Origin of the sequence: Vibrio cidicii, assembly GCF_009665415.1 — a bacterium.
GTDB classification, from domain to species: domain Bacteria; phylum Pseudomonadota; class Gammaproteobacteria; order Enterobacterales; family Vibrionaceae; genus Vibrio; species Vibrio cidicii.
Genome location: NZ_CP035921.1, coordinates 1,842,647 through 1,900,317 on the forward strand (window position 1 = coordinate 1,842,647; position 57,671 = coordinate 1,900,317).

General features: G+C 50.1%; 48 protein-coding genes and 4 tRNA genes (1 of these 52 cut by a window edge). 28 read left to right on the plus strand and 24 right to left on the minus strand.

Features of this window, described 5'->3' with window-relative positions:
- Window positions 1–130 precede the first annotated feature (130 nt).
- Both ompR and envZ read left to right on the plus strand, forming a co-directional pair.
- The gene (gene ompR, locus EWA64_RS09430) at window positions 131–850 is read left to right on the plus strand and encodes an osmolarity response regulator transcription factor OmpR (protein ID WP_039422689.1); all 720 of its coding nucleotides are present in this window, start codon (window positions 131–133) and stop codon (window positions 848–850) included.
- Window positions 851–931: 81 nt separating this feature from the next.
- A complete protein-coding gene (gene envZ / locus EWA64_RS09435; RefSeq protein WP_061893585.1) occupies window positions 932–2,224 on the plus strand; it encodes a two-component system sensor histidine kinase EnvZ in 1,293 nt (430 codons plus the stop codon).
- Window positions 2,225–2,290: 66 nt separating this feature from the next.
- On the opposite strand, the gene EWA64_RS09440 is transcribed toward envZ, so the two are convergent.
- The 13 genes from EWA64_RS09440 to EWA64_RS09500 form a co-directional block, all read right to left on the minus strand.
- Entirely contained in the window at window positions 2,291–3,691 is a 1,401-nt protein-coding gene (locus EWA64_RS09440; protein WP_061893586.1) for a uracil-xanthine permease family protein, read from the minus strand.
- A gap of 212 nt (window positions 3,692–3,903) precedes the next feature.
- Window positions 3,904–5,985: an ATP-dependent DNA helicase RecG gene (gene recG / locus EWA64_RS09445; protein ID WP_061893587.1), complete on the minus strand. Its 2,082-nt coding sequence runs from the start codon at window positions 5,983–5,985 to the stop codon at window positions 3,904–3,906.
- 437 nt (window positions 5,986–6,422) lie between these two features.
- The gene (gene trmH, locus EWA64_RS09450) at window positions 6,423–7,109 is read right to left on the minus strand and encodes a tRNA (guanosine(18)-2'-O)-methyltransferase TrmH (RefSeq protein WP_061893588.1); all 687 of its coding nucleotides are present in this window, start codon (window positions 7,107–7,109) and stop codon (window positions 6,423–6,425) included.
- Window positions 7,110–7,188: 79 nt separating this feature from the next.
- Window positions 7,189–9,309: a bifunctional GTP diphosphokinase/guanosine-3',5'-bis pyrophosphate 3'-pyrophosphohydrolase gene (gene spoT / locus EWA64_RS09455; protein WP_061893589.1), complete on the minus strand. Its 2,121-nt coding sequence runs from the start codon at window positions 9,307–9,309 to the stop codon at window positions 7,189–7,191.
- A gap of 39 nt (window positions 9,310–9,348) precedes the next feature.
- Complete coding sequence (rpoZ, locus tag EWA64_RS09460; protein ID WP_045572386.1) at window positions 9,349–9,621, minus strand: DNA-directed RNA polymerase subunit omega; 273 nt, start codon at window positions 9,619–9,621, stop codon at window positions 9,349–9,351.
- Window positions 9,622–9,735: 114 nt separating this feature from the next.
- Entirely contained in the window at window positions 9,736–10,359 is a 624-nt protein-coding gene (gene gmk / locus EWA64_RS09465; protein ID WP_061893590.1) for a guanylate kinase, read from the minus strand.
- A 294-nt stretch (window positions 10,360–10,653) separates the two neighbouring features.
- Complete coding sequence (locus tag EWA64_RS09470) at window positions 10,654–11,868, minus strand: tetratricopeptide repeat protein (protein ID WP_170320323.1); 1,215 nt, start codon at window positions 11,866–11,868, stop codon at window positions 10,654–10,656.
- A gap of 13 nt (window positions 11,869–11,881) precedes the next feature.
- Window positions 11,882–12,514 (minus strand): energy transducer TonB, encoded by a 633-nt coding sequence (locus EWA64_RS09475; protein ID WP_039422706.1) that lies wholly within the window; start codon window positions 12,512–12,514, stop codon window positions 11,882–11,884.
- Between the two features lie 4 nt (window positions 12,515–12,518).
- Complete coding sequence (locus EWA64_RS09480; protein ID WP_039422707.1) at window positions 12,519–12,926, minus strand: ExbD/TolR family protein; 408 nt, start codon at window positions 12,924–12,926, stop codon at window positions 12,519–12,521.
- A 72-nt stretch (window positions 12,927–12,998) separates the two neighbouring features.
- On the minus strand, window positions 12,999–13,526 hold the full coding sequence (locus EWA64_RS09485) for a MotA/TolQ/ExbB proton channel family protein (RefSeq protein WP_039422709.1): 528 nt from the start codon (window positions 13,524–13,526) through the stop codon (window positions 12,999–13,001).
- Window positions 13,527–13,535: 9 nt separating this feature from the next.
- Window positions 13,536–14,897, minus strand: a complete 1,362-nt coding sequence (locus EWA64_RS09490) for a MotA/TolQ/ExbB proton channel family protein (RefSeq protein ID WP_061893592.1) — start codon at window positions 14,895–14,897, stop codon at window positions 13,536–13,538.
- Window positions 14,897–15,664, minus strand: a complete 768-nt coding sequence (locus EWA64_RS09495; protein WP_061893593.1) for a DUF3450 domain-containing protein — start codon at window positions 15,662–15,664, stop codon at window positions 14,897–14,899. Before EWA64_RS09495 ends, EWA64_RS09490 begins: the two co-directional genes overlap by 1 nt.
- Window positions 15,665–15,735: 71 nt before the next feature.
- Window positions 15,736–18,339, minus strand: a complete 2,604-nt coding sequence (locus EWA64_RS09500) for a TonB-dependent receptor (protein ID WP_061893594.1) — start codon at window positions 18,337–18,339, stop codon at window positions 15,736–15,738.
- An 829-nt stretch (window positions 18,340–19,168) separates the two neighbouring features.
- Here EWA64_RS09500 and EWA64_RS09505 point away from each other — a divergent pair.
- Genes EWA64_RS09505 through EWA64_RS09525 form a run of 5 tightly spaced genes read left to right on the plus strand, consistent with a single transcriptional unit; the run spans window position 19,169 to window position 24,841 of the window.
- Window positions 19,169–20,194 carry an ABC transporter permease subunit gene (locus EWA64_RS09505; RefSeq protein WP_061893595.1) on the plus strand — a complete coding sequence of 342 codons (1,026 nt, stop codon included), beginning with the start codon at window positions 19,169–19,171 and terminating at the stop codon, window positions 20,192–20,194.
- A 3-nt stretch (window positions 20,195–20,197) separates the two neighbouring features.
- Window positions 20,198–21,241 carry an ABC transporter permease gene (locus EWA64_RS09510; protein ID WP_061893596.1) on the plus strand — a complete coding sequence of 348 codons (1,044 nt, stop codon included), beginning with the start codon at window positions 20,198–20,200 and terminating at the stop codon, window positions 21,239–21,241.
- 40 nt (window positions 21,242–21,281) lie between these two features.
- Entirely contained in the window at window positions 21,282–23,111 is a 1,830-nt protein-coding gene (locus tag EWA64_RS09515; RefSeq protein WP_061893597.1) for an extracellular solute-binding protein, read from the plus strand.
- A gap of 9 nt (window positions 23,112–23,120) precedes the next feature.
- The gene (locus EWA64_RS09520; RefSeq protein WP_061893598.1) at window positions 23,121–23,981 is read left to right on the plus strand and encodes an ABC transporter ATP-binding protein; all 861 of its coding nucleotides are present in this window, start codon (window positions 23,121–23,123) and stop codon (window positions 23,979–23,981) included.
- 11 nt (window positions 23,982–23,992) lie between these two features.
- A complete protein-coding gene (locus EWA64_RS09525) occupies window positions 23,993–24,841 on the plus strand; it encodes an ABC transporter ATP-binding protein (RefSeq protein WP_081946352.1) in 849 nt (282 codons plus the stop codon).
- A 38-nt stretch (window positions 24,842–24,879) separates the two neighbouring features.
- On the opposite strand, the gene EWA64_RS09530 is transcribed toward EWA64_RS09525, so the two are convergent.
- From EWA64_RS09530 to EWA64_RS09545, 4 genes are all read right to left on the minus strand, one after another.
- Window positions 24,880–26,694 (minus strand): LTA synthase family protein, encoded by a 1,815-nt coding sequence (locus tag EWA64_RS09530; RefSeq protein WP_244881418.1) that lies wholly within the window; start codon window positions 26,692–26,694, stop codon window positions 24,880–24,882.
- Between the two features lie 324 nt (window positions 26,695–27,018).
- Window positions 27,019–27,522, minus strand: coding sequence for an outer membrane beta-barrel protein (locus tag EWA64_RS09535; RefSeq protein ID WP_061893600.1), 504 nt, complete (start codon window positions 27,520–27,522; stop codon window positions 27,019–27,021).
- Between the two features lie 326 nt (window positions 27,523–27,848).
- Complete coding sequence (gene pssA / locus EWA64_RS09540) at window positions 27,849–29,189, minus strand: CDP-diacylglycerol--serine O-phosphatidyltransferase (RefSeq protein ID WP_061893601.1); 1,341 nt, start codon at window positions 29,187–29,189, stop codon at window positions 27,849–27,851.
- A gap of 96 nt (window positions 29,190–29,285) precedes the next feature.
- Complete coding sequence (locus tag EWA64_RS09545; RefSeq protein WP_061893602.1) at window positions 29,286–29,717, minus strand: GNAT family N-acetyltransferase; 432 nt, start codon at window positions 29,715–29,717, stop codon at window positions 29,286–29,288.
- A 64-nt stretch (window positions 29,718–29,781) separates the two neighbouring features.
- Here EWA64_RS09545 and murB point away from each other — a divergent pair, with 64 nt between their 5' ends.
- Both murB and birA read left to right on the plus strand, forming a co-directional pair.
- The gene (murB, locus tag EWA64_RS09550; RefSeq protein ID WP_061893603.1) at window positions 29,782–30,819 is read left to right on the plus strand and encodes a UDP-N-acetylmuramate dehydrogenase; all 1,038 of its coding nucleotides are present in this window, start codon (window positions 29,782–29,784) and stop codon (window positions 30,817–30,819) included.
- Complete coding sequence (gene birA / locus EWA64_RS09555; RefSeq protein ID WP_061893604.1) at window positions 30,816–31,784, plus strand: bifunctional biotin--[acetyl-CoA-carboxylase] ligase/biotin operon repressor BirA; 969 nt, start codon at window positions 30,816–30,818, stop codon at window positions 31,782–31,784. The genes murB and birA overlap by 4 nt, the downstream gene beginning before the upstream one ends.
- A gap of 11 nt (window positions 31,785–31,795) precedes the next feature.
- On the opposite strand, the gene coaA is transcribed toward birA, so the two are convergent.
- Window positions 31,796–32,719, minus strand: a complete 924-nt coding sequence (coaA, locus tag EWA64_RS09560; protein ID WP_061893605.1) for a type I pantothenate kinase — start codon at window positions 32,717–32,719, stop codon at window positions 31,796–31,798.
- Window positions 32,720–32,931: 212 nt separating this feature from the next.
- On the opposite strand from coaA, the gene EWA64_RS09565 reads away from it, so the two are divergent.
- The 13 genes from EWA64_RS09565 to rpoC all read left to right on the plus strand — a co-directional run bounded on the left by EWA64_RS09565 (window position 32,932) and on the right by rpoC (window position 46,824).
- Window positions 32,932–33,007: transfer RNA gene (locus EWA64_RS09565), tRNA-Thr, on the plus strand.
- 45 nt (window positions 33,008–33,052) lie between these two features.
- Window positions 33,053–33,137, plus strand: a tRNA-Tyr gene (locus EWA64_RS09570).
- Window positions 33,138–33,172: 35 nt separating this feature from the next.
- Window positions 33,173–33,247: transfer RNA gene (locus EWA64_RS09575), tRNA-Gly, on the plus strand.
- A gap of 13 nt (window positions 33,248–33,260) precedes the next feature.
- Window positions 33,261–33,336, plus strand: a tRNA-Thr gene (locus tag EWA64_RS09580).
- A gap of 93 nt (window positions 33,337–33,429) precedes the next feature.
- A complete protein-coding gene (gene tuf, locus EWA64_RS09585; protein WP_061900646.1) occupies window positions 33,430–34,614 on the plus strand; it encodes an elongation factor Tu in 1,185 nt (394 codons plus the stop codon).
- A 226-nt stretch (window positions 34,615–34,840) separates the two neighbouring features.
- Window positions 34,841–35,221: a preprotein translocase subunit SecE gene (gene secE, locus EWA64_RS09590; RefSeq protein ID WP_039431528.1), complete on the plus strand. Its 381-nt coding sequence runs from the start codon at window positions 34,841–34,843 to the stop codon at window positions 35,219–35,221.
- 13 nt (window positions 35,222–35,234) lie between these two features.
- The gene (nusG, locus tag EWA64_RS09595; protein ID WP_045569339.1) at window positions 35,235–35,783 is read left to right on the plus strand and encodes a transcription termination/antitermination protein NusG; all 549 of its coding nucleotides are present in this window, start codon (window positions 35,235–35,237) and stop codon (window positions 35,781–35,783) included.
- 145 nt (window positions 35,784–35,928) lie between these two features.
- Window positions 35,929–36,357, plus strand: coding sequence for a 50S ribosomal protein L11 (gene rplK, locus EWA64_RS09600; protein ID WP_011079197.1), 429 nt, complete (start codon window positions 35,929–35,931; stop codon window positions 36,355–36,357).
- Window positions 36,358–36,361: 4 nt separating this feature from the next.
- Window positions 36,362–37,063, plus strand: coding sequence for a 50S ribosomal protein L1 (gene rplA / locus EWA64_RS09605; protein ID WP_061894844.1), 702 nt, complete (start codon window positions 36,362–36,364; stop codon window positions 37,061–37,063).
- Window positions 37,064–37,354: 291 nt separating this feature from the next.
- The gene (rplJ, locus tag EWA64_RS09610; protein ID WP_039431520.1) at window positions 37,355–37,843 is read left to right on the plus strand and encodes a 50S ribosomal protein L10; all 489 of its coding nucleotides are present in this window, start codon (window positions 37,355–37,357) and stop codon (window positions 37,841–37,843) included.
- 60 nt (window positions 37,844–37,903) lie between these two features.
- Window positions 37,904–38,269 (plus strand): 50S ribosomal protein L7/L12, encoded by a 366-nt coding sequence (gene rplL / locus EWA64_RS09615; protein ID WP_061894843.1) that lies wholly within the window; start codon window positions 37,904–37,906, stop codon window positions 38,267–38,269.
- A gap of 250 nt (window positions 38,270–38,519) precedes the next feature.
- Complete coding sequence (gene rpoB, locus EWA64_RS09620) at window positions 38,520–42,548, plus strand: DNA-directed RNA polymerase subunit beta (protein ID WP_061894842.1); 4,029 nt, start codon at window positions 38,520–38,522, stop codon at window positions 42,546–42,548.
- 73 nt (window positions 42,549–42,621) lie between these two features.
- Entirely contained in the window at window positions 42,622–46,824 is a 4,203-nt protein-coding gene (gene rpoC / locus EWA64_RS09625; RefSeq protein ID WP_061894841.1) for a DNA-directed RNA polymerase subunit beta', read from the plus strand.
- Between the two features lie 85 nt (window positions 46,825–46,909).
- Here the strand turns inward: rpoC and EWA64_RS09630 are convergent, their stop codons facing one another.
- On the minus strand, window positions 46,910–47,404 hold the full coding sequence (locus tag EWA64_RS09630; RefSeq protein ID WP_061894840.1) for an Rsd/AlgQ family anti-sigma factor: 495 nt from the start codon (window positions 47,402–47,404) through the stop codon (window positions 46,910–46,912).
- A gap of 194 nt (window positions 47,405–47,598) precedes the next feature.
- Here EWA64_RS09630 and nudC point away from each other — a divergent pair, with 194 nt between their 5' ends.
- Together nudC and hemE are read left to right on the plus strand one after the other, a co-directional pair.
- Window positions 47,599–48,384, plus strand: a complete 786-nt coding sequence (gene nudC, locus EWA64_RS09635; RefSeq protein ID WP_061894839.1) for an NAD(+) diphosphatase — start codon at window positions 47,599–47,601, stop codon at window positions 48,382–48,384.
- Window positions 48,385–48,802: 418 nt separating this feature from the next.
- Window positions 48,803–49,870 (plus strand): uroporphyrinogen decarboxylase, encoded by a 1,068-nt coding sequence (gene hemE, locus EWA64_RS09640; RefSeq protein WP_061894838.1) that lies wholly within the window; start codon window positions 48,803–48,805, stop codon window positions 49,868–49,870.
- A gap of 120 nt (window positions 49,871–49,990) precedes the next feature.
- Here the strand turns inward: hemE and EWA64_RS09645 are convergent, their stop codons facing one another.
- Both EWA64_RS09645 and EWA64_RS09650 read right to left on the minus strand, forming a co-directional pair.
- The gene (locus EWA64_RS09645; protein ID WP_061894837.1) at window positions 49,991–50,563 is read right to left on the minus strand and encodes a uracil-DNA glycosylase family protein; all 573 of its coding nucleotides are present in this window, start codon (window positions 50,561–50,563) and stop codon (window positions 49,991–49,993) included.
- A gap of 3 nt (window positions 50,564–50,566) precedes the next feature.
- Window positions 50,567–51,493: a D-2-hydroxyacid dehydrogenase gene (locus tag EWA64_RS09650; protein ID WP_061894836.1), complete on the minus strand. Its 927-nt coding sequence runs from the start codon at window positions 51,491–51,493 to the stop codon at window positions 50,567–50,569.
- A gap of 65 nt (window positions 51,494–51,558) precedes the next feature.
- Between EWA64_RS09650 and EWA64_RS09655 the strand changes: the two genes are divergently transcribed.
- Together EWA64_RS09655 and EWA64_RS09660 are read left to right on the plus strand one after the other, a co-directional pair.
- Window positions 51,559–52,146, plus strand: coding sequence for a YjaG family protein (locus EWA64_RS09655; protein WP_061894835.1), 588 nt, complete (start codon window positions 51,559–51,561; stop codon window positions 52,144–52,146).
- A gap of 124 nt (window positions 52,147–52,270) precedes the next feature.
- A complete protein-coding gene (locus EWA64_RS09660) occupies window positions 52,271–53,602 on the plus strand; it encodes an IS4 family transposase (RefSeq protein WP_369435791.1) in 1,332 nt (443 codons plus the stop codon).
- A gap of 36 nt (window positions 53,603–53,638) precedes the next feature.
- Here EWA64_RS09660 and EWA64_RS09665 read toward each other — a convergent pair whose 3' ends face one another.
- Window positions 53,639–54,730, minus strand: coding sequence for a CNNM domain-containing protein (locus EWA64_RS09665; protein ID WP_061893609.1), 1,092 nt, complete (start codon window positions 54,728–54,730; stop codon window positions 53,639–53,641).
- Between the two features lie 264 nt (window positions 54,731–54,994).
- On the opposite strand from EWA64_RS09665, the gene EWA64_RS09670 reads away from it, so the two are divergent.
- Window positions 54,995–55,267 carry an HU family DNA-binding protein gene (locus EWA64_RS09670; protein WP_039431495.1) on the plus strand — a complete coding sequence of 91 codons (273 nt, stop codon included), beginning with the start codon at window positions 54,995–54,997 and terminating at the stop codon, window positions 55,265–55,267.
- 48 nt (window positions 55,268–55,315) lie between these two features.
- A complete protein-coding gene (locus tag EWA64_RS09675; RefSeq protein ID WP_039460858.1) occupies window positions 55,316–56,017 on the plus strand; it encodes a DUF1481 domain-containing protein in 702 nt (233 codons plus the stop codon).
- Window positions 56,018–56,057: 40 nt separating this feature from the next.
- Here EWA64_RS09675 and purD read toward each other — a convergent pair whose 3' ends face one another.
- Both purD and purH read right to left on the minus strand, forming a co-directional pair.
- Window positions 56,058–57,344, minus strand: a complete 1,287-nt coding sequence (gene purD, locus EWA64_RS09680; RefSeq protein ID WP_061893610.1) for a phosphoribosylamine--glycine ligase — start codon at window positions 57,342–57,344, stop codon at window positions 56,058–56,060.
- Window positions 57,345–57,401: 57 nt separating this feature from the next.
- A protein-coding gene (gene purH, locus EWA64_RS09685) for a bifunctional phosphoribosylaminoimidazolecarboxamide formyltransferase/IMP cyclohydrolase (protein WP_061893611.1) crosses the window boundary here: on the minus strand, window positions 57,402–57,671 show its final stretch. Its footprint extends 1,323 nt past the window's final position; 270 of the gene's 1,593 nt are visible here — the last part of the coding sequence; the start codon falls outside the window, past its right edge; the stop codon is at window positions 57,402–57,404.

Consider the following 57,671-nt stretch of genomic DNA (forward strand, 5'->3'; position numbering starts at 1 on the left):
TGGCAACTCGCCTAATCTTCCACTAAAAGGTAATAAACGCTAACAATTCTTTGTGCTTAAGTGTGCGAATTGATGTTACATTTTACTCGGCCGAATTGGGTGGCGATTTTGCAGATAGGTGGACAGACAGATGCAAGAAAATTATAAGATTTTGGTGGTCGATGACGATGCTCGCTTACGGGCGCTTTTAGAGCGTTACCTTTCTGAGCAAGGTTTCCAAGTGCGTAGTGTCGCCAACGGAGAGCAAATGGATCGCCTACTGACGCGCGAAAACTTCCACCTGATGGTGCTGGATCTCATGCTACCGGGCGAAGATGGCTTGTCGATTTGCCGTCGTCTGCGTAACGCCAATAACATGCTGCCTATTTTAATGCTGACCGCCAAAGGCGATGAAGTGGATCGCATTGTCGGCCTCGAAGTGGGCGCAGATGACTATCTACCGAAGCCGTTTAACCCGCGTGAGCTCTTGGCTCGCATAAAGGCGGTGCTGCGTCGTCAAATCATCGAACTGCCGGGCGCACCCAGCTCGGAAGAGAAAATCGTCGAATTTGGTGAGTTTCGCTTAAACCTTGGCACGCGAGAGATGTTTCGTGGCGATGAGCCGATGCCGCTCACTTCCGGTGAGTTTGCCGTGCTGAAATCGCTGGTGACCAATGCGCGTGAGCCAATGTCGCGCGATAAACTGATGAACATGGCGCGTGGCCGTGAGTATTCCGCGATGGAGCGTTCCATCGATGTGCAAATCTCCCGTTTACGCCGCATGTTAGAAGAAGACCCAAGCAAACCGCGTTACATTCAAACCGTGTGGGGCTTGGGTTATGTGTTTGTCCCTGATGGCAAACAGGCCTAAAGCGCGACATAATTCACTCCACAGTCCCTGGCTTTGCCCAGGGATTGTCGTTTATTGACGTTTCATCTGCCGAGGCTTGTCATGCGAATTCGCAGTTCCTTTACTCAATCGATCCTCATCTTTGTCACTTTGCTGCTGGCCAGCCAAGTTTTCTCCTATTACGCGGTGTTTAACTACGCTTTGTTGCCCAGTTTGCAGCAGTTCAACAAAATTCTCGCTCACGAGCTCAACTTAGTGCTGGATGACAGCGGCGATCTGCACGCCAACGAGCCGCTGCGCCGCCAAGTGCTTGAGCAGCTTGGCGTGACGGTGCACCGAGAAGATAGCGAACAGGCGAAAGAGTTCGACCATGCGATGTCGATTGAGCTGATGAGTGAAGAGATGAGCCAAGAGCTCGGTTCGGCAACCGAAGTGCGTCTCTTGCTGGGCAGTGAAAGTTATATTTTGTGGATGAAAATCGAAGCCATGCCCGGGTCGCTGATCCGCATCCCGCTCTCGGAGCTGCAAGAGGAAGATTTCGCGCCGCTGTTTCGCAACAGCTTGATTGTGGCGCTGCTGATTGTCGCGGGTGGCTGGTTGTTTATTCGTTTGCAAAACCGCCCTTTGATTGCGCTGGAAAAAGCCGCCAAAGAGGTGGGGCGCGGGGAAATTCCGCCGCCACTGCCGGAGAAAGGGGCGACGGAAATTCGCGCGGTGACGCGGGCTTTCAACCAGATGTCTCGTGGTATCCAAGAGTTGGAAGCGGACCGCGCGCTGCTGATGGCGGGCATCAGCCACGATTTGCGCACGCCGCTAACGCGTATTCGACTCGCGACGGAGATGATGTCGCCAGAAGAGAGTTATCTCGCCGAAGGGATCATCAGCGACACCGAAGAGTGCAATGAGATCATCAGCCAGTTTATGGACTACCTAAAACCGGTCAACGCGCAATCTTTCACCCAAGTCGACATCAACACCATCGCTGGTGATGTGGCCAGCGCCGAAGGAGGTTACGAGGTGGCGATTGAAACCGCTTTTCAGCCGACGGTGCGTGATGCGTTTGGCAATCCGATTGCGATTAAGCGTGCGCTCAGCAACTTGGTGGTCAACGCGCTGCGCTACGGCAACGGTTGGGTGAAAGTCAGCACCGGTATGACCGCCGACAACAAGCTGGTGTGGATCTGTGTGGAAGATAACGGCCCGGGGATCGACAAATCTCAAGTGGCGAAGTTGTTTCAACCCTTTACTCGCGGCGATACGGCGCGCGGCAGCGAGGGGACGGGGCTTGGGCTGGCGATTGTTAAGCGCATTGTCAGCCAGCACCACGGCTCGGTGGTGGTCAATAACCGCAGCGAAGGCGGGCTGAAAGTGCAAATCAGTTTCCCGACGCGCTAAGCGAATTAGCTAAGTAACAACAAAACAGGGTTGCCAATGGCAACCCTGTTTTTTACCGTGATTTGGTTACTGCGCTTGGGTCGCGTTTTGTGCTTGCTCGCTCTCTTCGTCGCGTAGTTTTTCTGGTAGCAGCAGATTGAGCACAATCGCAGTGATACCGCCCGCCGCGACGCCTGAGGAGAAAATACTCTTAATGAAGTCCGGCATAAATTGCAGGATTTCCGGTTTCTGCGCGATGCCCAAGCCCATCGAGAACGACAGCGCCATGATAAGGATTGCGCGGCGATCAAGGTCGACGCGAGAGATGATGCGCACCCCAGCCGCGGCAATGGTGCCGAACATCACAATGGTCGCGCCGCCGAGAACCGGTTCAGGGATCAACTGCACAAAGCTGGCTACGCCCGGAAACAACCCCAGCAGCACCAACATGCCGGCAATAAAATAACCCACATAACGGCTGGCTACGCCTGTCAGCAAGATCACGCCGTTGTTTTGGCTAAACGTCGAGTTGGGGAAGCTGTTAAACACCGCCGCCAGCGCCGAGTTAAGGCCATCGGCCAGTACGCCGCCTTTGATGCGCTTCATGTACACTGGGCCTTTGACTGGCTCACCAGAAACTTCCGAGGTGGCGGTGATGTCGCCGATCGCTTCCAGTGCCGTGATAAAGAAAATCAGCACCAGAGGAATGAACAGTGACCAGTCAAAACTCAGGCCAAACTGCATCGGAATGGGCAGGGCAATCAGGTCGGTTTCTGCCTGTTGATGGGTGTTGACCATGCCCATAACGTAGGCCATCAAGTAGCCGACAAACATCGCGATCACGATCGATGCAACGCGGATGTAAGGGTTTTTCGCGCGGTTAAGCAGCACAATCAAACCGAGCACGGTGCCGGCCAGCGCCAGTTTGTCGAGGCTACCAAAAGTGCCATCGCCCAGCGCCGCATAGCCGCCGCCCATCGACACCAAACCGACTTGGATCAGGGTTAAACCAATCAGAGTCACCACAATGCCCGAGACCAATGGCGTGATCACGCGGCGTGCGTATTCCAACACGCGTGATAGTAAAATTTCCGCAAAGGAGGAAACCAAAATGGTGCCAAAAATCGCCGCCATCATGGTTTCCACATTCGCCCCGCCCGCTTTCAAAGAGAGGCCCGCCGCGATGATTGGGCCAAGGAAGTTAAAGCTGGTGCCTTGTACCGAGAGTAAGCCCGAGCCAATCGGACCAAAAGTGCGGATTTGAATAAAAGAGGAGAGGCCAGAGGCAAACAGCGACATGCTGATGATGGTGTTGGTCTGCTCGGCAGAGACGCCAAGAGCCTGACAAATAATCAGCGACGGCGTGATCACCGCAACGAACATCGCCAGTAAATGTTGCAAGGCGGCGAATAGCGTTTGTGGCAGTGGTGGACGGTCATTGAGTTGATAAACTAAATCGTGCTTAGACGTGTTGTGTGGCGTTGTCATCTTGCTTCCTAATTTTATCAAAAGCTTAGCGCTCGCTGAATGGGAGGCTAAGTGGAACTGATCACATGTTCTGTGATTGCTGTTACTCAGAAATCAGTTCGGTTTGGAGGTGTGTGAGATCACAAATTTTGAGCGGCATTATAGGGCGATTATTCTAAAAAGCAATCGTTTGCCTTGGTGGTTGGCAAATACGCAGGCACGCCAAAGCACGATTAGGCTTTGGCGTAAACGTCGCGCTCACCGAGCCAGCGCTCGATGATCGCGGCGGCATTTTGCGGATATTGCTGATGAATAAAGCGGGCGGCGCGTTGCACCTCTGGGATAAGCCGTTGATCGCGCACCAGATCGGCAATTTTAAACTCGGCGAGGCCAGTTTGCTTGGTGCCAAGCAGCTCACCGGGGCCGCGAATTTCCAAGTCGCGCTGGGCAATGACAAAGCCATCGTTGCTTTCGCGCAGCACGGCAAGGCGTTTTTGCGCGGTTTTGGACAGCGGCGCGTGATACAGCAGCACGCAGTGGCTGGCGACCGAGCCTCGACCAACGCGTCCGCGCAGCTGATGCAACTGCGCCAAGCCAAGGCGCTCGGGGTTTTCAATGATCATCAGGCTGGCGTTGGGCACGTCGACGCCAACTTCAATGACCGTGGTGGCGACCAACAGGTGCAGCTCATTGTTTTTAAAAGCGTGCATTACCGCTTGCTTGTCGGCTGGTTTCATCCGGCCATGCACCAAGCCGATTTTCACTTCGGGCAATTTTCGTTGCAGCTCTTCGGCGGTATCGGCCGCTGCTTGCGCTTCGAGCACTTCCGATTCATCAATCAAAGTACAAACCCAATACGCCTGTTTGCCTTCCTGGAGGCAGGCATGGCGAATGCGTTCAACGATGTCGTCGCGCTTGGTGTCAGGAATTGCCACGGTTTGGATCGGTGTGCGTCCGGGCGGCAGCTCATCGATCACCGAGGTTTCCAAATCGGCGTAAGCCGTCATGGCGAGCGTGCGCGGAATCGGGGTCGCGGTCATGATCAACTGGTGCGGATATGCCCCTTGCTTTGCGCCTTTTTCGCGCAGCTCCAAACGCTGGTGGACACCAAAACGGTGCTGCTCGTCGATGATAACTAAGGCAAGATGATGAAACACCACTTGTTCTTGGAATAAAGCATGCGTGCCGACCACCATCTGCGCTTCACCGCTGGCAATGCGCGCCAACTCGCTTTCACGGGCTTTGCCTTTGAGCTTGCCCGCCAACCAGCCAACTTGGATGCCCATAGCGGCAAACCAGTTGGCAAAGTTGATGGCGTGCTGCTCGGCGAGCAGTTCGGTCGGCGCCATCAGCGCGACTTGGTAGCCGTGCTCAATAGCGCGCACGGCGGCGAGCGCGGCGACTAAGGTTTTGCCTGAGCCGACATCGCCTTGCACTAAGCGCATCATTGGGTGGTTTTTCTCTAAGTCCGCCTCAATTTCGCGCACTACCCGCGCTTGTGCCTTAGTCGGTGAAAAAGGCAGTTGCGCTAACAACTGGTTTTTGAGCCTATCGACCGGGGCGAGCGGCAGAGCGACATCTTGTTGCCCTTTACTACGCACCGCCAGCATCGAGAGATTTTGTGCCAGTAGCTCTTCCATAATGAGGCGAATTTGCGCCGGATGTTTCCCTTGATCAAACTGCTCTAAGTCGATCGATGGCGGCGGGCGATGGATGATGTGTAGTGCTTGGCCGAGCGTCAATTGCTGATCGTACAGACCGGGTGGTAGCAGTTCGCTGACTGCGCTTTTGTCGAGCAACGCTAGCGCTTGCTCGGTTAAATTACGTAAGGTGATTTGCCTTAAGCCATCGGTAGTGGGGTAAACGGGCGTGAGGCTCTGTTCTACATCGGGTTTTTGTGCGGGGGCGGAAAATTTGTAATCGGGATGAACAATTTCCAGCCCCATATTGCCGCGCTTTACCTCGCCATAAGCGTGCACTAACTTACCGTCACTAAAGTTGTTTTTCATCGCCGCGGTGAAGTTAAAAAAGCGCAGGGTGATGGTGCCATTTCCATCGCTGATTTTCACCGTGAGCATTTTGCGTTTGCCAAACAGGGTATCGACCTGCATTACTTTGCCTTGTACCGCCGCCCACAGCCCGGCGTGCAGTTTGACGATCGGGTAAATACGGGTGCGATCTTCATAGCGCAGCGGCAGGTGAAACAGCAGATCCTGCACCGTGCGCAAACCGACTTTCTCCAGTTTTTCCGCCACTTTCGCACCCACGCCGCTGAGTGAGGTTAGTGGGATGGCAGATAACAGTTGCGCAGACATAACGGCCTCAAGGCAATGATAAACATAGCGTTATGTTAACCATCTGGCTGTGTTTTTGTACAGGGAAAATATGCTTTAGAAACTAGGAATCTAGGAGTCTAGGAGCCTAGGAGCCTAGGAGTCTAGGAATCTAGGAAACTAGGAAGCTAGGAAACTAGGAAACTAGGAATCTAGGAAACTAGGAATCTAGGAATCTAGGAATCTAGGAATCTAGGAATCTAGGAATCTAGGAATCTAGGAAGCTAGGAATCTAGGAAGCTAGGGAACTAGTAAGCTAGGGAACTAGTAAGCTAGGAAACTAGGAATCTAGGAATCTAGGAATCTAGGAAACTAGGGAACTAGTAAGCTAGGAAACTAGGAATCTAGGAATCTAGGAAACTAGGAAACTAGGTAACTAGAAAACTAGGGAGCTAGGAATCTAGAAAACTAGAAAACGCCTACTTTCTTTGCATCTCGGCCCACCACTGCTCATCGGCGACGATTTGGCCTGTATCATCAAGTGCTGGATAAGCGAGCCCTTTGCGTTTGGCGACTTTCGCCAGCACCGGATGGCCGCGTTCAAACAGGATGCGGTTGATCGTCTGTGCATCGATGCTGCTGGTCTCGCGCTGATACATTCCAGCGGCTTCGCGTTGGCGCTGCACTTCATACAGGATGACTGCGCACGCCACCGACACGTTGAGCGATTGCACCATACCAACCATCGGGATGATGATGTCTTGATCGGCGAGTGCTTTGGCTTGCTCGGACACGCCGATTTTTTCGCTGCCAAGAATAATCGCGGTTGGTTTGGTGTAGTCGATTTGGCGAAAATCCACTGCTGTTTCGGAAAGATTAGTCACCAGCACCTGCATGCCTTGCGCTTTCAGTTCGCCAACGGCGTCGGCGATGGAGTCGTGGGTATCGACTTCGATCCAGTTGCGCGCGCCTGCCGAGGTATTTTTCAGCGTTTTCATCTGTTCGGTTGGCCACACCGCGTGCACTTTGTGCAGGCCAGTGGCATCGGCCGAGCGGATAATCGCCGAGACGTTATTGGGTTTGTGTACTTCTTCAAGGCAGAGGGTGAGGTCGGTTTGGCGCGCTTTGAGCACCTGCTGGATTTTTTGGTAGCGTTCTAAATTCATGCGATAGACGATGGTTGGATTAAATAAAAAGCCCTTGAAACCGGGATTTCAAGGGCTATGAGTTGAGCCGCTTTGTCGATCAGTTCTTTCTTCGACGCACTCGCGAACATGAAGGCATCACGCGGATTTTCTTCATAATTCCAGCTAAGTGGACGCGATCTTTGGTGGTCAGCAATACGGTCACGGTGTACAAACGGCCATCGCGCTCTTCGGTCGAGAGGCCATGAATGTTGGAACCGGTTTTCGAGATCACATTGGTCAGCTCGGCCAACGCGCCTTGGTGGTTTTGCATGTCCACTTTCAGCTCGGCGATGAACTCTTGATCGTAATCCTCGGACCAAGCGACCGCCATGTACTTATCCGGCTCGCGTTGATAGCCGCGTACGTTTGGACACGTCTCGCGGTGCACCACCAAACCACGCCCCGGTGAGACATGGGCGATGATCGAATCGTCCGGGATCGGGTGACAACAGTTGGCGAAGGTCAGCAATAACCCTTCCGACCCACGGATCGGTAGCTTTTTCTTCGGCTTGCCTTCCGGCGTCGCGACTTCGGTCAGCTCTTCGGCATCCCCCAGTAGGCGGCGGGCAATCACGATGCTCATGCGCTCGCCAAGGCCAATCGCGGCCAGCAAGTCGTCGAGAGAGGCGATTTTCAGATCGCTCAACACGTGCTCCATATTTTCCGGGCTGATGTCACTGAGTGAGTGCTCACCCAAAGCGTGATTGAGCAAGCGGCGACCTAAGGTGATCGACTCTTCACGGCGCATGGTTTTCAGCACTTGGCGAATCTTAGTGCGAGCACGGGAAGTCACCACATAGTTGAGCCAAGCGGCGTTGGGTCTTGCCCCTGGCGCACTGATGATCTCGATCGTCTGGCCGTTTTTCAGTGCTTTGCTCAGCGGGTACGGATTGCGATCGACGCGTGCGCCAACGCAGGTGTTGCCGACATCGGTGTGCACGGCATAGGCGAAGTCCACCGCGGTAGCGCCTACTGGCAGTTCGACGATGCGACCTTTCGGCGTAAAGACGTAAATCTCATCCGGGAAAAGATCCGATTTGACGTTTTCGATAAATTCGAAGGAGTTGCCCGCGCTTTGCTGCAGCTCAAGTAGGCTTTGCATCCAGCGCTGCGCTTTGACTTGTGCGGTGGTGCCAGTGCGATCGCCGTTGCCTTTGTAAGACCAATGCGCCGCGACCCCTTTATCCGCCATTTGATCCATGTCTTCGGTGCGGATTTGCACTTCGACGGGCACACCGTGCGGACCGACCATGGAGGTGTGTAGCGACTGATAGCCGTTGGCTTTGGGAACGGCGATGTAATCTTTCATCCGTCCCGGGCGGGGCTTGTACAGGCTATGCACTTGGCCGAGCACGCGGTAACAGGTGTCGGCGGTGTCGACCACCACGCGAAACGCGTAGATGTCCATGATGGTGTGAAAGCGCTGCTCTTTGGTTTTCATCTTGTTGTAGATGGAGAACAGATTCTTCTCACGACCAAGCACACGCGCATTGAGCCCGACATCTTGCAGGCGGCCTTCAATCTCGCTATGAATGCGTTGGATCATCTCTTTACGGTTGCCACGAGCCGATTTCACCACTTCTTTCAAGACGCGATAGCGGTTCGGGTACAAGGCTTCAAAACCCAGCTCTTCCAGCTCGGTTTTAATGTTGTGAATACCCAATCGGTGGGCCAGCGGGGCGTAGATTTCCAGTGTTTCCCGAGCAATACGACGTTTTTTGTCTGGGCGCAGAGCGCCAAGTGTGCGCATATTGTGGGTGCGGTCAGCCAGTTTGATCAGAATGACGCGGATATCCTGCACCATGGCCAGGACCATTTTGCGAAAGTTCTCGGCTTGAGCCTCTTTGCGATCACGAAATTTAAGCTTATCCAGCTTAGAAACCCCATCCACCAGCTCGGCCACGGCTTGGCCAAATTTGGCTTCAAGATCTTCTTTGCTGACATCGCAATCTTCGATCACATCGTGCAGCAGCGCCGCTTGCAATGTTTCGAGATCCAGACGCATTTCGGCCAAAATTCGCGCCACAGCGACGGGGTGGATGATATAAGGTTCACCGCTAGAGCGGGTTTGCCCTTCATGGGCATCTCTCGCTACCACATAAGATTGACGCAGAGCCTCGATTTGAGGCTCTGTAAGGTATTCTTGGGCAACGTCTTTGAGGCTATCGAATAGATACAAATTATGGGCCCGGAAGGTTGTGTGTTGCTAAACGCGGAATTAACGGTTGTGAGCGATGCTGCTAACTGCCGCCAATTCTGCTGCTTCTTGTTCTTGCTGTTCTTGACGCTCGCGGGCATCGAGAACTTCTTTTGTGATAAGACCTTCTTCGATTTCGCGCAGGGCGATAACGGTGGTTTTATCATTCTCTTCCGGCACCAGTGAATCTTTACCGCCAGTTTGTATTTGACGAGCGCGGCGAGCCGCAATCAGAACTAGGTCGAAACGGTTGCCAACTTTTTCAACAGCGTCTTGAACAGTTACGCGTGCCATGAGAACTCCAGATTAGTTAACTAAATTTTGAATGACGAGAAAGTATACAAGCTCTCCGTTCCTAGTGTCCAGTTTCTACCCGTGTGGGCGCTCCTGAACACTAAGGTCGGGGGCTTATTCCGCTAAAAGCGCTTCAAGCATACCGCTATATTTAGCAGCTTGTTTGTCTTGCTTCAATCTTTCTGCCCGGAGGATGGCTTTAAAATCCACCAAAGCAGTATCGAAATCATCGTTGACGATCAAATAGTCGTATTCGTTGTAGTGGGAAATTTCCGATTTCGCCTCAGCCATGCGTTTGGCGATCACCGCTTCGCTGTCTTGGCCGCGCGTATTTAAGCGTCTTTCCAGCTCACCGTTAGAGGGCGGCAGAATAAAGATGCTTTTCGCCGCTGGCATTTGGGTGCGAATTTGTCGTGCGCCTTGCCAGTCGATGTCGAGGAAAACGTCGATGCCTTTGTCGAGTGTGCGTTCGATCCAAACGCGAGAGGTACCATAGTAGTTACCAAACACTTCGGCGTATTCCAGAAATTCCCCTTGTTCGATCAGCGCTTCAAAGTGCTCTTTTTCCACAAAATGGTAGTGCACGCCATCCTGCTCGCCCGGGCGCATGCCACGCGTAGTGTGCGAGACCGAGACTTTCATCGCGTAGGTTGGGTTCTTTTCCAACATCGCGGAGATTAAGCTTGATTTACCTGCGCCGCTTGGGGCGGAAACGATATAAAGAGTACCTTTACCCATCTGTTTTGGTCCACATTTGGTTGGATTGAAAGCTGATCGGGAAAATCGGCTATTAATAAAGATAGCACCAGCCTAGCAATGTGACCGATTGGTTACTTTTAGGCCAGAAAAATGGAGGCGAAGAGTATCACGATCCGCTATCGGTTGCCAGTTGATATTGGTGCGCCTGATTGTGCACGAAAAGCGCTCCGCCGGGAGAAAAAAGGGGAAGACAAGCTTCCCCAGACGTGCGACTGACTCACACTAAACCTCAATACTCGGCCTTCGCCGCAAGGCTTGGGCCGGGCATTCAAGTTATCCTTGGCTGGCCAAATAAGTGATCCAAGGGCTAACCACTTGGCGCATCTTTTCTGACTCGGCGGCACTTTTCATTGAGCGCAGCGCATTAAGCGCGTCGTTCATTTCGAAGTAGGCCATGCCGCGCACATAATCGAGTTCCGCTTTCTGCTCCGCTTTGGCATCGGCGGCAGGTTGCTGAGTAAACTCGGTAATGCTGGCGTACTGTTTGTTTTGCAACATCAGGCGCGCAATGCGGATCTGGCTGCTGGCCGTTGGCGCGAGCGCATACGCCTCTTGATACGCGCTGATCGCTTTCTCCAGCTCTTTCGCTTGTTGCCAGAAGCTGGCTAGGCGATCGAGGTTTTCCTGATTGCGGGTGATGTTGCCTTTCTCAATCTCGCTTTGCAGCACTTTGGCGGCGCGATAAGGGATGTTTTGATAGGCGAGAAAGTTCACCAAGCGCAGGTACTCTTTCTCTTCTTCAAACAAGCCTTGTTTGTAGGCCATTTCCAACGCGGCCAACGCATTGCGATCTTGATTCAACTCTTGGTAGGTGCCGGAGAGTTGCATCCAGTAACGCTTTTTCTGCGGATAGAGGGTGGTTAAGGTTTTGAGCACCGCCGCGACCTCGTTCAGTTGCCCCAGCTCGTGATACGAGGCCATCAGCAGCATGTACCAAGTCTCGCTCGGGTTTTTGCTCATGCTGATCGCTTGTTTGAGCGGTGCGATGGCGTTTTTGTAGTCGTCCATCTGCACATAGGCACTGGCTAAGGTGATGTAAGCGTGTGCTTGCGGTTTTTCTTCGCTGGTTTTACCGATCTCAAACCATGTTTTCATTGTCTCGACCGATTGCGCGTACTTATCCTCGGCTAAATACAACTGGGCTAAGCTGTAGCGCACTTGCTGCGCCACGGGCACGGGCAAGGCATCAAGCTTAAGCGACTCAGCAAAATATTTCGCCGCGTTGCTGTAATCACTTTGCAGTGAGTACAAAAAGCCGGTTTGTTGCAATAGTACCGCGCGGTCGTACTGCTTGGTGGTGCCCTCTAGCGTGTCGGTGAGCTTTTCCAATGCCGCTGGGTATTTTTCAGTGGCGATCAGCTCCTGCACTTTATTGACAATGCGGAAGGTGCGGTCGGTCAGCTGCGGCGCTTCTTTTGCCTGAGCGGGTGCAAGCGCTGCACCCGCCACTAAGGTCACAGAAGCCAGCACACTGGTGAAGGATTTCATCATGGTGGACTCCTTAGTTGATTGAGAACTCGATCTCTTGCGCCATGCGCGAGCTAACGGCTTTGCCATCGACCATTTTCGGCGTGAAGGTCCATTTAGCGACGGTTTTACGTGCCTCTTTGCCTAAATCGAGACGGCGTGGATCTTCTTCGAGGATCTTGATGTCTTCCACTGCGCCATGTTCGTTGACGGTGAATTCCAGCAATACCTTGCCTTTTTCCAAGCCCGCTTTGGCGGCTTTACGCGGCATTTGCGGTTGGAAGGTCGCTCTAGGTACTGGGCCGCTGTTGCCCGCGATTTGCGAACCGCCTCCTTGTGAATAGTGGCCGAGAATCGAACCGCCAGTGACGTTCACTGGAAGGTCAAGTTTGGGCATATCCATCGGGATCTGTTCCATCACCGGCTTGACTGTCGACGTCACCTTCATTTCTGGCGGTGGCGGCGGGCGTTTTGGTGGTGGCGGTTTCGGCAGTTCGCGCTTTTTCTCCTGTACTTTTTCTTCGGGTTTGACGCGAATGAAATCGACCATGCGCAGATCGTCATTCGACGCCAGCTCGTGGCGCTCTTTATTTACCAGCTTGTCCATCCCCCAGAAGAGTCCGAGGGAGACAACGAGCGCCAGTGCAATGGAGGCCAGATAACGCATAGGCTTAATCCTTGTTGGTCGCAGCAATCGAGATGTTTGCCACACCGGCCATTCTTATCTGGTCCATCACTTTCACCACCACGCCAGCGTTGGCTTCTTCATCCGCTTGGATGACTACCGCGCCATCTGGGCTTTCGGCACGCAGACGTTCAACGTTGGCGCGCACCGCATCGACTTCAACGCGACGTTTGTCAATCCAGACATCGCCCGCCGCGCCGACCGCGACCATGATGTTGCCTTTTTTGACTGTTTGCGCTGAGTTGGCGCTGGGACGATTCACATCAATCCCCGCCTCTTTAACAAAGGATGTCGTAACAATAAAGAAGATCAACATGATGAAAACGATGTCGAGCATCGGCGTCATATCGATCGCCATTTCATCGCTGTTGTCGTTGCTATAGCGTCTTTTCATGACCTATACCTCTAATTCCGTTTATGAGCACAGGTGCCATCGCGCGTTGCTCGCGGCCATGGCGACCCTGCACTAGGCAATATGTTTGAGCTTATCTTCCAACTTTTGCGTGGTGACTTTGGCTAAGTGATCCAGACGCGTACTGAAAAACAGTCCGGATAACGACGCCACCATGCCCGCAAGGGTTGGAATGGTTGCCTTTGAGATCCCCGATGCCATAGCACGAGGGCTTCCTGTACCGACGATGGCCAAAATGTCGAAAACCTGAATCATGCCCACCACAGTGCCAAGCAGGCCAAGTAGTGGACAGAGGGCGATCAGCACTTTGATGATCGGCAGCCCTTTTTTGTTTTCGATGTCCTGTTTGGAGACAATCTCCTGACGGATCATTTTGGCGTTCCAGCTTTTGTGGTCTTCGCGTCCTGACCAGATAGCGACGGCTTTTTTCATCGCCCGTGGAGCCACGGCAACAAAATAAAACCAACGCTCAAGCAGCACGACCCACAGCATGAAACTGAGGACAAAGATAGCGACCAATACATCGCCACCCATGCCTAAAAATCGTCTGATGGAGTCTAACTCTTCAATTAACCACCACATGGCGCCTCCTTAGCGCTGTGCCGCGTGCAGTCTTTCCTGATAGCGTGCGATGAAGCCAGCGCTTTGCTCTTCCAGCATCTGTACCAGACGACGCCCTTTGCTGTGTACCAAGGTGTAGAGGAACAGCAGTGGAATGGCGACAACCAGACCAAGCATGGTGGTGACCAGCGCTTCGGAAATGCCGCCTGCCATCAGTTTTGGATCGCCAGTACCAAACAGTGTGATGGCTTGGAAAGTGCCGATCATGCCCATGACGGTACCCAGTAGGCCAAGCAGCGGCGCGACGGAAGCGAACAGCTTGATGGAGCCGATAAAGCGTTCGATTCGTGGTGCGTTGCGCAATATGATTTCGTCTAGCTTGGCTTCCAGATCCTCGAGGTTATCCCCTTGGTGTTCTTGGTATGCTTGGATCACTTCACCGAGCGGGTTGCCCGGGATCACCGCATCCGATTTCGCTTGGCGACGCATTTTGCCACCCAATACCAACAGGCGCAGGTAAGAGAAGAGGGCGATGAGAGCGCCAATCAAGCCCATGCCGAGAATCACGTAACCGACGATGCCGCCTTGATCAATGCGCTCTTGCACGGTTGGGCTTTGTACCAAAAGTGAAAGGATCACGCCGCGTGATGGGTCAATAAACAGTGGCTCGTAGCTGGTTGAGGCTTGCTCAAAACCAGCTACCAAACCGGTGATGTTGGCACCAGGCTGACGAGAGAGCTCTTCGAATTTGCCGGTTTGCGGCACGTAGGTAACGTATTTTCCATCGGCAATCGCGTTAAACTCGCCGACCAAAGTAACATCACGCACTGCTTCGTTACCTTCGCCATACACCACGGTTGCCGGGGTGGTTGAGGTTTCACCGGATATGATGATCTGTTGCAGCATAGTGTGCCAGAAGGCTTCGAGCTCCTCGGTGGAAGGTAACTCTTTACTTTCAGCCAGCTTGGTCAGCAAAGCGTCGCGCGCAGGAAACTGCACCGCGTTTTGCGAGGCATTAAACAGCCCCTTGAATTCACCCGCGTATTGGCGCACCACGCCAAACATTTCACCCAGTGTGCCTGAGCGCTGACGCAGCGTTTCGCTCAGTTCAGTGAGTTTTTTGTCGTTGTTGTCAAAAGTGACTTTGAGCTGTTCGCCCAGCGCCGTTTCGGCTTTGAGCTGCGCTTTAGCTTGCTTGAGCAACTCGGCTTGTTGGTTGCGATCGGCAAGAAAAGCTTGCTCGCGCGCTTTGTTCTCTTTCGATTCAACGATGCTTTCCGATTTCACCTCTTTGAGCAGATCGTTGAGTGATTTGGCGCTGTCAGCGTGCGCAGCTCCTGCCATGAGTAGGCTTGCCAGTAGGGCCGCGGCGACGGTTTTGAATCCTTTCATTATTTATTCTCCCCAGCGTAGACAGGCAGTTTGATCAGTGACGGTGGCGCCTGTTTCTTAGCAATACGGATCCCTTGCTGAACCGCAAGGCGGTAGCTTTCCGGCAGTTGTTCCCATTGGCGGGTCTGTTGGTTCCACATGCCAGTTTCAATGCCGTCTGGAGATTGGAACAAAAGCGCAGTGCGGCCGATGCGTAGGAAGTCGTAAGTCACCACTTCGCCGCCGCGATCAAGGCTGGCTTTGTAAGATTCAATTGAGCGCGAGAAGCCCTCTTCTATTTGGTAGGCTTCCATCACTTTACGGAATTTTTCCGAGGTGGTGACGTCGGCGCGGTCCATTAAATCGCGCAATTCATTGATGCGCTTGCGACGCTCTTTGCTTTGGAAAGGCAGATCAAGCGTAACGAAATCGTCCAGTGCGTCGATCATCTTGAGTGTCAGAGGCACCACTTCCATCGCGGTCTGATCTATCTGGGCGATCTGTCGATTGAGTGAGTCCAGTTCGCTCTGTTGCGACTGAACCATACGGTTGATCTGCTCGTTGTAGACTTTCATGCTGTCGACTTGGCGCATGATGGCTTTGTACTCTGCCAGCATCGCTTCGGTGTTGTCAGCGTAGCCGTCGATTTTTTGTTGTGAGGCTTGTGCGGCTTTGTTGCTACCCGCTTGGGTGGAAATTACGCTGCCTGAGTCAGCGGCCAACGCGCTGCCACTTATGGTCAGCATCGCGGCGGTGAGTGCACTTACGCCAAATTCCTTTAACGTCATGGTTGCATCCTTTCGTGTTTTGTCAGTCGAAAAGGGCGCGGGAAACTCCCGCGCCAAATGGGTGAGTCTGGTTAGAAGTCGTAAGATGCTTCTACGTAGACTTGGCGGCCAATCGGATCATCGTACTCATCCGCGTAAAACGGTGAAGTATCGCTCAATGGATCCTTTGGCGGTTCTTTGTCGAATAGGTTGATGATGCCCAGTGTCACACGACCACTTTCGTTAAACTGATACGAGGTGGTCAGGTTCCAAGTGGTCATGCTCGAAATCTTGGTTTCGTAGCCCGCTTTTTTGGCGGCATCACAGCTTTCGAAGTAGTAATCGTTGGCAAAGCTTGAACACATCTTGTCACGATACTTACCAAACAGGTTGACGTTGACATCTTGATACGCCCAGCCTAGGTTCAAGGTCGCGGTGTATTCTGGCATGTACTCCATCTCGTCTTTGACAGGCTCTGAACTGCTCTCTTGGTATTCCGCTTTGAGCAGCTTGGTAACCGAGACTTTGCTTGAGAAAGAACCCATGTCGTTGGTGTCGTAAGCGTAGCTGACCGATACGTCGATACCTGAACGGGTTTCAAACGCTTGGTTGACCGGGCCGTAGATTACTTTATCAATCGTGCCGTCTGGATTGCGGATCACCTGCGTACCAGGGTACTTGCTCGGGTCGTTGATCACGTCTTGATAGCTCGGCGCTTCAACCACGTCTTCCATCTTGATGTGATACCAGTCGACGGTTAGACCAAGATCGTCAACAGGCTCCCACGCCAAACCAAGGTTGATGTTGGTGCTGGTTTCTTCTTTTAGCTCGGAGTTTGGACCGTTGACCGTATCAAAGTGTTGAGTCGAACATTCTGGAATATTCTCATCTGGGCCAGTGCCGCCAACAGAAGCACACAGTACTGGGTCAAAACCAGAGCCAAAGCCACGCGTCTCATCACCAAACAGACGTTTTAAGTCAGGCGCGCGGAAACCTAAACCGTAGCTACCACGTAGCAGTAAGGTGTCGGTTGGACGATACGCCAGTGAGACTTTCGGCGTGAACGCACCGCCAGTGGCGGAATCATCAAAGTAGTGGTCGTAACGGCCAGCCACAGTCAGTTCTAACTCTTCTAAAATCGGGATCAGCAGCTCAGCGCCAAGACCAATTTGGTCACGTTCGCCGCCGCCAGAAGTGCCGCCAAGGCCAGAGAAGCCACCTGCGGCAGTCACAGCATCGGTTTTCTCGTTGTAGTCGGTGCGATTCCACTCGCCGTAGACGGAGAAACCGGACATGCCCGCTGGCATTTCAAACAGTTCGCCCGCGATGGAGCCATTGATCGAGTACAGTTTGGAGTACGCTTCTTTGCTTGACGTACCCGTATACTTGGCGACGTTTTCCGCTGAGATGGTGTCCAGCAGGTCGATTTCGCCGTTTTGCACCGCTTGATCCATGGTGGTGTATACCGCTGGGTTGTCGGTGTCGACGTTTTGCTGTGAGAAGCTGGCGTACAGTTCCCAGTCGTAGGCGTCAGCAAGTAGGCCAGTCAGACCCGCCGTTACACCAAATGCGGTCGCTTCGGTATTGCTCTCACGTGGGCCAAATTCGACCAAACGACGAGTGTATTCACCTTCGCCGCGGTTCACACCATTAACAGTGTGTGTCGCGTCCACTTCAACCGAGTAAGGGTTGGGCTCGAAGAGTGACTCGGTGGATTTGTAGCTAAAACGCGCTTCCGCCATGGCGGTTAAGTTATCGTCGATATCTTTTTCACCGCGCAACAACAGATCAGCCTGCTTGTTTTCTGGCTTCAATGTACGGTATGCCGAGCGGTTGACGCCACAACGGCCACGAGACAGTTCCACGGCCGCATCACCGACCACTTCTTTACACGATTTGCCGATATCGGCGGGGGTCATCGTGGCAGAGCCGTCTTTCGGGTAGAAGTTAGCGCCGTAGCTCGAGTAAGCACTGAATGCCGAGCGATCGGAACCGTCGTCACCAGCCCAGCTGCGATCTTTTTGCATCAGCATTTCGTTGCTGGCTAACTGGGCGACAAACAGAACGCGCGTGTCGTCCATGTCTTTACCCGCAACGATATCCAAACGACCATTTTGGTAGCCGCCTTCGGTGGCATCACCGTAACGCGCTTTGACTGATACGCCGTCAAAGTCTTTCTTCATGATGAAGTTGACCACCCCACCAATCGCATCCGATCCGTAGATCGCTGAACCGGAGTCGGTCATCACTTCGACACGTTCAATCGCCGCAATCGGGATCTGACCGATGTCTTGGAAGTTGGATACACCGTTCTCTGCCAGTGGATACTGCGGCATACGGCGACCGTCAATCAGGATCAGTGTGCGAGAGGCACCTAGACCACGCAGGTTGACCGATTGGGCTGCTGGGGTGAAGGAGAAGGAGTTGGTTTGCGCCAACGCGCCACCTGTGTTTTGCGTCAAGCTGTTGAGGATATCTTGCGCGCTGTTAAATCCTTTCGCCGCAATATCCTTACTGGTAATGACAGTGACAGGTGACGGACCTTCCATCTGCGTGGTTGAGATCCGCGAACCCGTGACTTTCATCTTCTGTAGTTGCTCAACTTGCTGCTCTTCTGCGAAAGCGAGTGGTGACAGCGAGGCTGTTCCTAAGGCAAGACTGATCGCAACCGATAAGGCTGTTGTGTTTTTGTACATCCTTGTTGCTCCGTTTTCATTATTTCCTATGTTTTTTGGTCTAAAAATGACCCAATGTGACGTTAATATTTCGTTAACGTTGCGCGAAAGATATACATGATGTGGATTTTAGAAGTCAAACCAGTGAGATTGGCGGGGTGTTGGCTGTAAAAAATATGTAAAATTTTATAAGAGAGTGTTTTTATCGAGAGGATTGTCTATAAAAATCGTACTCGATAACGAATAATTTCAATAAAACAGTGTATTTTGTGTTTTTCTTAACCAGTAACGCCATATGTTGCTGATGATCGTTTAGTGGGTGAATTTACCTTGGAAAACGATTGTCTGTAGAATATTACTCTGATTGCATTGGGTGGCCGCTTTGTTCAGCATAAGCTTGCGGTGAGTCGAGTGGTATCAAATTATGATACCCCTGTTGATACAAGAGCTCATGCTCATTTATAGTGTTTTATTGCCTGTGCTATTGGTGGTTTTTTATACTCATTTTTTGCGTTTTTATGTAGTGTTAGAGCTCTAAACTAAACAGGTTGATGTTCTGTAGTTGCTAAAAACCCAGATTTTTATTTTTTTTTACCAATAGAGACGCAGAAGGTTGAGAGTGTCGGTGGTTTGTCATGTTTTGGCGATAAACACTTGAAGCTTTGGGGATTTCGATATAAATATGGCGCTGATTATCGGGCGTCAGAGTCGAAAACCAGAGATTGAGGCTGTTTAGGATGAACACTTCGACAGGTTTAGCGGTCTATCGTTGATTCCACGCGTCGGTGTGGATGATTTCATTGTTTTCCTTACTTGCCGATTCTGCACAGTGACATGGAGTGAGTTGTATATGCTGTCGTATTTTCTACGCCGTTTGGCGTTGGTGATCCCCACCTTCCTTGGGATCACGATCCTTATCTTTGCTATCACTCGATTTGTTCCCGGTGGGCCAGTTGAACGCATGCTGTCAAAAATGCAGTCGCAAGGCGATGGTGCCGCAGCGATGACCACAGCCGGCGGCAACTCGGCGCTGTCAGATGAACAGATGGCGGAGTTGAACGCGTTTTACGGCCTGGATAAGCCAGTACTGCAAGCCTACGTCGAGTGGCTGAGCAAACTGGCGGTGTTCGATTTTGGCGAATCCACGCGCTATTACGAGCCGGTGGGCGAGATGATTGCCGAGCGCCTTCCGGTGTCGCTGTTTTATGGCGGCATGACCTTTTTTATCAGCTATTTCATCTCGATACCCTTGGGGTATTACAAGGCGCTTAAACACGGTTCCGTGTTTGATTCCGCCTCCTCGATACTGATTTTTGTTGGCTATGCCTTGCCCGGCTATGTGGTTGGCGTGCTGCTGATTACCTTGTTTTCTTATCATTTAGAGTGGTTCCCAATGGGGGGCTTTGTCGGCGATGATTTTGACGATCTGGAAACCTTTTTCGAGCGCGCGCAGGATGTGATGTGGCATGCGGTGCTGCCGCTGATCTGTTACTTGATCGGCGATTTCGCCACCCTAACGCTGACGATGAAAAACAACCTGATGGAAAACCTCTCTTCAGACTACATCCGCACCGCAATTGCCAAAGGCTTACCATTCCAGACAGCGGTACGTAAGCACGCACTGCGCAACAGCTTGATTCCGATTGCCAGCCACTTTGGTAACTCACTGCTGTTTTTTATGACCGGTGCCTTTTTGATTGAAGTGATTTTCAACATCGACGGCATTGGCCTGTTGGGTTATGAGTCGATCATTGAGCGCGATTACCCGGTGGTGATGGGCATAGTGGCGATCAACGCGGCGCTCTTGCTGCTTGGCAACATCATTTCTGATATCTGTGTCGCTCTGGTCGACCCACGTGTGAAATTTGGAGCCTAGACGATGATCACATTGAGTCCATTAACGCAAAAGAAAATCCGCAGTTTTAAAGCCATCAAGCGGGGTTACTACTCCTTCGTGCTGCTGTCGATCATGCTGGTGTTGTCACTGTTTGCCGAGCTGTTGATTAACAGCAAAGCGCTGGTGGTGAAATATCAAGACGAGTATTTTTTCCCAGTGTTTAGCGATGTGCGCACGGGCAGTGAATTTGGCCAAGAGTCGGCCAGCGAAGCCAACTACCGTGAGCTGCAAAAGCAGTTTGCCGAGCAAGGGGGCGATAATTTCGTCCTGTTACCGCTGGTGCCTTGGAACCCGTACGAGCAGGACTTTTCTGGCGATTACCCACCCACTGCTCCGGATGCACAAAGCAAGCACTACTTGGGCACGGATGTGATTGGCCGCGACATTTTGGCGCGTCTGGTGTACGGCTTTCGCACTGCGATGGGTTTTGCCTTGCTGACGATGATTATCTCCTACGCGATAGGCACGACAGTCGGCTGCGCTATGGGATATTGGGGCGGCAAGTTTGACCTATTTGTGCAACGCTTGATTGAAGTGTGGTCGATGGTGCCGTTTTTGTACGTCATCATGATTTTAGTCTCTATTGTGCAGCCAACCTTTGCCCTGTTTGTCGGCATCAACGTGCTGTTTGGCTGGATGGGCATGACTTGGTACATGCGTACCATGACCTATAAAGAGTCGGCGCGTGAGTACGTGATGGCAGCCCGTGCGCTGGGCGCCTCGACCGGGCGTATTCTGTTTAACCACATTCTGCCCAATACCATGGTGATGATCGTAACACTCGCGCCGTTCACCATTGCTGGCAACATTACCGCGCTGACGGCCCTAGATTACCTTGGGCTGGGGCTAATGCCGCCGACGCCGAGCTGGGGCGAGCTATTGCAGCAGGGGAAATCGAATCTGGATGCACCTTGGATCGTCTCTTCGGTCGTGGCATCGATTGTCGCGGTGCTAGTGATGGTGACCTTCATCGGAGAAGCGATACGCGCTGCGTTCGATCCGAAGAAGTTTACCCGCTATGTCTGATACCATGGGACAAGGGACTGGAATTCATAGGGATATCATAATGAAAAAATCAATGTTAGCGGCCACCTTATCGTTGTTAAGTAGCGGCTTGTACGCCGCCACTTTACCTGCGGATCTCAACTGGCAGACCAACTGGAATGAGCCGCTGTTTGCTTCAAGCGAAGCGAAATTTGGTGGCACCTTGCGCACCTACATGCAAAGCTTTCCACAAACGCTGCGCAGCGTCGGCCCCGATTCCAACTCTGGCCTGCGCTACTACATACTCGATGAAACGCCAGGATTGCTGGACCGTCACCCCAACACGGATGCGTGGATCCCCGCACTGGCGAACGAATGGGCGCTGACGGGCGACAACAAAACCGTCTACTTTAAACTCAATCCCAAAGCCAAATGGTCCGACGGAAAACCAGTCACCGCCGACGATTTCGTCTTTATGCTTAAGTTTTATCGCTCCAAAGATCTGGTCGCCCCTTGGTATAACGAGTACTACACCAACGTGGTGAGCGATGTACAAAAGATCGATGCGCACACCTTGATGGTGGTGAGTAAGCAGGAGAAAAACCCAGAAGACCTGCTTGAGACGTTAGGCGGCTTACGCCCACGTCCGGCCCATTTCTATGCCAACCCGAGTAAAGATGAAAACGGCGACGGTATTGATGACAACTATGTGCGCAAGTACAACTTCAAAGCTGAGCCAACTACCGGCGCCTACTATCTGGACGACATCAAAAAAGGTAAAAGCGTGACTTTTGAGCACGTTGGGCAAGATTGGTGGGGGTACAGCAACCAATATTATCAACATCGCTACAATGTGGAAAAAATTCGCATTAACGTCATTCGTGACAACGACATCGCGATGAAGCATTTCGAAAAAGGTGATCTCGATTCGTTCGCTCTAGTCCTGCCTGAATTGTGGCACGACAAATCCAACGGCGAGCCGTACCAGAAAGGCTACATTCATAAATTCTGGGGCTACAGCCAACTGCCAGAGGGCGCAGGCGGCTTATGGATGAACGTTGCCACGCCGCTGTTGGATGATCTCAACGTGCGTCGCGGCATCAGTTACGCCACTGATTACGACGGCATGATTGAAAAAATTACGCGCGGAGACTACTCACGTAAGCCGCACGCGTTGGGTACGGGGCACGGGAAGTACGACTTGCCAAATGCCAAAGCTCCGGAGTTTAACCCAGAAAAAGCGATTCGCTATTTTGAAGCGGCGGGTTTTGATCAAATCGGCCCAGATGGGATCCGTGTCAATCAGCAAGGTCAGCGCCTCAGTTTTGCCATTACCTACGCCTATGCACACCACACGCCGCGTATCGCTTACCTGAAAGAGCAAGCGAAAAAAGCGGGTTTGGAGTTTGAACTCAAGCTGGTGGATGGCTCTTCGGCGTTCAAATTCATGCTGGAGAAAAAACATCAACTGGCGTTTTTGGATATGAGTGCCTCAACGACACCGGCGTATTGGGAATATTTCCACTCAGTCAATGCCAATCGCCCACAAACCAATAACTTCACTAACTTCAGTACTCCAGAGCTGGACAAACTGATTATGGCCTACAAAAACGAGTTCGATATGGAGAAGAAGTATCGCTACTCGCAGCAGATCCAGCAGATTGTCGGCGATGCCAACGTGATCGTCCCCGGCTACATGGTGCCTTATATCCGCATGGGGTATTGGCGCTGGCTAAAATTCCCGATGCCAGCGATGACCAAGAAAACTGAAACCTTGTTTAGCAGCGGTGGCGCGCTCGGTTTTGGTACCTTCTGGATTGATCCACAAGTGAAAAAAGAGACGGAAAAAGCGCTCAAATCGGGCAAAACCTTTGAACCCGTGACGATTATCGACGACACCTATAAGTTGTAAGGAGTAGTCATGCAGCAAGATGTGATTTTGAGCGTGCGAGATTTAGAGGTCTCGTTTATCACCGATGACGGCCCGGTTAAGGTGCTGCACGGGGTGAATTTTGATGTGCGTGCCGGGCGCACTTTGGGGCTAGTAGGCGAATCGGGCAGTGGTAAAAGCGTCACCTCAATGGCGATCATGGGCCTGCTGCCCAAGCCTTATGGCCAAGTGGTCAACGGTGAAATCCTCTATCGCGGCACTAACCTGGTTAATCTGCCTGCGCAAGAGATGTATGCGATGCGCGGCGATCGTATCTCCATCATCTTTCAGGATCCGATGACGGCGCTCAATCCGGTGCACAGCATTGGCCGGCAGATCAATGAAGTGTTGGAACTGCATCGTCCTGAGCTCGACAAACGGGCACGCAATGAATACGCCTTAGAGATGCTGAAAAAAGTGCGCATTCCGATGCCAGAGAAGAGACTCAATGAGTACCCGCACAATCTCTCGGGCGGGATGCGTCAGCGTGTGATGATCGCTATGGCGCTGGCGTGTAAACCGGATGTACTGATTTGTGATGAGCCGACCACGGCACTGGATGTGACAGTGCAGGCGTCGATTCTCGACTTGATGAATGAACTGCAACAAGAGACTGGCATGGCGATGATTTTCATCACGCACGATCTCGGCGTGGTTGCCGAAGTGTGCGACGACGTGGCGGTGATGTATGGCGGCCGAATTGTGGAACAAGCGGAAATTTTCGAGCTGTTTGATAACCCGCAGCACCCATACACGGAACGTTTGATGGGGCTGATGCCAAGTTTGGACAGTGAGCCCAAGCAGATGATTGATATCAAACCGATCGATGCCAGCATGTTTGCCACCAACTAAGGAAAGCAGGGATGAGTAAAGAAGTTCTACGTATTGAAAACCTCAAGCAGCACTTTGTTTCCGGCAAAAAGCTGTTTAGTAAAGGCTACACGGTTAAAGCGGTTGATGGCGTCTCGCTCTCGGTGTGTGAAGGCGAGACTTTGGGTTTAGTCGGTGAGTCGGGCTGCGGAAAAAGTACCCTTGGCCGGACGATTTTAAAGCTGTATGAGCCGACCGAAGGGCAGATATTTTTTGCCGGGCGTGACATCACCAAGCTGTCGGCACGGGAGATGCGTCCGCTGCGCCGCGACATGCAGATTGTCTTTCAAGATCCGATGGAATCACTTAATCAGCGCCATACGGTTGGGATGATTTTAGAAGAGCCGTATATCATTCACCGTATCGGCACGCCCGCTGAGCGTAAAGAGTGGGTCAAAGAGCTGCTGGTCAAAGTAGGCTTGCCAGTTGAGGCGGTTAACCGTTATCCACATGAGTTTTCTGGCGGTCAGCGTCAGCGTATCGGTATCGCGCGTGCGATTGCTCTGAAACCGAAGTTGCTGATTTGTGATGAATCGGTCTCGGCGCTCGATGTGTCGGTGCAGGCGCAGATCCTCAACTTATTGCTGCAACTGCAAAAAGAGATGAACTTGGCGATCATCTTTATCTCCCACGATCTCTCGGTGGTGAAACACGTTTCGGACAAAGTGGCGGTGATGTATTTTGGTAAAGTGGTGGAAGAGGGCAGCGCCAAAGAGGTGTACGCCAATCCACAAAACGACTACACCAAGAAACTCCTTGCTGCGATTCCCATTACCCATCCAAAATATCGCAAACGTAAGCGTCAGGCCGAACAAGCCGCCCAAGCGCAGCGCAGCGCATAAAACAAAACAGCAGCCTAGGCTGCTGTTTTGTTATCCACTCAGTTCCGGCGAGCGCGATAATCGGTACTGCGCCCTTTGAACAATAAATATTGCGATATGCTGTTGTAATAACTCGCTTCCTCAAATAGGGCGTTGGCCCAAGGCTGATCGCAGGCAACGGTTTTTTTACTTACGGTATCTGCTCCTATTTCGAAGCACTGGGCGAGCTCCCCTGTCTCTGCGTTGATGGCAATGCCATGCTCTTTGCTCATCCAGAAAAAGCCGGTGCCGAAGGCAAAACTGGCACGCCCGGCGTAGTTAGGGTCTAGCAAGCTGTGGCCGGTAAACCAAGGTACGTAGCCGCCCAACCAATCGAGTGCGGTCGCACCGACGTCACGTTGTGAAGCGGTGATGGACCGAGTTTGATTTGGGATAGATTTATCCGAGGCGTACATCAAAAAAGGAATCGCGTTTTTCACAAAGCCGCCCTTTACGGTTTTGGCTGTGTGATCCGCAAGCAAAATTACCAGTGTTGGTTTGTCTAGCTGAGCCAGTTTTGCATCAAGCTGTGGAATAAATTGGCTGAGCGCTTGATCCGCATGATGCATCACGCTACGTCGCTCATCGATTTGCGTCTCTCGACCAAACGTATAGCCATCTTGTTCAGGCAGAAATGAGCCATGTGTAGTGCCCGTATTGATGGTAAGGAAAAAGGGCTGTTGAGACTGACTCAAGCGATCGATTTGTCCAAGCGAGAAGCGATAAATATCGCCATCCATATACCCCCACTCATTATGTACGCCTTCAAACGGGTAATCGTGCTTACCGAACGATTCCGCGAAGCCGAGCGTTTGCGCGAATGAGCCAACCTTGCCCTTGGCGCTTCCTTGTATAAACGTGGTTTGCCAGCCTTGTTGGCGCAAAATATGCGGCAAGCAGATGTATTGCGCATTTTGTAGCTGACTGGTTGAAATGATGCCGCTGGTCGGGTTGGGATACGAGCAGAACGTAGCGAACATCCCTTGCACGGTTCGATAGCCATCGGCGTAGCTTGAGAAGGTGGAGAAAGAACGTTGACGAAGGCTATCAAAAAAAGGCGTTGCATCGACGTCACCCGCGTAGCTGTGCATGTCATAAGCAGGCCAACTTTCCAGCAAAATCATGATGATATTCGCCTGCTTGAGCCCATCCAGTTTTGCGGATTGCGGTACCTCTATAGCTTGTTGCCACATGGCGATCTGTTCAGAACTAGGATCGCTGGTGATCTTTTTGATCGCCGCACGGTCACCGTTTGATAGGTAGTAAGTAATGCTGTAGGGCGCACTCCAAGCAATAAAGGCTTGTTCACTATTGCCAATATTGTAGGCGCGCATTGGCGTTTGCGGCGCATCCCCCCAGCCGCCACGGATTAGGCTTACAGTGACCAGTATCCACAACAGAGAGAACGCTATATTGCTATACCACCGAGTGCTGCGTTGATTGCACAATGGGAGGTATTTACAGACGATGAACAGACAAACAAGCAACCAAAGCGTACCAATTAGCATCGTCGCCCAATAACTTTTTAGGGCCGTGACCAGTAGTTCGCTTTCCATCCCTTGCGCGGTAAACAGTTCGAAAGTGACATGTTTGCTGGCGTCTTTCGCGTATATCGAATCCGCAAAACTGCTGCCGACAATCCAAACAATCGCTAAACAAAGTAACACGCGCAATAACGGGCGCAAATCGAGTTTAAGCGGCATCAATAGCAGACTGGTAAGAAAAATCGGTGCACTCAGCATGGCCGCAATGGTGGCGTCAAAACGGAGACCATAGAGCAAGGCTTCAAACCCTGCGCCAGAGAGGAGGGCAACAGGAAGTTGAGAGAACGTCATTAATGCTATGCATTTACTGGTGATTGCGGCAGTAACAAGAGCCAGAAAAGAATAAAGTGTATTGCGAATGAACATGAAAAATAGCGCAGGACGATGAGTTAAATGGAAAGCAGTAACTATACCGTAACCAAGACTCAAGCCGCAGTACTATCTTGGCTTTCATTTTGGGAATCAGAGCTGACGCAGAGATTTGTCCGTATCTTAAATCTGTGCATTCTAACCAAGGGCGCGAACTTGCCGGAAAACTCCTGCCACTGAGTTGGGAATGACGATGGCAGAAGTTTTCTGAGTCACATGTTTTAATGGGTTATCGGCGCTAAGCCATCAAAGCAGGTCTAGATGAAAAGTGGCATTGAGCTCATAGCCATCTATTTCGCCGTCGTCGATATTGTAGCGAGTGTAACTGGCACCGATAGAGAAATAGTCGCTGATGAAGTAGTCAAAACCGACACCAAACATCGCATCGGTACCGTCTTCGCTAGAAGTTAGGCTCATGTACTTTGCGTCAGCATCCCATTGATGCAAGCCTGCACGTGCATAAATATCGACCATAGGTAAGGTCAGGGTTGGCTTGATGGCGACAAACTTGGTGCTGGTGTCCACGGTCGTGCCGTCGCTCTCTCCCTGACCTAAATTCATATAACCGGCTTCGACATCAAGAAAAGGCAAAATGCCGCTGCCGATGCGTACTCCATAGAGGAGGTCATTACCATAGCCCTCGCCATAATGAGCGCTGCCGCCAGTCACGCCGCCATAAAGAATCGAGTCAGCGTTTGCCGCCATCGAAGTACTAGCCAAAAGCGTTAAAATAAGGATTTTTTGTTTCACGATTTACACCTCTAAGCCGTGATTGTTAGAAAGTAGAACCCAATACCACTGTTGATAAATGTCTCTCAAATATTGGTCTTTCATATGAATGCAGTTTCTATGCCATGTTTTTTTTGTTGGCCGTGCCTGACATAAAATCGATGGGTATAACTGTCGAAGAAATCCGTTCATTGCTCTAGGGCGTGTTGGGACCGCGGTGGGGAAGGCTTATTCGAAAAATAGGCTTCAGCATCGGAAATGATCTGAATTCTAGGATAGTGGTCTGTTTTTAAAGATAAAAAATGGCCTTAACAAGGTTAAGGCCATAACGGAAAGAGGAAAAAGGACTAAAGGATTCTCTTCAAGACACCGTCTGCTTTGATGCGAGTGATCTTACGCACGAGTTTTTGCACCAATATCGGGTAATCTTCAAGTTTTTCTAGTTGTTTGTATGTGCAGACAAGCTGTGTATGTTGCAAGATGTTTTCCATCTCAGCGTCAAATTTATCCGTTAACTGCGCGTAATCGTCACGAATCAAGAGGCCGTTTTCTAGGTCGAGCGCCCAAGCGCGCGGATTCAAGTTATTGCCCGTTAATAGCATATAACGTTTATCCACCCAAATGCCTTTGAGATGGAAACTATTGTCTTCATGCTTCCAAAGGCGGATAGAGAGATTTCTCGCGGCGATTTGCGCTTCAAAAGCTTTGGCAAATTTACGTAAGTTAACTTCGTATAAATAGGGCAGGCCGCCGATGGTCTTAAACTCTTTGTCTGGCGCGATATAAAAATCGTTTGCCGTTTTATCACCCACCACAATGGTCACTTTGACGCCGCGCTTGAGTGCTCGTTTGATCCCCCGCGCAATTTCTTTAGGGAAATTGAAATAAGGGGTGCAAATGAAAATTTCGTTTTGCGCCGCTTCAATGAGCTTGGCGACATTTTGGTTGAGCAAGTTACGTCGCTTGCCCAAGCCAACCAGTGGTGTGATGTAAAACTGGTCTTTTTCGGCCACTTGACTGTCAAAATGATAGCGAGCTTGAGCCAGTGAAGAGCGCAATTGACGTATCGCCGCTTTGATCTCTTTGGTTTCAGGTTTATTGCTACAGCAAAGGTCATTGACGGCAGGGTGTGCGATCATCTGTTGCTGCACAAAGTTAACCATGCTGTCTGCTAAGTTTTCATTTTTAATTAAATGATAGCGATCAAAACGATAGCGCTCACTATATTGCAAATAGACGTTATTGAGGCTGGCACCGCTGTAGATCACGGTATCATCAATCACGAATCCTTTTAGGTGTAGTACGCCGAAGACTTCACGTCCTCGTACCGGGATGCCATACACGGGGATTTTATGTTGATATTTTTGCGCATAAGCTTTGTAGAATGCGGCATTGCCTTCCGACTTTTCTGCGCCGATCAATCCGCGTTGGGCTCTATGCCAGTCAACACAAACATTGATATCGAGGCCGGGGTTACGTTGCTTGGCTTCATAAAGCGCGGTGAGAATTTCTCTTCCTGCTTCATCGTCTTCTAAGTAGAGCGCAACCAGATAAATACGAGACGTCGCTTTGGCGATTTCATCCAATAAACGGATTCTGAAGTCTTTTGCCGAGTGAAGAACTTCCAGAGCGTCTGCATTTACAGCGACTGCCGGAAGCTGGGCAAACGGATTCCTGCTAGCCATCATATGGGGTGTATTACCTTAGTTATGTGCAGTATTGCGAGTTGGCCATTCTACCAAACATCTTAAATTCATTACCAGAAATGCAGTGGCTGTTTGCATTTAATCGTCGATGAATTGCATAGGAATGAGATCTTTACCACTTTCACAGTAGCGCAGGTACTTTTGTTTCAGAGAGTTAGGCAGGACATCAAGCTCAATCGTCTTAAAACCATGCTGCGCATAAAAGGGCGGTAAATGGGGGTAAGCAAAGCAATAACAGTGACTGTTGAGAGCGTTTTCCCGGCAATAAGACAAAAGTGCGTGGCCAATTCCCTGCTGTCTGTGCGTTGGGATGACCAGCATACCAGTCAACAATAGCCACTCTTCTATCGGTTTGAAGCGGACCAGCCCGACCAATTGATGCTCTTGATAGGCAACAATCACTTGTTCGTCAGTTTTGGCTTTTGCGCTGGGGTAATAGGACTTGTAGAGCTTTTTTACCAGAGGAAGTTTGATGGGATCTAGCCGCTCAATGCGAATTGTATTTGCCATGGTCACTGCGTCTTAGGTTGAAGTCATGTAGAATGGCGTCAGTTTAAGTTACGACGAAGAGCTCATGCAAATTCAACATTCTGCTTCTTTAAAGCCTTACCACACCTTTGCCATTGAGCAGTACTGCGATTATCTGCTTGAAGTAAGCTCTCTTGATGAGTTAATTGATGTTTACTCGAATCCCGCCTTGGCTGAATTACCCAAGTTGGTGCTAGGAAAGGGCAGCAACATGCTGTTCACTCAGCCCTTTGCTGGCGTGGTGATCATTAACCGTTTGATGGGGAAGACGCTCACGCAAGATGACGACTATTACTATCTGCACGTTGCTGGCGGCGAAGATTGGCCGCAGTTAGTGACATGGTGCGTGGAGCAAGGTATCGGCGGATTAGAAAATTTAGCTTTGATCCCTGGCTGTGCAGGCTCTGCGCCTATCCAGAATATTGGTGCTTATGGTGTCGAGCTCAAAGATGTCTGCGACTATGTTGATATTGTATCGCTTGAGGATTATTCGCCACGCCGATTGACTGCCGCTGAATGCCACTTCGGCTACCGAGATTCGATATTTAAACATCAGTGGTATGGACGCTGTGTGATTGTGGGTCTAGGGCTTAAGCTGAAAAAAAATTGGGTGGCGGTGAACAGTTATGGCCCGCTACAGAGCATTCCTGCACATGAGCTGACGCCTCAGCGTATCTATGACACTGTCTGTCAAGTGCGTATGCAAAAGCTGCCAGATCCAGCACAGTTTGGTAATGCAGGCAGCTTTTTTAAAAACCCAGTCATTGATGCGCAGCACTTTGCTTATTTACAGAAACAGTTTCCGAACATCGTCGCCTATCCTGCGGGCGACAAAATGAAAGTGGCTGCGGGCTGGCTGATTGAGCATTGTCAGCTCAAAGGCACGATGATTGGCGGCGCGCAGGTGCATCCCGATCAGGCGCTGGTTTTGATTAATGCTGCTGAGTGCAGCGCACAAGATGTGATTGCACTAGCTGGGCTGGTGTGTGATCGGGTCTGGGAGACGTATCAAATCGCACTGGAACACGAAGTCCGTTTTATGGGGCGCGATGCAGAAACCACACTAGAACAGGTAAGACGATGAGAAAAGAACACACCGTTAAACTGCATTTACTCAGTAAACTGGCAGATGGTGACTTCCATTCTGGTGAAGCGCTCGGGCAAGAATTGGGCATGTCGCGAGCGGCCATCGCCAAGCACATCAATGGTATGCAGGAATGGGGACTGGACATTTATCGCATTCAGGGACGGGGGTACCAACTTGCCCAGTCGCTACACCTGCTTGATGAAACGCGATTACAAGCGCAGAGCATCACTCCCGTCGAATTGATTCCGGTGATCGATTCCACCAATCAGTACTTACTTAATCGTATCGGAGAGCTTGAATCGGGCCATGTCTGTCTCGCAGAGTATCAGTCACAAGGGCGTGGGCGCAGAGGTCGACAGTGGTTTTCGCCTTTTGGTGCCAACCTCTACATGTCTATGTATTGGAAACTGGAGGCGGGGATGGCTGCTGCTATGGGACTGAGCCTAGTTGTCGGTATTGCCGCGGTAGAAGCGTTGGAATCACTGGGTATACAAGGCGTCAAACTCAAGTGGCCAAACGATGTCTATTATCAGGATAAGAAACTGGCGGGCATTTTGGTTGAAATGTCTGGTCAAGCGGGTGGGGCGGCACATCTGGTGATCGGTATGGGGTTGAACATTCTGATGCAAGAGAGCAAAGAGAGTATCGATCAACCATGGACAGCGCTAAACCAGATTGAGAGCGCAACGCCGATAGATCGCAATCAGTTGGCTCTCGCATTGATGAATCGTTGGAAGCAAGCGCTCAAAGAGTATGAACTAAGCGGTATGCCCGGATTTGTTGAGCGTTGGAACCGCTTAGATAACTTTCGCGGTCGACAGGTCAAGTTGCTGATGGGTGCTCGAGAAGTGCATGGCGAGGTGGTTGGCATCGACAATCAGGGCGGGGTATTGCTCAGCTCGGCGAATGGAGTTCAGAGTTTCCTCGGCGGTGAGATATCTCTACGTCCAGTGGACAATTAAACCGCAGGTTATTATTTCCTCACCAGCACTTCTTCGACCGAGTGATTTGGCCCTTTGCGTAAGATTAGCTGTGCTCTTTCCTTGGTCGGTAGAATGTTTTCGCGAAGATTCAACCCGTTAATATCGAGCCAAATTTGCTGAGCTTTGGCGATGGCTTGCTGCTCAGAGAGCTGAGTGTAGTGATTGAAGTAGGAACCGGGCTCAGTGAACGCACCTTTACGGAACTTAAGAAAGCGTTCGATGTACCACTGCTCAATGATCTCGCAAGGCGCATCGACGTAAATCGAAAAATCGAGAAAGTCAGAGACAAACACACGGTGTGGATCATGGGGATAGTCCATGCCACTTTGTAAAACATTGAGTCCTTCAATAATCAACACGTCTGGACAATCAATCGTTTTCAACTCATCAGTGATGTCATAAGTGATATGCGAATAAACTGGTACCGTTAGATCGGGTTTGCCCGCCTTCACATCCGAGACGAACTGAACAAGGCGTTTCATATCATACGACTCAGGAAAGCCTTTGCGGTGCATAATACCGCGCTCATTCAGGACCTTTTTCGGGTAGAGAAAACCGTCGGTGGTGACCAACTCCACTTTCGGATGATTCTCCCAACGTGCAAGTAGTGCACGTAGCACACGGGCGGTGGTGCTCTTTCCCACTGCAACACTGCCCGCAATGCCGATCACAAATGGAGGGGCGTGCTCTTCGTTATTAAGGAATTTGTGCAGTACAGAGTTACGGCTCTGCCTTGCTTGGACATAGAGGTTAAGGAGACGAGCCAGTGGCAGGTAAACCTCAACGGCCTCCTGCATAGTCAGGTTCTCATTGATCCCCTGTAGCGCTTTTAAGTCAGCTTCAGATAGCGTCATTGGCACTGAGTTGCGTAAATCAGACCAATTTGCGCGACTGAATGACATAAATGGGCTCATACTCTTCTCGCCATGTCCATTTGAATCCTAAAAGATGATGCAAAATACATCATGAACTCGAGAATGCAAATCACAATAGTAAAACTGCTGTTTAAAAAGCGATGTTTGTATAGTTTTGCAGCAAATGGTTGCCTTTAAACAAAAAATGGCGTTTTTTTGCAAGAAAGCTATTGCAAGCCAAGAAATCATTCAATAGAATGCGCTCCACTTATGCCGACTTAGCTCAGTAGGTAGAGCAACTGACTTGTAATCAGTAGGTCACCAGTTCGATTCCGGTAGTCGGCACCATTTTCTCTTGAAGAATGCTTCAGGTAAGGAAATGGACAAAAATTTGGAGGGGTTCCCGAGTGGCCAAAGGGAGCAGACTGTAAATCTGCCGGCTCCGCCTTCGATGGTTCGAATCCGTCCCCCTCCACCATATTCTTAAGGAAATAGCTCTCAGAGTTACGTGTTGCGGGCATCGTATAATGGCTATTACCTCAGCCTTCCAAGCTGATGATGCGGGTTCGATTCCCGCTGCCCGCTCCACTCTAATTTGAGTGCTGATATAGCTCAGTCGGTAGAGCGCATCCTTGGTAAGGATGAGGTCGGCAGTTCGATTCTGCCTATCAGCACCAGCACTCTTGCTTTTTCCTTTTGAGTACTAAATTCGCCATTATTGGTTGCGTGGTCATTCAAGCCACCTAAATCCGTACCTAGAGGGACAACTCATGTCTAAAGAAAAATTTGAACGTACGAAACCGCACGTAAACGTTGGTACTATCGGCCACGTTGACCACGGTAAAACAACTCTAACTGCAGCTATCTGTACTACTTTGTCAAAAGTTTACGGTGGTAAAGCACGTGACTTCGCATCTATCGATAACGCACCAGAAGAGCGTGAGCGTGGTATCACAATCTCTACTTCTCACGTAGAGTACGACACACCAAACCGTCACTACGCACACGTAGACTGTCCAGGACACGCTGACTATGTTAAAAACATGATCACTGGTGCTGCACAGATGGACGGCGGTATCCTAGTTGTTGCTGCAACAGATGGTCCAATGCCACAAACTCGTGAGCACATCCTACTAGGCCGTCAGGTTGGTATCCCTTACATCATCGTATTCATGAACAAATGTGACATGGTTGATGATGAAGAGCTTCTAGAGCTAGTAGAAATGGAAGTTCGTGAGCTTCTATCTGAATACGATTTCCCAGGTGATGACCTACCAGTTATCCAAGGTTCTGCACTAGGCGCACTAAACGGCGAAGAGCAGTGGGAAGCGAAAATCGTTGAACTAGCAGAAGCGCTAGACAACTACATCCCAGAGCCAGAGCGTGCAGTAGACATGCCGTTCCTGATGCCAATCGAAGACGTATTCTCAATCCAAGGTCGTGGTACAGTAGTAACTGGCCGTATCGAGCGCGGTATTCTGAAAGTTGGTGATGAAGTAGCAATCGTAGGTATCAAAGATACTACAACCACTACTTGTACTGGTGTTGAGATGTTCCGTAAGCTGCTAGACGAAGGTCGTGCAGGTGAGAACGTTGGTGCACTACTACGTGGTACTAAGCGTGATGAAGTAGAACGTGGCCAAGTACTAGCGAAGCCTGGTTCAATCACTCCACACACTAAGTTCGAATCAGAAGTATACGTACTGTCTAAAGATGAAGGTGGTCGTCACACTCCATTCTTCAAAGGCTACCGTCCACAGTTCTACTTCCGTACAACTGACGTAACTGGTGATATCTCTCTACCAGAAGGCGTAGAAATGGTAATGCCAGGCGACAACATCCAAATGGTTGTTGAGCTAATTGCACCTATCGCAATGGACGAAGGTCTACGTTTCGCAATCCGCGAAGGTGGCCGTACTGTTGGTGCTGGTGTTGTTGCGAAAATCTTTGAATAAGATTTGACGAACCAGTAGTAAAAAGGGCATCATTTGATGCCCTTTTTCTACGTTCAATATAATCTTTGCTGCTTTCTTAGGCAGGGTTATCTTGAGTGAAGAATTGTGATTGAGCAATGTCGCTTAGTCGTAAGAGTGCGCTGAGCTTAAATTCAGCGATATGGTGTTTGCCCTGCAACAGCGGGGCTGTTGTCGTCTATAGTAAGACTTGTGACAGGTTGGTTTTATGAAAGCAAATAATGCTGAAACTCCTGATAGCTCAAGTGCAGCGGATACGTTTAAGTGGGTAATCACTTTCGTACTGCTTGCTGCTGCTGTTGTGGGTAATTACCTGTATGGTGAAATGTCTGTAGTAGTTCGTGCTGCAGGTGTAATCGTGTTGATTGCTGCCGCGCTTGGCGTTGCAGCAACAACGTCAAAAGGCAAAGAAGCGATCGCTTTTGCACGCGAATCCCGTATGGAAGTTCGCAAGGTGGTTTGGCCGACTCGTCAGGAAACCATGCAAACTACTTTGATCGTTTTAGCCGTAAGTATTGTAATGGCTCTGGTACTGTGGGGCATTGACGGCATTATGGTTCGTCTCATTGCTTTCGCAACCGGAGTATAGAGGGTTTAAATTCATGAGTGAAGCTCCTAAAAAACGCTGGTATGTGGTTCAAGCCTTCTCTGGATTTGAAGGCCGTGTTGCCCAGTCTCTTCGTGAGCACATCAAAATGCATGGCATGGAAGAGCACTTTGGTGAAGTTCTTGTGCCGACTGAAGAAGTCGTTGAAATGCGCGCGGGTCAGCGTCGCAAATCTGAGCGCAAATTCTTCCCGGGCTACGTCCTCGTTCAGATGATTATGAATGATGAATCATGGCACCTCGTTCGCAGTGTGCCGCGTGTCATGGGCTTCATAGGTGGCACTTCTGATCGTCCTGCTCCTATCACAGATAAAGAAGCAGATGCGATTCTTAACCGTCTCGAGAAAGCGAGTGAAGCACCTCGTCCACGTACTATGTACGAAGTGGGAGAAGTGGTTCGCGTCAACGAAGGTCCGTTTGCGGACTTCAATGGTACGGTTGAAGAAGTGGATTACGATAAGAGCCGCGTAAAAGTGTCTGTCTCGATCTTTGGTCGTGCAACACCCGTTGAGCTTGAATTTGGTCAAGTGGAAAAGCTTGATTAAAAAAACACCTTTTTAAGGGTTGTCTGAGGCGCGAATTATGACTATAATTTCGCGCCTTTTTACTTCAAAGTGAAGTAGAGAGAATTGTTAATCACGGGGAGCTGATCGACGATCAGCGTCTGAACCCAAACATTTAGGTATTATCATGGCTAAGAAAGTTGAAGCTTATATCAAGCTGCAAGTTGCTGCTGGTATGGCGAACCCAAGTCCACCAGTTGGTCCTGCACTAGGTCAACGTGGTGTTAACATCATGGAATTCTGTAAAGCGTTTAACGCGAAAACAGAATCAATGGAAAAAGGTCTTCCTGTTCCTGTTGTTATCACTGTATACAGCGACCGTTCTTTCACGTTCGTAACTAAGACTTCTCCAGCAGCAGTTCTTCTTAAGAAAGCAGCAGGTATCAAGTCTGGTTCAGGTCGTCCAAACACTGAAAAAGTGGGTACTGTAACTGACGCTCAAATCCAAGAAATTGCAGAAGCGAAAGCGGCTGACATGACTGGTGCTGACATCGAAGCGATGAAGCGTTCTATCGCAGGTACTGCTCGTTCAATGGGCCTAGTGGTAGAGGGTTAATATCATGGCAAAACTAACTAAGCGCATGCGCGTAATCCGCGAAAAAGTTGATGCAACTCGTGAATACGACATCAACGAAGCTGTTGCTCTACTGAAAGAACTGGCTACTGCTAAGTTTGTTGAGTCTGTAGACGTTGCTGTTAACCTAGGCATCGACGCTCGTAAATCTGACCAAAACGTACGTGGTGCAACTGTTCTGCCACACGGTACTGGCCGTGACATCCGCGTTGCAGTATTTGCACAAGGTGCAAACGCTGAAGCTGCTAAAGCAGCGGGCGCAGATTTGGTTGGTATGGAAGATCTTGCTGATCAAGTGAAAAAAGGCGTAATGGACTTTGACGTAGTGGTTGCTTCTCCAGATGCAATGCGCGTTGTAGGTCAACTAGGTACTATCCTAGGTCCTCGCGGTCTAATGCCAAACCCTAAAGTTGGTACTGTAACTCCTAACGTTGCTGAAGCGGTTAAGAACGCGAAAGCAGGTCAGGTTCGTTACCGTAACGACAAAAACGGCATCATCCACTCTACTATCGGTAAAGCTGACTTCTCTGCAGAGCAGATCAAAGAGAACCTAGAAGCACTTCTAGTGGCTCTGAAGAAAGCGAAACCATCTTCAGCGAAAGGTACTTTCCTGAAGAAAGTAAGCATCTCTACCACTATGGGTGCAGGTGTTGCTGTTGATCAGGCTAGCCTGAGCACTCAAGCATAATCTATTTGCTTAGGCGCAAAAATTATGTATAATTTTGCGCCTAATATTTGTGGTTGGGGCTGAAGCTTGGTTCTTTAAGTAAATTTTTACTTGTTTGAATTAAGACCCAGTCTCCGTCCAAGACCGTAGGTGTTTGTCGTAAGATAAGCTTAATTGTCCTACGTAGATGGTGCCCGAACTGACAGAAAGCTCTATGTAAATAGTTACCTTTCTTCTGGGAAAAGCACCTCAATAGCTCTCACTGTTGTGATAATAGTGAGTGGTGTAACAACAACCAGGAGTTAATCCAAGATGGCTTTAAATCTTCAAGACAAAAAAGCAATTGTTGCTGAAGTCAACGAAGCAGCCGCTGGTGCACTTTCTGCAGTTGTAGCTGATTCTCGTGGCGTTGAAGTTGGCGCAATGACTTCTCTACGTAAACAAGCTCGTGAAGCGGGTGTTTACATGAAAGTTGTGCGTAACACACTAGCACGCCGTGCGGTTGAAGGTACTCAGTACGAGTGTCTAACAGAGACTTTCACTGGTCCTTCTCTAATCGCGTTCTCTAACGAGCACCCAGGTGCTGCAGCGCGTCTTTTCAAAGACTTCGCTAAAGAGAACAAAAACTTCGAGATCAAAGCTGCTGCATTTGAAGGCGCGCTAACTGACGCTGAAGTACTAGCAACACTACCAACTTACGACGAAGCAATCGCACGTCTGATGATGTGTCTGAAAGAAGCTTCTGCTGGCAAGCTGGTACGTACTATCGCTGCTGTCCGCGATCAAAAAGAAGCTGCGTAATTCGCATTGCTTTTTACTGGTTGCTAAATAAACTTATTGTTGACTTAAAAGAGAATTGTTATGTCTATTACTAACGAGCAAATCCTAGACGCTATCGCAGAAATGTCTGTAACACAAGTTGTTGAACTGATCTCTGCAATGGAAGAAAAATTCGGTGTTACTGCTGCAGCTGCAGTTGTAGCAGGTGGCCCAGCAGCAGCAGCTGTTGAAGAGCAAACTGAATTCAACGTAATCCTAACTTCTGCTGGCGCGAACAAAGTTGCTGTAATCAAAGCAGTACGTGGCGCAACTGGTCTAGGCCTGAAAGAAGCGAAAGCTCTAGTTGACGGCGCTCCAGCGGCTCTGAAAGAAGGCGTTGAGAAAGCTGAAGCTGAAGCTCTGAAGAAAGAGCTAGAAGAAGCTGGTGCATCTGTTGAGATCAAGTAATTATTACTTAGTCTCTTAGCCTAACGGCTATTGGCTGGTGGTTTAATAACCACCGGCCTTTTTGCGCTGTAGGGTATAGGCGAATTTTCCCGCTGTTTAAGCGCCTGATATCCATGCAAAAAACATTTCATTCAATCGCAATGAAGTGTCACTACAGTAAACAGCCATTTAGTCTCTGTCCCTTACCCCCCTTAAGTAACTAGGAGCGGGCGGACAGTTTGGGTCACTTATCAGCGAGCTGAGGAACCCCATGGTTTACTCTTATACCGAGAAAAAGCGCATCCGTAAGGACTTTGGTACTCGTCCACAAGTTTTGGACATTCCATACCTGCTATCGATCCAGCTCGATTCGTTCGACAAATTTATCGAACAGGATCCTGAAGGGCAATACGGTCTTGAGGCTGCTTTCCGTTCTGTATTCCCGATTCAGAGCTACAACGGCAATTCAGAGCTGCAATACGTTAGCTACCGTCTTGGTGAGCCAGTCTTTGATGTTAAAGAATGTCAAATTCGTGGCGTAACTTATTCAAAACCACTGCGCGTTAAATTGCGTCTGGTGATCTTCGATAAAGACGCACCTGCAGGTACTGTCAAAGACATTAAAGAACAAGAAGTCTACATGGGTGAAATTCCACTCATGACAGACAATGGTACCTTCGTAATCAACGGTACCGAGCGAGTTATCGTATCCCAGCTGCACCGAAGCCCAGGTGTGTTCTTCGACAGCGATAAGGGTAAGACTCACTCTTCAGGTAAAGTTCTCTACAACGCGCGTATTATTCCTTACCGTGGTTCATGGCTTGACTTTGAGTTCGATCCTAAGGACAACTTGTACGTACGTATCGACCGTCGTCGTAAGCTGCCTTCAACGATCATTCTTCGTGCACTAGGCAAGACCACTGCAGAGATCTTGGACATGTTCTTCGAAAAAGTGAATTTCGAAGTAAAAGATCAAACGCTGATGATGGAGCTAGTTCCAGAACGTCTGCGTGGTGAAACGGCCTCTTTTGATATCGAAGCAAACGGCAACGTTTACGTCGAAAAAGGCCGTCGTGTAACTGCTCGTCATATCCGCCAGCTCGAGAAAGATGGCGTTGATCACATCGAAGTACCTGTTGAGTACATCGTTGGTAAAGTTTCTTCAAAAGATTACATCAATGAAGCGACTGGCGAGATCATTGTTGCTGCGAACCAAGAAATCAGCCTAGAAGCGTTGGCGAACCTGTCGCAAGCAGGTCACAAGTCGTTGCAAGTTCTGTTTACCAACGATCTTGACCATGGTCCATTCATGTCAGAAACCCTACGTATCGACAGCACGGTTGATCGTATTTCTGCACTGGTAGAAATCTACCGCATGATGCGCCCTGGTGAGCCACCAACGAAAGAAGCAGCAGAAGCGCTATTTGAAAGCTTGTTCTTCTCTGAAGAGCGTTATGACCTATCGACTGTTGGCCGTATGAAGTTCAACAGCTCTATTGGTCGTGAAGACGCGCTCGATCAAGGCACTCTTGACGAAACTGATATTGTCGAGGTGATGAAAAAGCTTATCGCTATCCGTAACGGCATCGGTGAAGTGGACGATATCGACCACCTCGGTAACCGTCGTATCCGTTCTGTTGGCGAAATGGCAGAGAACCAATTCCGTGTTGGCCTTGTTCGTGTTGAGCGTGCAGTGAAAGAACGTCTAAGCCTAGGCGATCTTGATGCGGTAATGCCACAAGACTTGATCAATGCGAAGCCTATCTCTGCGGCAGTGAAAGAGTTCTTTGGCTCTTCTCAGCTTTCTCAGTTTATGGACCAGAACAACCCACTATCAGAAGTCACGCACAAGCGTCGTATTTCTGCCTTGGGTCCTGGCGGTCTGACTCGTGAGCGTGCTGGCTTTGAAGTTCGAGACGTACACGTAACGCACTACGGTCGTCTATGTCCTATCGAAACGCCTGAAGGTCCGAACATCGGTCTTATCAACTCGCTGTCTGCGTTTGCTCGTTGTAACGAGTACGGTTTCCTAGAGACGCCATACCGCCGTGTTATCGATGGTATCGTGACAGATGAAGTAGATTACCTATCGGCTATCGAAGAAGGCCAATTCGTTATCGCTCAGGCGAACGCCGCGCTAACGGAAGAAGGTACTTTCGCAGATGAACTGATCACCGCTCGTCAGAAAGGTGAATCGGGTCTGCACCCACGCGAACATGTTGACTACATGGACGTTGCGACTAACCAGGTGGTATCGATCGCGGCATCGCTGATCCCATTCCTGGAACACGACGATGCGAACCGTGCCCTCATGGGTGCGAACATGCAACGTCAGGCCGTACCAACACTGAAAGCAGACAAGCCTCTAGTTGGTACTGGTATTGAGCGTAACGTAGCAGTGGACTCTGGTGTAACAGCGGTGGCGAAACGCGGCGGTGTTATCCAGTCGGTTGATGCTTCTCGTATCGTCGTTAAGGTTAACGAAGAAGAGTTGATCCCTGGTAAAGCAGGTATCGATATCTACAACCTAACCAAATACACGCGTTCTAACCAGAACACCTGTATCAACCAGCGTCCATGTGTGATGCCGGGTGAGCCAGTACTGCGTGGTGATGTGCTTGCTGACGGTCCTTCAACCGACCTTGGTGAACTTGCACTTGGCCAGAACATGCGTATCGCATTCATGCCTTGGAACGGTTACAACTTCGAAGACTCGATCTTAGTTTCTGAGCGCGTTGTTCAAGAAGACCGTTTCACGACTATCCACATTCAAGAACTGACTTGTGTGGCGCGTGATACTAAGCTGGGTTCTGAAGAGATCACAGCGGATATTCCAAACGTCGGTGAATCGGCTCTGTCTAAACTGGACGAGTCCGGTATCGTCTACATCGGTGCAGAAGTGAAGGGTGGTGACATCCTTGTGGGTAAAGTGACGCCGAAAGGTGAAACTCAGCTCACTCCTGAAGAGAAGCTACTACGTGCTATCTTCGGTGAAAAAGCATCTGATGTTAAAGATACGTCACTGCGTGTACCAAACTCAGTTTCAGGTACCATCATTGATGTTCAAGTCTTCACTCGCGATGGCGTAGAGAAAGACAAGCGTGCGCTTGAAATTGAACACATGCAGCTAAAAGAAGCGAAGAAAGACCTAACAGAAGAGTTCCAAATTCTGGAAGGTGGTCTTCTAAACCGTGTGAAAGCATTGCTTCTTTCTGGCGGTTACTCTGAAGCGAAACTTGACGGTACTGAGCGTAAGAAGTGGCTAGAGCTGACTCTTGAAGATGACGCACTGCAAACTCAGCTTGAGCAACTTGCAGAGCAGTACGACGAGCTGAAAGCAGACTTCGACAAGAAGTTTGAAACCAAGCGTCGTAAGATCACTCAAGGTGATGACCTAGCACCTGGCGTTCTGAAGATCGTGAAAGTTTACCTAGCGGTGAAACGTCGTATCCAGCCTGGTGATAAGATGGCGGGTCGTCACGGTAACAAGGGTGTAATCTCGAAGATCAACCCTGTTGAAGACATGCCATACGATGAAAACGGCCAGCCGGTTGATATCGTACTGAACCCACTGGGTGTACCTTCACGTATGAACATCGGTCAGATCCTAGAAGTTCACTTAGGTCTGGCTGCAAAAGGTATCGGCGACAAGATCAACCAGATGGTCAAAGAGCAGCAAGAATTGGCGAAATTCCGCGAATTCCTGCAAAAAGTTTACAGCCTAGGCGAAACTCGCCAGAAAGTAGACATTGCATCTCTGTCTGATGATGAAGTTCGTACTCTGGTTCACAACCTGCGTGGCGGTCTACCGATCGCGACTCCGGTCTTTGATGGTGCGTCTGAGAAGTCAATTAAAGAGCTTCTAAAACTGGCGGATCTCCCTGAGTCTGGTCAGCTTACACTGTTCGATGGTCGTACTGGTGATGCCTTTGAGCGCCCGGTTACGGTCGGCTACATGTACATGCTGAAACTGAACCACTTGGTTGATGACAAAATGCACGCTCGTTCAACGGGTTCGTACAGCCTAGTAACTCAGCAGCCACTTGGTGGTAAAGCTCAGTTCGGTGGTCAGCGTTTCGGTGAGATGGAAGTATGGGCACTGGAAGCATACGGTGCAGCTTACACGCTACAAGAAATGCTTACCGTTAAGTCGGACGACGTGAACGGCCGTACTAAGATGTATAAGAACATCGTAGATGGTAACCACGCGATGGAACCTGGCATGCCAGAATCGTTCAACGTACTGTTGAAAGAGATCCGCTCGCTGGGTATCAACATCGAGCTAGAAGACGAAGAGTAATCCTTCCGGGTTATTTGGTAGAAAGTAGTCTGTCGAGAGGCAGGCTACTTTTAACTCCTTACAGGAGCTGATTGTGAAAGACTTATTAAACTTTCTGAAAGCACAGCATAAGACCGAAGAATTTGATGCAATCAAAATCGGTCTGTCTTCACCAGACATGATTCGTTCATGGTCTTTTGGTGAAGTGAAAAAACCTGAAACGATCAACTATCGTACGTTCAAACCTGAGCGCGATGGTCTGTTCTGTGCGCGTATCTTTGGCCCGGTAAAAGACTACGAGTGTCTTTGTGGCAAATATAAGCGTCTCAAGCACCGTGGCGTGATCTGTGAGAAGTGTGGCGTTGAAGTTACGCAAACTAAAGTTCGTCGTGACCGTATGGGCCACATCGAACTGGCTTCTCCAGTGGCTCACATCTGGTTCCTGAAATCACTACCGTCTCGTATCGGTCTGCTGATGGATATCCCTCTACGTGATATCGAACGCGTTCTGTACTTCGAAATGTACGTAGTGACTGAACCGGGCATGACGGATCTTGAAAAAGGCCAAATGCTGACGGAAGAAGAGTATCTGGATCGCCTAGAAGAGTGGGGCGACGAGTTTACGGCTAAAATGGGTGCGGAAGCGATCAAGGACCTACTAGGTTCGATGGATATGCACGCTGAAGCCGAACAGATGCGCGAAGAACTGGACACCACTAACTCTGAAACCAAGCGTAAGAAGCTGACTAAGCGTCTCAAGCTGGTTGAAGCGTTCGTGCAATCTGGCAACAACCCAGAGTGGATGATCCTAACTGTTCTTCCAGTTCTGCCGCCAGATCTACGTCCTCTAGTACCACTAGATGGCGGTCGCTTTGCGACATCCGATCTGAACGATCTATACCGTCGTGTGATCAACCGTAACAACCGTTTGAAGCGTCTTCTAGAGCTTGCTGCTCCGGACATCATCGTACGTAACGAAAAACGTATGCTGCAAGAGTCTGTTGATGCGCTACTGGATAACGGTCGTCGTGGTCGTGCGATCACAGGTTCGAACAAGCGTCCTCTGAAATCTCTTGCTGATATGATCAAGGGTAAACAGGGTCGTTTCCGTCAGAACCTGCTAGGTAAACGTGTAGACTACTCAGGCCGTTCTGTAATCACAGTAGGTCCATACCTGCGTCTGCATCAGTGTGGTCTTCCTAAGAAGATGGCGCTTGAGCTATTCAAACCATTCATCTACAGCAAGCTTGAAACTCGTGGCCTAGCGACGACAATCAAAGCAGCGAAGAAGATGGTTGAGCGTGAAGAAGCGGTGGTTTGGGATATCCTAGACGAAGTGATCCGTGAACATCCAGTACTACTGAACCGTGCACCAACACTTCACCGTCTTGGTATTCAGGCGTTCGAACCAGTACTGATCGAAGGTAAAGCGATTCAGCTACACCCACTTGTGTGTGCGGCGTACAACGCGGACTTCGACGGTGACCAAATGGCGGTTCACGTACCTCTAACGCTAGAGGCACAGCTTGAAGCTCGTACTCTGATGATGTCGACAAACAACATTCTGTCGCCAGCATCGGGCGACCCTATCATCGTACCTTCTCAGGACGTGGTATTGGGTCTGTACTACATGACTCGTGAAATGATCAACGCGAAAGGCGAAGGCATGTACCTAGCCGGTCCTGCTGAAGCGGAAAAAGCATACCGCACTAAGACAGCAGCACTGCACGCGCGCGTTAAAGTTCGTATCACTGAAACTGTGGTAGACGAAGATGGTCACAGCACTACAGAAACTAAGATGGTGGACACCACTATCGGCCGTGCTATGTTGTGGCAAATCGTACCGAAAGGCCTACCGTTCAGCATCGTTAACCAAAAGCTAGGTAAGAAGCAGATTTCTAACCTACTTAACGAGGCATACCGTAAGCTTGGTCTGAAAGACACCGTAATCTTCGCTGACCAAATCATGTACACCGGTTTTGCTTACGCGGCACTTTCTGGCGTGTCTGTTGGTATCGACGACATGGTTGTACCACCAGCGAAGTACACTGAAATCGCAGAAGCGGAAGAAGAAGTACGCGAAATCCAAGAGCAGTACCAGTCTGGTCTGGTAACGGCAGGTGAACGTTACAACAAAGTGATCGATATTTGGGCATCGACCAACGATCGCGTAGCGAAAGCGATGATGGAGAACCTTTCTTCTGAAACGGTCATCAACCGTGACGGTGAAGAAGAACAGCAAGAGTCGTTCAACAGCATCTACATGATGGCGGACTCGGGCGCTCGTGGTTCTGCAGCTCAGATTCGTCAGCTAGCGGGTATGCGTGGTCTGATGGCGCGTCCAGATGGTTCAATCATCGAAACGCCGATCACCGCAAACTTTAAAGAAGGTCTAAACGTCCTTCAGTACTTTATCTCAACGCACGGTGCTCGTAAGGGTCTGGCGGATACGGCACTGAAGACAGCGAACTCGGGTTACCTAACTCGTCGTCTCGTTGACGTTGCACAAGACGTAGTAGTTTACGAGCACGACTGTGGCACCCCAGAAGGCATTGAAATGATGCCGCACATCGAGGGTGGTGACGTTAAAGTTGCGCTAACTGAACTTGCTCTTGGCCGCGTGGTGGCAGAAGACATCGTTAAGCCAGGCACAGAAGAAGTTCTGATCCCACGCAATACGCTGTTGGATGAGAAATGGTGCCAGATCATCAACGAAAACTCAGTTGATAAGATCAAAGTACGTTCAGTGGTAACCTGTGATTCAGACTACGGTTGTTGTGCACTGTGTTACGGTCGTGACCTAGCGCGTGGTCACCTAGTGAACCAAGGCGAAGCAGTCGGCGTTATCGCCGCTCAGTCTATCGGTGAACCGGGTACACAGCTAACGATGCGTACGTTCCACATCGGTGGTGCGGCATCGACAGCAGCAGCTGAAAACAGCATCCAAGTGAAGAACAACGGTTCTGTGAAGCTGAACAATGCGAAGTTCGTAGTGAACAAAGCAGGCAAACTGGTTATCACTTCGCGTGCATCTGAACTGACCATTATGGATGAGTTCGGCCGTACCAAAGAGAAACACAAACTGCCTTACGGTTCGACACTGAATAAAGCGGATGGCGATGCAGTAACGGCTGGTGAAACGGTCGCGAACTGGGAAGCGCACACCATGCCAATCATCACTGAAGTGGCAGGTCGTGTTCAATTCGTTGACATGATTGATGGTGTAACTGTTTCACGTCAAACCGATGATCTGACTGGTCTATCTTCAAGCGAAGTGACCGATGCGGCGGCTCGCCCTGCGGCAGGTAAAGATATGCGTCCAGCAATCAAACTTGTCGATGAGAAAGGCAACGACGTGATGATCCCGGGTACCGATATGCCGGCGCAGTACTTCCTACCAGGTAAAGCGATCGTCAACATCGAAGATGGCACCGAAGTGGGTATCGGTGACACGCTTGCTCGTATTCCTCAGAAATCGGGCGGTAACAAGGACATCACCGGTGGTCTACCACGCGTTGCTGACTTGTTCGAAGCGCGTCGACCAAAAGAACCTGCAATTCTTGCTGAACACACAGGTACAGTGAGCTACGGTAAAGAGACTAAAGGTAAGCGTCGCTTGATCATTACTCGTGAGGGTGGTGATACGTACGAAGAGATGATTCCTAAGCACCGTCAGCTGAACGTATTTGAAGGTGAGCGTGTGGAACGTGGCGATGTTATCGCTGACGGTCCAGAAGCGCCACACGATATCCTGCGTCTACGTGGTATCCACGCTGTGACTCAGTACATCGCCAATGAAGTTCAGGAAGTTTACCGTTTGCAAGGCGTTAAGATTAACGACAAGCACATCGAAACCATCGTTCGTCAGATGCTTCGTAAGTGTACTATTACTCACGCTGGTGACTCTGAGTTCCTACCAGGTGAGACAGTAGAATACGCGCAAGTGAAGATTGCTAACCGCAATCTTGAAGCGGAAGGCAAAGAGCCAGCACGTTTCGAGCGTGAGCTGCTAGGTATTACCAAAGCTTCTCTTGCTACTGAGTCGTTTATCTCTGCGGCATCGTTCCAAGAGACCACTCGCGTACTAACAGAAGCGGCAGTTTCTGGTAAGCGTGATGATCTGCGTGGCTTGAAAGAGAACGTTATCGTTGGTCGTCTGATCCCGGCTGGTACCGGTTTTGCGTACCACCAAGATCGTCAAGCGAAACGTGCGCAAGCACAGGAAGGCCCATCGGCTGCACAAGCAACTGATAACCTTGCTGCACTGCTAAACGCAGGCTTCTCTTCAGACGAGTAATCGTTGAGAAATCAAAAAGGCACCTTCGGGTGCCTTTTTTGTTGCCGCTTTTACCGTTAAATCAATCGTTTTTCGTTGCCTTAATTCAAGCCCCTGGCGGAACTGATAGGCTGTCGGCGATCAACTGGATGAGTTGATCTTCCACTTCAAAACGCATTTCCAGTATTTCACCTAAGCGAGAGAGATCTTTGTCAAAACGCTCAAGTGTGTCGTCTTCATCAACACTGGCGTATTGATCGGTAAAGTTGAGCAGTGGATCGGTGGTCAGGACGATGCGAGCATAAGTGTCATGGATCTCTTGCGTGATTTCAAAGCCAGTGGCACGCCACTTGTTCATCACCATATCGTAGACTTTAAAATGACCTTCAGAGATGTAATCCACCAGTTCTTGGCAGAAATGCTGCAGTTCGTCGGGAGTCGGAAGTTCGAGTACATTCGTCTTGTTGATACAAGGCTGCAAAGCCGCAAGCTTGCAATACTCTACAATCAGCGATTGTCTGGTCTCTAACCAGTGATCAATCACGTCACTGGAGCCGCCCCATTGTTCTTGCGTTTGTTTGAATTTTTTTAGCATGACCATGCCCTCATGATCTGATCACCGAACCTGTGATCTTTTTCCTTTGCCTAGTAAAGCCACAATCCTCATAGCAATCTCGAAGATGCAACCTATTGTCCTTACTAGAATTTATATCCAGATGTCAATGTGATAACAAACTCTGGTATGAATTTAGATTGCCAGTAAAATGAACGAACTGCAAGCAGTGAGGAGCGAGAATGTTATCTGACATCGACAATAAACAGAACCGGGTATGCTACTGGTGCGTGGTTTCGGGCAGCGAAGTTTGGCTGATGGATGGGGCTCTACCTTTGGGTTTAGCTAGCCAGTTTTCGCTCGACAGTGATAAGGCAATAAAAGTAGGAAGCTATCAAGGACATGACGTCATGTGGCTCAATGAAGCTGAGCTTGAGCGGAGTTTGCCGATGATCTCACTGCGTGAATGCCTTCACTTCGACGAAGCCTTGTTTCTGCTAATAAGTAAAGCCGTGCAGTACGGCCACATGACGCAAACTCTCCGCTTTTGTCCGCAGTGTGGCGGGCGTACCCATCTCAATCACAATCAGTTGGCGATGCAATGTGCCGATTGTCGTACTTTGCATTATCCACGCATTTTTCCCTGCATTATTGTCGCGGTGCGCAAGCAACAGGAGATTTTGCTGGCACAACATCCAAGACATCGCAATGGTATGTACACTGTGATTGCTGGCTTCCTTGAAGTCGGGGAAACCTTAGAGCAGTGTGTGGCGCGAGAAGTGAAAGAAGAAACCGGGATTGATGTGACTAATATTCGCTACTTTGGTAGCCAGCCTTGGGCATTTCCTTCAAGTATGATGATGGCTTTTCTCGCCGATTATGCTGGAGGTGAGATAAAACCGGACTATTCCGAACTCAGTGATGCGCAGTGGTTTGGACTAGACACTATGCCTGAGGTCGCGCCTGTGGGCACGATTGCTAGAGCGTTAATCGAACAAACACTGTTCGATATAGCCGCTGACATTTGATGGCTGAAAATATCAGTCTTTGTGAAAGGTGTTGCGTCAACATTGGCTGATGTTGCTTCGGCGAGCATGCAGATGGGGTGCAAAAAAACACCTATTCAAAGGCGGTCAAGTGGCGGCCTACTTACCACTTATGCTAAGTGTGTAATGGTTTAATTTCTTGAAATTAAATAAAAAAAACCCTCCGAGAGGGAGGGGGTAAGTAAGATGTCGTTATGAGATGCCAAGCACTGAGTGCTCGGTTTATAATTGTAGTTTTCGCTAGCGAACAAATTTTTAACACTGTTACTGGTTGGGTGCAAACTAAGCATTGATTTAAACGTTAATAACTTGATCTAGGACGCAAAGCATGCCGCTTTTTCTCTCAAATCAGTGATAGAATGTCGCCCTTATAAGAAAGCCTAACAACTGGAAAGACGGAATGACTGAATTAAAAAATGACCGCTATCTACGTGCTTTGCTCAAGCAGCCAGTGGATTGCACCCCAGTATGGATGATGCGTCAGGCTGGTCGCTATTTACCTGAGTATCGCGCGACTCGTGCTCAAGCTGGCGATTTTATGTCTTTATGCCGCAACGCTGAGTTGGCCTCAGAAGTGACACTCCAGCCGCTGCGCCGCTTTCCTCTTGATGCGGCCATTCTTTTCTCGGACATTTTGACTATTCCAGATGCCATGGGGCTTGGTTTGCGTTTCTCGGCGGGCGAAGGCCCGGTATTCGATAAGCCGATCACCTGCAAAGCGGACGTGGATAAGATAGGTCTGCCCGATCCAGAAGGTGAACTGCAATATGTCATGAATGCCGTACGCCAAATCCGCAAAGATCTGCAAGGCGAAGTGCCGCTGATCGGTTTCTCAGGCAGCCCGTGGACACTGGCAACCTACATGGTTGAAGGGGGCAGCTCGAAAGCCTTCACTAAAATCAAAAAGATGATGTACGCCGAGCCGCAAACGCTGCACCTTTTGCTTGATAAACTCGCTGATAGCGTTATCGAATACCTCAACGCACAGATCAAAGCTGGCGCGCAATCGGTGATGGTGTTTGACACTTGGGGGGGCGTGTTGACTCCGCGTGACTACAACCTATTCTCGCTGCAGTACATGCATAAAATCGTTGATGGGCTGATGCGTGAAAATGATGGTCGCCGAGTGCCGGTCACTCTGTTCACGAAGAACGGTGGCATGTGGCTGGAGCAAATAGCCGCAACAGGTTGTGACGCTGTGGGTCTTGATTGGACCATCAACATTGCCGATGCCAAAGCGCGCGTGGGAGATAAAGTGGCCTTGCAAGGTAACATGGACCCCTCCATGTTGTATGCGCCGCATGATCGTATCCGTGAAGAAGTGGCCAGTATTCTTGAAGGATTTGGCCATGGTGGTACTGGACACGTGTTCAACCTAGGTCACGGTATTCATCTCGATGTTCCACCAGAAAACGCGGGTGTGTTTGTTGAAGCGGTACATGAGCTTTCTAAGCCATACCATCAATAAAAAGCACTCTCTGTTAGTGATTAAAAACCAGCTTCGGCTGGTTTTTTTATGCTCAGTGATTGGGCTTGCGAGGGTTTAGGGTTTGCCATGAGCCTAACGCTCTGCAACCAGACGTTTGTATCACAGCAGCAGGTGTACACGCTGGCGAATATAGGCCACGGTTTGCTCTTCAAACCAAGGATTATTACGCAGCCACAGGGTGTTTCTTGGGGACGGATGCGGTAGCGGCAGATAGGTGGGCAGCCAGTCTTGCCAGCGTTGAACCGTTTCTGTCAGCGTTTTGGGTTTGTCAGTTAAATAGTAGTTTTGTGCGTACTGGCCAATCAGTAGCGTCAGTTCAATATTGGCTAAGTGCTTGAGCAGCGCCTCATGCCATAGGGGCGCGCATTCTTTGCGAGGAGGAAGATCGCCCGATTGCCCGCGACCGGGATAGCAAAACCCCATTGGCATAATGGCCACCTGTTTGGGGTCATAAAAGGTGGTTTTGTCTAGGTCGAGCCACTCTCTTAAACGATTGCCGCTGGCATCGTTCCAAGGTATGGAGGTTTGATGCACTTTGGTCCCGGGCGCCTGTCCGATGATCAAAATCTTCGCCTCTGAGTGAGCTTGAACCACAGGGTTAGCACCTAGCGGCAAGGCGGAGGCACACACTTGGCAGGCTCGGATCTGCCTTAATAAAGTATCGAGAGCCACAGCTTAATAGCCCTTGGCGAAGCTGACTTGGTAGTTGAGTGGGTAGCCCTCAATCCAGCGTTGGTAATTCTCGGCAAAAATCTCTACCACTTGTTCTGCAAAGCTCAAGGCTGCAATGTGTGGTGTGATGGTGATTTGTTTTAACCCCCAAAATGGATGGTCGGTCGGCAGCGGCTCTTGCTCAAACACATCCAAGAAGGCGTGCTCAACCCAACGGTTCTTGAGTGCCAGCAGCAGTGCCGCATTATCCAATACATCACCACGGCCAACGTTAAACAGCAAGACTTGTCGGCAGTGGCTCAAACTGGCTTGGTTGAGTAGCTGTTTTGTCTGCTCGGTGCTGGGAAGCGTGTTGACGACGATATCTGCTTGCGTTAACGCCGCGGCCAATTCATTGATGTGATAGGTCTGATGAAAATGGCTGCCCGTTGGTGGAATGCCCGTGCGGTTTATACCCATGGTGTGCAGCCCCATCGCGGAGCAGACGTGTGCAAGATGGTTACCAATGCTGCCCGTACCCAAAATGACCACCCGTTTGCCTTGCAAAGAGGTGTAGAGGTGCGGTTGCCATTGGCGTTGCTGCTGTTGTTGCGCGTAGAGCGGCAAGTGGCGCCAGTGAGCAATGCTATAACCCAGCACATATTCCGCGATCAGCGGGCCAAAAATGCCACGCACATTAGTAAGCGTGTAGTCACGACGCAGGCCAGATGGCATCAGTGCGTTGACCCCGGCATAGGTCGATTGCAGCCATTGCAGTTTGGGGAATTGATCGAGCTTATCGGCGACTTTCGGTGGGGCGGCTAACACGATATCTGCCTCAGCGGGGTCTTGGGTGATCATCAATTCCGGGAGGGAATGGCTCAAGAGCAGGTCGTGATAGCTCTGGTTCTCTTCAGTGAGGATGAAAATCTTGTGCTCTGAATGATGCATAACTTTTTTCCCGTTGGCGAATCAAGTACACTTCCGCTGTCTTTTTCCGCAATGATTGAGTGACTATGCTACAAAATCCACTTCAGGTTCGTTTAGAAAAACTGGAACCTTGGCAACAAATCACCTTTATGGTGTGTTTGTGTGAACGAATGTACCCCAACTACGCCATGTTTTGTGAAAACACTGGTTTTGCTGAGCCCCGCAACTATCGCAACATTTTAGATAGTGTATGGGAAATTCTCACGGTGAAAAATGCCAAAGTGAATTTTGAGCGTCAACTTGAGAAGTTGGAAGAGTTGTTCCCTAGCGCTGAAGAGTTCGATCTTTATGCGGTTTATCCTGCGATGGATGCGTGTCAGGCACTCTCTACTTTATTGCATGGTTTGTTGGATCGCGACTATCTGTTTGATTCGATGATCAAAATTAGCCAGCAATCGGTGCAAACCGTGGCGGATTTAGAGCAAGCGCAAGGCAGTGAGCCGATCACCAATGACAATCAGAAAGCCAATGAAGCGGTTTGTGCCGAGTGGGATATTCAGTGGGCGATTTTCCGTCCGTTGCGTGAAGCACAAGAGCGCGATATCGATCTGATCAAAGATTTACGCCAAGAGCTCAGAGACGAGCCATTGAGTAACATCGGTATTGAGCTGTAAGCGGAAAAGTAAAAAAGGCTCCATCGGAGTAATGCCGATCAGTTAAGAAAAGTTTTTGAGATCATTTGACCGATCCTCAAAAGGCTTCAAAATCCGATATTAGGAAACTAATATCGGATTTTTCATGTCTTTAGAGAGCCAACTTGCGAGTACTTTTCGCTCATGCAATACCTTCCATCACTTTGACAAATACTCTGAAATTCTTAGTCCAGAGCTTATCCAGCAAGGTTTTGAAAAAGCTGGCGTAGCAACAGTTAGAAGAAGACGTTTACCCTTGGAAGCAGTACTTTGGTCCGTTGTTGGAATGAGTCTTTTTCGGCAACAATCTGTTTGGGATATTGCTAACCAACTTGATATTGTCCTACCAGACAAACGGCGTTTTGTTGCGCCAAGTGCTGTTGTCCAAGCTAGGCAGAGATTAGGCGAAGAAGGTGTTAAACAAGTCTTTAAGACGATGGCGGCTCAGAGTTATCAATCTTCTAAATTTGAAACTTGGTGTGGACTCAATCTCCTATCTGTCGATGGTGTCGTTTGGAGAACAGCGGATACACCTGAAAATCATCAAGAGTTTAAAGCACAGCGTAATCAGTCATCTGAAAATATTTACCCTAAGGTACGCATGGTTTGCTTGATGGAGCTTACAAGCCATCAGCTCATCGATAGTGCATTCTCTGACTATCGAACCAACGAAATGCGGCTTGCAGAAGAGCTCATAGAACAAACGCCAGACCATTCTCTGACTATTTTTGACAAAGGATATTACTCTCTGGGACTGCTGAACCGCTGGAACAAAGTCGGCCAAGAGAGGCATTGGATGCTTCCTGTGAGAAAAGACTTCCAGTATGAAGTCGTTCATAGGTACAGCAAGAGTGATGCAATCGTTGCGATTAAAACCACTCCTCAGGCAAGAAAGAAGTTTAGTGAACTTCCTGATGTAGTTGAAGCAAGGCTAGTCTCGAAAATCATTAACGGTAAAGAGTATCAGATACTTACCTCAATGCGTGACGGGTTACGTTTTCCTGGCGAAGAAATTGTAGAGCTCTATCGTTATCGCTGGGAAATCGAATTAGGCTATCGGGAAATGAAGGAAACCTTGCTTGACAGTGAGTATACATTGCGAAGCAAGCGTCCAGATATGGTTAAGCAGGAGCTCTGGGGTATTCTACTAGCCTATAACCTTATCAGGCAGGTTATGACAAAAGCGGCAAGTAGGTTAGATAGTGTCTGGCCAAATCAACTGAGCTTTACGAGCAGTCCTATGGCTGTGACGCAATACTTTGCAGCGTTGCCTTTAACAAGCCCAGGAAAGCTCCCTAAACACTATGAAGTATTACTGGAGCATGTATCCATGTTTATCCTACCACCTCGAAGAGAAGATAGAAGTTATCCTCGATGGGTGAAGTTGAAACCCAAGAAGTACGCGACAAATAGAAAAAATGCCAGTCAGCTTAACTGACTGGCATTACTCCATCGGAGCCTTTTTGCTGTCTGCTTAACGCGATCTGATTTTTTCGAGGTTGATCTCTTCATCCTCATCATCGCGGCTTTCAATCATGCCGTGTTTGGTTTTCCAGCGTTCCCAACGCTGATACGCCAACTGCTGCATGTCGCTACTTTTGTCCGCTTCGTCGATGATCTCCTCACCAAGCAAGTATTCGAAAATATCTTCCAGTGTCACTAGGCCTTGCACCGTGCCGTATTCGTCCACCACGATGGCCAGTTGCAGACGTTTTGCCATCATTTGGTCAAACACTTTCGGCAGTGGCATATTATTAAGTATCACGTGAATGGGTCGCATCACTGCGCCCAACTGCTTCTCGCCTTGTCCTGCTTGTTGCAGTTTAAACAGCTCCAAACGGTGCACAAAACCGATGATGTTGTCTTTCTGCTCGCTGTACACCAGTGGGCGAGAGAACGGTGTCTCTTTGTGTTCGGCAAGAAACTCATTAATCGTGGTGGTTGCTTCGACACGAAACACCACCGGGCGAGGCGTCATCACCTGAGTCACGGCCACGTTCTGGATGCCTAGTAAGTTGCTGAGGATCTTCGATTCACCTTCTGCAAACTCGCCACTTTCACGTGCGAGGATCGCCATGGCCGACAGTTCATCACGCATTTTTGGCATCTCGTGATTGCGCGCCAATCTTTTCGTGATCTGTTCAGAGAACCACACAAACGGCGTGAGTGCCCACACCATCCAGCGCAGTGTGGTTGCCGCGCTCGGGGCGAGCTGTCGCCAGTAAGTCGCACCAATAGTTTTGGGCACGATTTCCGACAACACCAAAATACCCAGCGTCAGCACGCCGGAAAACACGCCAAGCCACTCACTGCCAAACACCACGGCGGCCTGGGCGCCTGCGGTTGCCGCGCCGATGGTATGCGCGATGGTATTGAGGGTGAGGATCGAGGCCAGCGGTCGGTCGATGTCCGCTTTGAGCTTGGCCAATGGTTCAGCGGCAGGGTGAGCCTGCTGCTTTAGCTGCGCGATATAGCTCGGGCTAATACTCAGTAACACCGCCTCCAATACCGAACAGATAAAGGAAACACCAATAGCGATAGAGATGTAGATAGTAAGCAGTAGCATGATTGCCCTTGATAGAAAAACAGAGTGTTGTGACACGAGGAGAGAGTATACGCTAATAACCCCATTCACCCCTTATAAATAGGTGCTTCGCTGAGGAAAACCAAGGGAAATATGCTATCAATCGGTAACAATTTGTGAGTTATTACTCAGAATATGGCTAAAAGTAATTCACTAGAGCGAAAGAAACACGACAAACCTTTGCCAGATGGGGCCTTTATGCTTTAGAGTGAGACCAATTCGATAACCTATGAGAAGGGAAACCTAATGAACAAGACCCAATTAATCGACTTTATCGCAGAGAAAGCAGACCTATCTAAAGCACAAGCAAAAGCTGCTCTTGAAGCTACTCTTGAAGGCGTAGAAGGCGCTCTGAAAGAGGGTGACCAGGTTCAACTAATTGGTTTTGGTACATTCAAAGTGAACCACCGTGCCGCGCGTACTGGCCGTAACCCAAAAACGGGCGCTGAGATCCAAATCGCAGCAGCAAATGTGCCAGCGTTCGTTGCAGGCAAAGCACTGAAAGAATCAGTAAACTAATTCAGTGAGGCGTCGAGGAATCCTCTTCGGCGCCATTCTTTTACAAAAATGAAAAAATTACTTCTTACTTGTGCCGCTGGCGTTCTGCTGGCTGGCTGTTCTTCTTCCTCCCGACCGACCCTTGAGCAGTTTACCGAATTTACTGGTGGACAGATGATGGGTGATGCGACCAGTTTCTATTGGGTGACCGAAAAACTTTCCGGGCCACAAAAAGCGTCTGATTTTGTCTTAGTGGGTGAATATGGCTGGTATCAAAGTGAGTATCGCTGGGATGAAGGTACGCTTAGAGAGTTGATTCGACAAGGTGAACAGCGGGATAGCAAGCTGGGCTTGGTGCCTTATCGAATCCACGTTCGTTTTAACGTTGATGGCGAAGCGGTGTACCAGCAGTTTCGCCTCAACAGCAAGGTGCTGCCGATTCAGGCAGATCAATTGCAACGCTATCAATCGGAAGCCGATGTGCTGGTAAAAAAAAGCAAGCAGCAGTCGCGTGATGGTTTGGAATTGATCCAAGGTTACTGGGATGGCGAAACCTTCGAAACCTGTGCGGGTGAAGAGTTTTCTACCCTCGAATTTAACCAAACACTGCCCGGGTTTGTGATTAACCGCTTGGCGAGCGTTGATAGCTACGTTGCCTTTCTCGGGAAAAAATCGTCCAAGCGTTTGGAAGTTGACACGTTACTTTTGTTAGATGAAGACGATCGAGATTGTGTCACCCGCCCCGTGCTGATTGAAGACGAACAAAAATAAAAAAGGCGCTGATTCAGCGCCTTTTGTCTATCTAATATGGTTACTGCTGTTCGCGAGCAATCGCACGATAACCGATATCGTTGCGATGGAACATGCCATCCCAGCTGATCTGTTTGGCCAGTGCATAAGCGCGTTGCTGCGCTTCAAAGACACTGTGACCTAAGGCAGTGGCACACAATACGCGGCCACCATTGGTCACCACGTGGCCCTCTTTGTCGGTGGTGCCGGCGTGGAACACTTTCTGCCCTTCGACTTCGTCTGTCGGCAGGCCTGAAATGACATCGCCTTTGGCATAATCACCCGGGTAACCGCCCGCAGCGAGGACGATACCGATAGAAGCGCGCGGGTCCCACTTTGACTCGACTTGATCCAGTTTCTTGTCGATGGCCGCGAGGCACAATTCCACAAGATCCGATTGCATGCGCATCATGATTGGCTGCGTTTCTGGATCGCCAAAGCGGCAGTTGTACTCGATCACCTTAGGTGTGCCATCTTTGTCGATCATCAAACCTGCATAGAGGAAGCCTGTGTATGGGTTGCCTTCCGCGGCCATGCCACGCACGGTTGGATAGATCACTTCCTGCATAACCCGATCATGAATCTCTGGTGTGACCACTGGCGCTGGCGAGTACGCGCCCATGCCGCCAGTGTTTGGACCTGTGTCTTGATCGCCGACGCGTTTATGGTCTTGGCTGGTGGCCATTGGCAGGACGTTTTCGCCATCCACCATGACGATGAAGCTGGCTTCTTCGCCATCAAGGAACTCTTCGATCACCACGCGGCTGCCCGCTTCACCAAAAGCGTTGCCTGCCAGCATGTCTTTGATGGCTTCTTCGGCTTCTTCTAGCGTCATGGCGACAATCACTCCTTTGCCTGCGGCAAGGCCATCGGCTTTCACGACGATTGGCGCGCCTTGTTCACGGACGTAAGCCAGTGCTGGCTCGATTTCCGTAAAGTTGGCGTAGGCAGCGGTAGGGATTTGATGGCGAGCCAAGAAATCCTTGGTAAAGGCTTTTGAACCTTCAAGCTGCGCCGCGGCTTGTGTTGGGCCAAAAATAGGCAGACTTGCTTCACGAAACGCATCAACCACCCCCAGTACCAGTGGTACTTCAGGACCTACGATGGTCAGCTCAATCGCTTTCTCTTGAGCAAACGCGACTAAGCCTTCGATGTCTTCGACAGCGATATTGACGTTTTCTAGCTTAGGCTCCAGTGCTGTACCGGCATTTCCCGGTGCAACAAACACCGTGGTGACGTTGGGATTTTGTGCCACTTTCCAGCCCAGCGCATGTTCACGACCACCTGAGCCAATAATCAATACATTCATCTCATCATCCTCAAATCTTGCGAAAAGAGGTGCCTTGGCGGGCACCTCTGATAGAAATTAGTGGCGGAAGTGACGCATACCCGTGAAGATCATCGCCATGCCGTGTTCGTCGGCGGCGGCAATCACTTCATCATCACGCATCGAACCGCCAGGCTGGATCACGCACTTGATACCAGCTTCGGCCGCGGCATCAATGCCATCGCGGAAGGGGAAAAAAGCATCAGATGCCATCACACTGCCAGCCACTTCAAGGCCTTCGTCTGCCGCTTTGATTCCGGCAATTTTCGCCGAGTACACGCGGCTCATTTGGCCTGCGCCCACACCGAT

Coding starts and splice junctions, on each gene's coding strand:
- ompR (WP_039422689.1), top strand. CDS start 131: ATGCAAGAAAATTATAAGATTTTGGTGGTCGATGACGATGCTCGCTTA.
- envZ (WP_061893585.1), top strand. CDS start 932: ATGCGAATTCGCAGTTCCTTTACTCAATCGATCCTCATCTTTGTCACT.
- EWA64_RS09440 (WP_061893586.1), bottom strand. CDS start 3,691: ATGACAACGCCACACAACACGTCTAAGCACGATTTAGTTTATCAACTC.
- recG (WP_061893587.1), bottom strand. CDS start 5,985: ATGTCTGCGCAACTGTTATCTGCCATCCCACTAACCTCACTCAGCGGC.
- trmH (WP_061893588.1), bottom strand. CDS start 7,109: ATGAATTTAGAACGCTACCAAAAAATCCAGCAGGTGCTCAAAGCGCGC.
- rpoZ (WP_045572386.1), bottom strand. CDS start 9,621: ATGGCACGCGTAACTGTTCAAGACGCTGTTGAAAAAGTTGGCAACCGT.
- gmk (WP_061893590.1), bottom strand. CDS start 10,359: ATGGGTAAAGGTACTCTTTATATCGTTTCCGCCCCAAGCGGCGCAGGT.
- EWA64_RS09470 (WP_170320323.1), bottom strand. CDS start 11,868: ATGAAATCCTTCACCAGTGTGCTGGCTTCTGTGACCTTAGTGGCGGGT.
- EWA64_RS09475 (WP_039422706.1), bottom strand. CDS start 12,514: ATGCGTTATCTGGCCTCCATTGCACTGGCGCTCGTTGTCTCCCTCGGA.
- EWA64_RS09480 (WP_039422707.1), bottom strand. CDS start 12,926: ATGAAAAGACGCTATAGCAACGACAACAGCGATGAAATGGCGATCGAT.
- EWA64_RS09485 (WP_039422709.1), bottom strand. CDS start 13,526: ATGTGGTGGTTAATTGAAGAGTTAGACTCCATCAGACGATTTTTAGGC.
- EWA64_RS09490 (WP_061893592.1), bottom strand. CDS start 14,897: ATGAAAGGATTCAAAACCGTCGCCGCGGCCCTACTGGCAAGCCTACTC.
- EWA64_RS09495 (WP_061893593.1), bottom strand. CDS start 15,664: ATGACGTTAAAGGAATTTGGCGTAAGTGCACTCACCGCCGCGATGCTG.
- EWA64_RS09500 (WP_061893594.1), bottom strand. CDS start 18,339: ATGTACAAAAACACAACAGCCTTATCGGTTGCGATCAGTCTTGCCTTA.
- EWA64_RS09505 (WP_061893595.1), top strand. CDS start 19,169: ATGCTGTCGTATTTTCTACGCCGTTTGGCGTTGGTGATCCCCACCTTC.
- EWA64_RS09510 (WP_061893596.1), top strand. CDS start 20,198: ATGATCACATTGAGTCCATTAACGCAAAAGAAAATCCGCAGTTTTAAA.
- EWA64_RS09515 (WP_061893597.1), top strand. CDS start 21,282: ATGAAAAAATCAATGTTAGCGGCCACCTTATCGTTGTTAAGTAGCGGC.
- EWA64_RS09520 (WP_061893598.1), top strand. CDS start 23,121: ATGCAGCAAGATGTGATTTTGAGCGTGCGAGATTTAGAGGTCTCGTTT.
- EWA64_RS09525 (WP_081946352.1), top strand. CDS start 23,993: ATGAGTAAAGAAGTTCTACGTATTGAAAACCTCAAGCAGCACTTTGTT.
- EWA64_RS09530 (WP_244881418.1), bottom strand. CDS start 26,694: ATGACGTTCTCTCAACTTCCTGTTGCCCTCCTCTCTGGCGCAGGGTTT.
- pssA (WP_061893601.1), bottom strand. CDS start 29,189: ATGATGGCTAGCAGGAATCCGTTTGCCCAGCTTCCGGCAGTCGCTGTA.
- EWA64_RS09545 (WP_061893602.1), bottom strand. CDS start 29,717: ATGGCAAATACAATTCGCATTGAGCGGCTAGATCCCATCAAACTTCCT.
- murB (WP_061893603.1), top strand. CDS start 29,782: ATGCAAATTCAACATTCTGCTTCTTTAAAGCCTTACCACACCTTTGCC.
- birA (WP_061893604.1), top strand. CDS start 30,816: ATGAGAAAAGAACACACCGTTAAACTGCATTTACTCAGTAAACTGGCA.
- coaA (WP_061893605.1), bottom strand. CDS start 32,719: ATGAGCCCATTTATGTCATTCAGTCGCGCAAATTGGTCTGATTTACGC.
- tuf (WP_061900646.1), top strand. CDS start 33,430: ATGTCTAAAGAAAAATTTGAACGTACGAAACCGCACGTAAACGTTGGT.
- secE (WP_039431528.1), top strand. CDS start 34,841: ATGAAAGCAAATAATGCTGAAACTCCTGATAGCTCAAGTGCAGCGGAT.
- nusG (WP_045569339.1), top strand. CDS start 35,235: ATGAGTGAAGCTCCTAAAAAACGCTGGTATGTGGTTCAAGCCTTCTCT.
- rplK (WP_011079197.1), top strand. CDS start 35,929: ATGGCTAAGAAAGTTGAAGCTTATATCAAGCTGCAAGTTGCTGCTGGT.
- rplA (WP_061894844.1), top strand. CDS start 36,362: ATGGCAAAACTAACTAAGCGCATGCGCGTAATCCGCGAAAAAGTTGAT.
- rplJ (WP_039431520.1), top strand. CDS start 37,355: ATGGCTTTAAATCTTCAAGACAAAAAAGCAATTGTTGCTGAAGTCAAC.
- rplL (WP_061894843.1), top strand. CDS start 37,904: ATGTCTATTACTAACGAGCAAATCCTAGACGCTATCGCAGAAATGTCT.
- rpoB (WP_061894842.1), top strand. CDS start 38,520: ATGGTTTACTCTTATACCGAGAAAAAGCGCATCCGTAAGGACTTTGGT.
- EWA64_RS09630 (WP_061894840.1), bottom strand. CDS start 47,404: ATGGTCATGCTAAAAAAATTCAAACAAACGCAAGAACAATGGGGCGGC.
- nudC (WP_061894839.1), top strand. CDS start 47,599: ATGTTATCTGACATCGACAATAAACAGAACCGGGTATGCTACTGGTGC.
- hemE (WP_061894838.1), top strand. CDS start 48,803: ATGACTGAATTAAAAAATGACCGCTATCTACGTGCTTTGCTCAAGCAG.
- EWA64_RS09650 (WP_061894836.1), bottom strand. CDS start 51,493: ATGCATCATTCAGAGCACAAGATTTTCATCCTCACTGAAGAGAACCAG.
- EWA64_RS09655 (WP_061894835.1), top strand. CDS start 51,559: ATGCTACAAAATCCACTTCAGGTTCGTTTAGAAAAACTGGAACCTTGG.
- EWA64_RS09660 (WP_369435791.1), top strand. CDS start 52,271: ATGTCTTTAGAGAGCCAACTTGCGAGTACTTTTCGCTCATGCAATACC.
- EWA64_RS09665 (WP_061893609.1), bottom strand. CDS start 54,730: ATGCTACTGCTTACTATCTACATCTCTATCGCTATTGGTGTTTCCTTT.
- EWA64_RS09670 (WP_039431495.1), top strand. CDS start 54,995: ATGAACAAGACCCAATTAATCGACTTTATCGCAGAGAAAGCAGACCTA.
- EWA64_RS09675 (WP_039460858.1), top strand. CDS start 55,316: ATGAAAAAATTACTTCTTACTTGTGCCGCTGGCGTTCTGCTGGCTGGC.
- purD (WP_061893610.1), bottom strand. CDS start 57,344: ATGAATGTATTGATTATTGGCTCAGGTGGTCGTGAACATGCGCTGGGC.